General features: G+C 71.9%; 54 protein-coding genes (2 of these 54 only partly in view). 44 read left to right on the forward strand and 10 right to left on the reverse strand.

What is annotated here, in order from left to right; all coding sequences use genetic code 11:
- Nucleotides 1–397 carry the 5' portion of a peptidylprolyl isomerase gene (locus tag IE096_RS20910; protein ID WP_189453953.1) on the reverse strand. Its footprint begins 410 nt before the window's first position, so 397 of the gene's 807 nt are visible here — the first part of the coding sequence; it begins with the start codon at nt 395–397; its stop codon lies off the left edge, out of view.
- Nucleotides 398–585: 188 nt separating this feature from the next.
- Here IE096_RS20910 and IE096_RS20915 point away from each other — a divergent pair, with 188 nt between their 5' ends.
- The 4 genes from IE096_RS20915 to IE096_RS20930 all read left to right on the forward strand — a co-directional run bounded on the left by IE096_RS20915 (nt 586) and on the right by IE096_RS20930 (nt 4,713).
- A complete protein-coding gene (locus IE096_RS20915; RefSeq protein WP_189453955.1) occupies nt 586–1,293 on the forward strand; it encodes an MBL fold metallo-hydrolase in 708 nt (235 codons plus the stop codon).
- An 11-nt stretch (nt 1,294–1,304) separates the two neighbouring features.
- Nucleotides 1,305–2,567 (forward strand): histidine--tRNA ligase, encoded by a 1,263-nt coding sequence (gene hisS / locus IE096_RS20920; RefSeq protein WP_189453957.1) that lies wholly within the window; start codon nt 1,305–1,307, stop codon nt 2,565–2,567.
- Between the two features lie 60 nt (nt 2,568–2,627).
- Complete coding sequence (locus tag IE096_RS20925; protein ID WP_189453959.1) at nt 2,628–3,278, forward strand: vitamin K epoxide reductase family protein; 651 nt, start codon at nt 2,628–2,630, stop codon at nt 3,276–3,278.
- A gap of 85 nt (nt 3,279–3,363) precedes the next feature.
- Nucleotides 3,364–4,713: a replication-associated recombination protein A gene (locus tag IE096_RS20930; RefSeq protein WP_189453961.1), complete on the forward strand. Its 1,350-nt coding sequence runs from the start codon at nt 3,364–3,366 to the stop codon at nt 4,711–4,713.
- Between the two features lie 97 nt (nt 4,714–4,810).
- On the opposite strand, the gene IE096_RS20935 is transcribed toward IE096_RS20930, so the two are convergent.
- Complete coding sequence (locus IE096_RS20935) at nt 4,811–5,527, reverse strand: DUF2470 domain-containing protein (protein WP_189453964.1); 717 nt, start codon at nt 5,525–5,527, stop codon at nt 4,811–4,813.
- 201 nt (nt 5,528–5,728) lie between these two features.
- On the opposite strand from IE096_RS20935, the gene rpsD reads away from it, so the two are divergent.
- From rpsD to nusB, 15 genes are all read left to right on the forward strand, one after another.
- The gene (gene rpsD, locus IE096_RS20940) at nt 5,729–6,343 is read left to right on the forward strand and encodes a 30S ribosomal protein S4 (protein WP_189453966.1); all 615 of its coding nucleotides are present in this window, start codon (nt 5,729–5,731) and stop codon (nt 6,341–6,343) included.
- 219 nt (nt 6,344–6,562) lie between these two features.
- Nucleotides 6,563–7,006, forward strand: coding sequence for a DUF948 domain-containing protein (locus tag IE096_RS20945; protein ID WP_229820437.1), 444 nt, complete (start codon nt 6,563–6,565; stop codon nt 7,004–7,006).
- Between the two features lie 9 nt (nt 7,007–7,015).
- Nucleotides 7,016–7,345, forward strand: coding sequence for a hypothetical protein (locus IE096_RS20950; protein ID WP_189453968.1), 330 nt, complete (start codon nt 7,016–7,018; stop codon nt 7,343–7,345).
- The gene (gene alaS / locus IE096_RS20955) at nt 7,345–10,014 is read left to right on the forward strand and encodes an alanine--tRNA ligase (RefSeq protein WP_189453970.1); all 2,670 of its coding nucleotides are present in this window, start codon (nt 7,345–7,347) and stop codon (nt 10,012–10,014) included. The genes IE096_RS20950 and alaS overlap by 1 nt, the downstream gene beginning before the upstream one ends.
- Before the next feature lies 1 nt (nt 10,015).
- Nucleotides 10,016–10,480 carry a Holliday junction resolvase RuvX gene (gene ruvX / locus IE096_RS20960; protein ID WP_189453971.1) on the forward strand — a complete coding sequence of 155 codons (465 nt, stop codon included), beginning with the start codon at nt 10,016–10,018 and terminating at the stop codon, nt 10,478–10,480.
- A gap of 124 nt (nt 10,481–10,604) precedes the next feature.
- Nucleotides 10,605–12,371 carry an endolytic transglycosylase MltG gene (gene mltG / locus IE096_RS20965; protein WP_189453973.1) on the forward strand — a complete coding sequence of 589 codons (1,767 nt, stop codon included), beginning with the start codon at nt 10,605–10,607 and terminating at the stop codon, nt 12,369–12,371.
- A complete protein-coding gene (locus IE096_RS20970) occupies nt 12,368–13,216 on the forward strand; it encodes a shikimate dehydrogenase (RefSeq protein ID WP_189453975.1) in 849 nt (282 codons plus the stop codon). The genes mltG and IE096_RS20970 overlap by 4 nt, the downstream gene beginning before the upstream one ends.
- Before the next feature lie 179 nt (nt 13,217–13,395).
- Nucleotides 13,396–14,580, forward strand: a complete 1,185-nt coding sequence (aroC, locus tag IE096_RS20975) for a chorismate synthase (protein ID WP_189453977.1) — start codon at nt 13,396–13,398, stop codon at nt 14,578–14,580.
- Nucleotides 14,577–15,113 carry a shikimate kinase gene (locus IE096_RS20980; RefSeq protein WP_189453979.1) on the forward strand — a complete coding sequence of 179 codons (537 nt, stop codon included), beginning with the start codon at nt 14,577–14,579 and terminating at the stop codon, nt 15,111–15,113. The genes aroC and IE096_RS20980 overlap by 4 nt, the downstream gene beginning before the upstream one ends.
- A gap of 7 nt (nt 15,114–15,120) precedes the next feature.
- A complete protein-coding gene (gene aroB, locus IE096_RS20985; RefSeq protein WP_189453981.1) occupies nt 15,121–16,212 on the forward strand; it encodes a 3-dehydroquinate synthase in 1,092 nt (363 codons plus the stop codon).
- Complete coding sequence (aroQ, locus tag IE096_RS20990; protein ID WP_229820439.1) at nt 16,209–16,661, forward strand: type II 3-dehydroquinate dehydratase; 453 nt, start codon at nt 16,209–16,211, stop codon at nt 16,659–16,661. Before aroB ends, aroQ begins: the two co-directional genes overlap by 4 nt.
- Nucleotides 16,594–17,505 carry an AAA family ATPase gene (locus IE096_RS31535; protein ID WP_229820441.1) on the forward strand — a complete coding sequence of 304 codons (912 nt, stop codon included), beginning with the start codon at nt 16,594–16,596 and terminating at the stop codon, nt 17,503–17,505. Before aroQ ends, IE096_RS31535 begins: the two co-directional genes overlap by 68 nt.
- A 69-nt stretch (nt 17,506–17,574) precedes the next feature.
- Entirely contained in the window at nt 17,575–18,693 is a 1,119-nt protein-coding gene (locus IE096_RS21000) for a M24 family metallopeptidase (RefSeq protein ID WP_189453982.1), read from the forward strand.
- 50 nt (nt 18,694–18,743) lie between these two features.
- The gene (efp, locus tag IE096_RS21005; RefSeq protein ID WP_189453984.1) at nt 18,744–19,310 is read left to right on the forward strand and encodes an elongation factor P; all 567 of its coding nucleotides are present in this window, start codon (nt 18,744–18,746) and stop codon (nt 19,308–19,310) included.
- Nucleotides 19,311–19,312: 2 nt separating this feature from the next.
- The gene (gene nusB, locus IE096_RS21010; protein ID WP_189453986.1) at nt 19,313–19,747 is read left to right on the forward strand and encodes a transcription antitermination factor NusB; all 435 of its coding nucleotides are present in this window, start codon (nt 19,313–19,315) and stop codon (nt 19,745–19,747) included.
- 77 nt (nt 19,748–19,824) lie between these two features.
- Here nusB and bldD read toward each other — a convergent pair whose 3' ends face one another.
- Entirely contained in the window at nt 19,825–20,325 is a 501-nt protein-coding gene (gene bldD, locus IE096_RS21015) for a transcriptional regulator BldD (RefSeq protein WP_004948690.1), read from the reverse strand.
- Between the two features lie 223 nt (nt 20,326–20,548).
- Between bldD and pyrR the strand changes: the two genes are divergently transcribed.
- The 13 genes from pyrR (at nt 20,549) to metK (ending at nt 34,937) form a co-directional block, all read left to right on the forward strand.
- Nucleotides 20,549–21,118, forward strand: a complete 570-nt coding sequence (pyrR, locus tag IE096_RS21020; protein ID WP_126913314.1) for a bifunctional pyr operon transcriptional regulator/uracil phosphoribosyltransferase PyrR — start codon at nt 20,549–20,551, stop codon at nt 21,116–21,118.
- Between the two features lie 90 nt (nt 21,119–21,208).
- Nucleotides 21,209–22,195, forward strand: coding sequence for an aspartate carbamoyltransferase catalytic subunit (locus IE096_RS21025; protein ID WP_189453988.1), 987 nt, complete (start codon nt 21,209–21,211; stop codon nt 22,193–22,195).
- A 2-nt stretch (nt 22,196–22,197) separates the two neighbouring features.
- On the forward strand, nt 22,198–23,484 hold the full coding sequence (locus IE096_RS21030; protein WP_189453990.1) for a dihydroorotase: 1,287 nt from the start codon (nt 22,198–22,200) through the stop codon (nt 23,482–23,484).
- Nucleotides 23,481–24,044 carry a PH-like domain-containing protein gene (locus IE096_RS21035; RefSeq protein ID WP_189453992.1) on the forward strand — a complete coding sequence of 188 codons (564 nt, stop codon included), beginning with the start codon at nt 23,481–23,483 and terminating at the stop codon, nt 24,042–24,044. The genes IE096_RS21030 and IE096_RS21035 overlap by 4 nt, the downstream gene beginning before the upstream one ends.
- Nucleotides 24,041–25,180, forward strand: a complete 1,140-nt coding sequence (carA, locus tag IE096_RS21040; RefSeq protein ID WP_189453994.1) for a glutamine-hydrolyzing carbamoyl-phosphate synthase small subunit — start codon at nt 24,041–24,043, stop codon at nt 25,178–25,180. The genes IE096_RS21035 and carA overlap by 4 nt, the downstream gene beginning before the upstream one ends.
- Nucleotides 25,173–28,481 (forward strand): carbamoyl-phosphate synthase large subunit, encoded by a 3,309-nt coding sequence (carB, locus tag IE096_RS21045; protein WP_189453996.1) that lies wholly within the window; start codon nt 25,173–25,175, stop codon nt 28,479–28,481. Before carA ends, carB begins: the two co-directional genes overlap by 8 nt.
- A gap of 92 nt (nt 28,482–28,573) precedes the next feature.
- Nucleotides 28,574–29,677, forward strand: a complete 1,104-nt coding sequence (locus IE096_RS21050) for a quinone-dependent dihydroorotate dehydrogenase (protein ID WP_189454263.1) — start codon at nt 28,574–28,576, stop codon at nt 29,675–29,677.
- 90 nt (nt 29,678–29,767) lie between these two features.
- Nucleotides 29,768–30,616 carry an orotidine-5'-phosphate decarboxylase gene (gene pyrF / locus IE096_RS21055; protein ID WP_189453998.1) on the forward strand — a complete coding sequence of 283 codons (849 nt, stop codon included), beginning with the start codon at nt 29,768–29,770 and terminating at the stop codon, nt 30,614–30,616.
- Between the two features lie 278 nt (nt 30,617–30,894).
- Nucleotides 30,895–31,218 carry an integration host factor gene (locus tag IE096_RS21060; RefSeq protein ID WP_126913308.1) on the forward strand — a complete coding sequence of 108 codons (324 nt, stop codon included), beginning with the start codon at nt 30,895–30,897 and terminating at the stop codon, nt 31,216–31,218.
- Between the two features lie 96 nt (nt 31,219–31,314).
- Entirely contained in the window at nt 31,315–31,905 is a 591-nt protein-coding gene (gene gmk, locus IE096_RS21065; protein ID WP_189453999.1) for a guanylate kinase, read from the forward strand.
- Nucleotides 31,906–31,939: 34 nt separating this feature from the next.
- The gene (gene rpoZ / locus IE096_RS21070) at nt 31,940–32,212 is read left to right on the forward strand and encodes a DNA-directed RNA polymerase subunit omega (protein WP_126913306.1); all 273 of its coding nucleotides are present in this window, start codon (nt 31,940–31,942) and stop codon (nt 32,210–32,212) included.
- Between the two features lie 121 nt (nt 32,213–32,333).
- Entirely contained in the window at nt 32,334–33,542 is a 1,209-nt protein-coding gene (gene coaBC, locus IE096_RS21075) for a bifunctional phosphopantothenoylcysteine decarboxylase/phosphopantothenate--cysteine ligase CoaBC (protein ID WP_189454001.1), read from the forward strand.
- 186 nt (nt 33,543–33,728) lie between these two features.
- Entirely contained in the window at nt 33,729–34,937 is a 1,209-nt protein-coding gene (metK, locus tag IE096_RS21080; RefSeq protein ID WP_189454003.1) for a methionine adenosyltransferase, read from the forward strand.
- A 78-nt stretch (nt 34,938–35,015) separates the two neighbouring features.
- Here the strand turns inward: metK and IE096_RS21085 are convergent, their stop codons facing one another.
- The 4 genes from IE096_RS21085 to IE096_RS21100 are packed head-to-tail and all read right to left on the reverse strand — an operon-like array spanning nt 35,016 to nt 40,208.
- Nucleotides 35,016–36,206 (reverse strand): hypothetical protein, encoded by a 1,191-nt coding sequence (locus IE096_RS21085; protein WP_189454005.1) that lies wholly within the window; start codon nt 36,204–36,206, stop codon nt 35,016–35,018.
- Complete coding sequence (locus IE096_RS21090; protein WP_189454007.1) at nt 36,187–38,142, reverse strand: hypothetical protein; 1,956 nt, start codon at nt 38,140–38,142, stop codon at nt 36,187–36,189. The genes IE096_RS21085 and IE096_RS21090 overlap by 20 nt, the downstream gene beginning before the upstream one ends.
- A complete protein-coding gene (locus IE096_RS21095; protein WP_189454009.1) occupies nt 38,139–38,885 on the reverse strand; it encodes a toll/interleukin-1 receptor domain-containing protein in 747 nt (248 codons plus the stop codon). The genes IE096_RS21090 and IE096_RS21095 overlap by 4 nt, the downstream gene beginning before the upstream one ends.
- Before the next feature lie 12 nt (nt 38,886–38,897).
- Nucleotides 38,898–40,208: a helix-turn-helix domain-containing protein gene (locus tag IE096_RS21100; RefSeq protein WP_189454011.1), complete on the reverse strand. Its 1,311-nt coding sequence runs from the start codon at nt 40,206–40,208 to the stop codon at nt 38,898–38,900.
- A gap of 184 nt (nt 40,209–40,392) precedes the next feature.
- Here IE096_RS21100 and IE096_RS21105 point away from each other — a divergent pair, with 184 nt between their 5' ends.
- Nucleotides 40,393–42,543, forward strand: a complete 2,151-nt coding sequence (locus tag IE096_RS21105; protein ID WP_189454013.1) for a primosomal protein N' — start codon at nt 40,393–40,395, stop codon at nt 42,541–42,543.
- Nucleotides 42,544–42,773: 230 nt separating this feature from the next.
- Here IE096_RS21105 and IE096_RS21110 read toward each other — a convergent pair whose 3' ends face one another.
- Nucleotides 42,774–43,280 carry a hypothetical protein gene (locus tag IE096_RS21110; RefSeq protein WP_189454015.1) on the reverse strand — a complete coding sequence of 169 codons (507 nt, stop codon included), beginning with the start codon at nt 43,278–43,280 and terminating at the stop codon, nt 42,774–42,776.
- A gap of 234 nt (nt 43,281–43,514) precedes the next feature.
- On the opposite strand from IE096_RS21110, the gene fmt reads away from it, so the two are divergent.
- From fmt to IE096_RS21150, 8 genes are all read left to right on the forward strand, one after another.
- Entirely contained in the window at nt 43,515–44,450 is a 936-nt protein-coding gene (gene fmt / locus IE096_RS21115) for a methionyl-tRNA formyltransferase (protein WP_189454017.1), read from the forward strand.
- A 61-nt stretch (nt 44,451–44,511) separates the two neighbouring features.
- A complete protein-coding gene (locus IE096_RS21120) occupies nt 44,512–45,948 on the forward strand; it encodes an RsmB/NOP family class I SAM-dependent RNA methyltransferase (RefSeq protein WP_189454019.1) in 1,437 nt (478 codons plus the stop codon).
- 186 nt (nt 45,949–46,134) lie between these two features.
- A complete protein-coding gene (gene rpe, locus IE096_RS21125; RefSeq protein WP_126913295.1) occupies nt 46,135–46,821 on the forward strand; it encodes a ribulose-phosphate 3-epimerase in 687 nt (228 codons plus the stop codon).
- Nucleotides 46,822–47,040: 219 nt separating this feature from the next.
- Nucleotides 47,041–48,030 (forward strand): sugar-binding transcriptional regulator, encoded by a 990-nt coding sequence (locus IE096_RS21130; protein WP_189454021.1) that lies wholly within the window; start codon nt 47,041–47,043, stop codon nt 48,028–48,030.
- Nucleotides 48,031–48,240: 210 nt separating this feature from the next.
- Nucleotides 48,241–49,695: a GuaB1 family IMP dehydrogenase-related protein gene (locus tag IE096_RS21135; RefSeq protein WP_189454023.1), complete on the forward strand. Its 1,455-nt coding sequence runs from the start codon at nt 48,241–48,243 to the stop codon at nt 49,693–49,695.
- Between the two features lie 349 nt (nt 49,696–50,044).
- On the forward strand, nt 50,045–51,712 hold the full coding sequence (locus IE096_RS21140; RefSeq protein ID WP_189454025.1) for an amino acid permease: 1,668 nt from the start codon (nt 50,045–50,047) through the stop codon (nt 51,710–51,712).
- Between the two features lie 124 nt (nt 51,713–51,836).
- Complete coding sequence (locus tag IE096_RS21145; protein ID WP_189454027.1) at nt 51,837–52,403, forward strand: GNAT family N-acetyltransferase; 567 nt, start codon at nt 51,837–51,839, stop codon at nt 52,401–52,403.
- A gap of 96 nt (nt 52,404–52,499) precedes the next feature.
- Complete coding sequence (locus tag IE096_RS21150) at nt 52,500–52,955, forward strand: Lrp/AsnC family transcriptional regulator (RefSeq protein ID WP_126913291.1); 456 nt, start codon at nt 52,500–52,502, stop codon at nt 52,953–52,955.
- A 147-nt stretch (nt 52,956–53,102) separates the two neighbouring features.
- Here the strand turns inward: IE096_RS21150 and IE096_RS21155 are convergent, their stop codons facing one another.
- A complete protein-coding gene (locus IE096_RS21155; protein ID WP_189454029.1) occupies nt 53,103–54,227 on the reverse strand; it encodes a questin oxidase family protein in 1,125 nt (374 codons plus the stop codon).
- A 67-nt stretch (nt 54,228–54,294) separates the two neighbouring features.
- Here IE096_RS21155 and IE096_RS21160 point away from each other — a divergent pair, with 67 nt between their 5' ends.
- From IE096_RS21160 to IE096_RS21170, 3 genes are all read left to right on the forward strand, one after another.
- Complete coding sequence (locus tag IE096_RS21160) at nt 54,295–54,786, forward strand: MarR family winged helix-turn-helix transcriptional regulator (protein ID WP_189454031.1); 492 nt, start codon at nt 54,295–54,297, stop codon at nt 54,784–54,786.
- A gap of 183 nt (nt 54,787–54,969) precedes the next feature.
- The gene (locus IE096_RS21165) at nt 54,970–55,770 is read left to right on the forward strand and encodes a carbon-nitrogen hydrolase family protein (RefSeq protein WP_189454033.1); all 801 of its coding nucleotides are present in this window, start codon (nt 54,970–54,972) and stop codon (nt 55,768–55,770) included.
- 58 nt (nt 55,771–55,828) lie between these two features.
- Nucleotides 55,829–57,535 carry a flavin monoamine oxidase family protein gene (locus tag IE096_RS21170; RefSeq protein ID WP_189454035.1) on the forward strand — a complete coding sequence of 569 codons (1,707 nt, stop codon included), beginning with the start codon at nt 55,829–55,831 and terminating at the stop codon, nt 57,533–57,535.
- Between the two features lie 64 nt (nt 57,536–57,599).
- Here IE096_RS21170 and IE096_RS21175 read toward each other — a convergent pair whose 3' ends face one another.
- Nucleotides 57,600–57,671: the end of a DUF5995 family protein gene (locus IE096_RS21175; protein ID WP_189454037.1), read on the reverse strand. Its footprint extends 621 nt past the window's final position; only the last 72 of its 693 coding nucleotides appear in the window; its start codon lies beyond the right edge, outside the window; its stop codon occupies nt 57,600–57,602.

Raw genomic sequence — 57,671 nt, forward strand, 5'->3', positions numbered from 1 at the left:
AGGAGTTGACGGTGTGCGGGGCGTTCGCGGCGTCGAGCTTGAGGTCGATGGCGCCGCACGTGGTCGTGAGGTTCATCGCGTACGACGCCGACTTGTCGACCGTCATCTCCGGCTCGGACTTCCACGTCTTCGCGGACGGCGTGCCCGGAGCGGGCTTCGCGCAGGGGTCCTTCTTGGGCGTGGGAGCGGCGTCGGCGGCGACGTCCTTCTTCCCGCCGTCGTCGACCAGGGCACCGGTGGCGTACGCGGTCGCGCCCGCGGCCAGCACCACGGCCACTCCGGCGGCGATCACCGCGTTCCGGCGGCGGGCCTTGCGGCGGGCCGCCTCGCGGCGCTGCTGCTGGCGTTCGAACTTCTCCCGGGCGAGCTGGCGCCGCCGCTGCTCGTTACTGACCACCGGGTCCTCTCCTCGTGCCGTCGCTGTGCATGTCATAAGCCACGAATCGCAACTGTCGCCCGTACCGTATACGGGTTCGCCGTGGTGGGAGTGCCGCCGGTAGGCTCTGAGGCGGTCGGGTGTCCCCGCCTCGGGGGCGTCCGCCGGAAAGACCGCCTGCAAGAACTCGCCGATCATTAAGGACGAACGTGCTCATTGCCGGGTTCCCCGCCGGGGCCTGGGGGACCAACTGCTACCTGGTCGCCCCCGCCGCCGGCGAGGAGTGCGTGATCATCGACCCGGGCCACCAGGCGGCCCAGGGCGTCGAGGACGCGCTCAAGAAGCATCGGCTCAAGCCCGTCGCCGTCGTCCTCACCCACGGCCACCTCGACCACGTCGCCTCGGTCGTCCCGGTGTGCGGCGCCCATGACGTCCCCGCCTGGATCCACCCCGCCGACCGCTACATGATGAGCGACCCGGAGAAGGCCCTCGGCCGCTCCATCGGGCAGCACCTCATGGGCGAGCTCACGGTGGGCGAGCCGGACGACGTCAAGGAGCTCTCCGACGGCAGCCGGCTGGAACTCGCGGGGCTGGAGTTCTCCGTCGCGCACGCGCCCGGCCATACCAAGGGGTCGGTGACCTTCAGGATGCCCGAGACCGCTGAGATCCCCTCGGTGTTCTTCTCGGGCGACCTGCTGTTCGCCGGCTCCGTCGGACGCACCGACCTGCCCGGCGGTGACCACGCCGAGATGCTCCAGTCGCTGGCCCGTGTGTGCCTGCCCCTGGACGACTCGACCGTGGTGCTGTCCGGCCACGGCCCCCAGACGACCATCGGCCAGGAGCGCGCCACCAACCCGTACCTTCGGGAAGTGGCCGCCGGCCTCGGAGCCCCCTCGGCTCCGCGACGAGGAATGTGACGAGAGTTTCCGTGAGCACCTTCAAGGCCCCCAAGGGCACCTACGACCTCCTTCCGCCCGACTCGGCCACCTACCTCGCCGTGCGCGAGGCGATCTCCGCGCCGCTCAAGCGGTCCGGCTACGGCTATGTGGAGACCCCCGGCTTCGAGCAGGTCGAGCTGTTCTCCCGTGGCGTCGGCGAGTCCACCGACATCGTGACCAAGGAGATGTACACCCTCACCACGCGCGGCGGCGACCAGCTCGCCCTGCGCCCCGAGGGCACCGCCTCCGTGCTGCGCGCCGCCCTGGAGGCCAACCTCCACAAGGCCGGCAACCTGCCCGTCAAGCTCTGGTACTCGGGCTCGTACTACCGCTACGAGCGCCCGCAGGCCGGCCGCTACCGCCACTTCTCGCAGGTCGGCGCGGAGGCCATCGGCGCCGAGGACCCGGCGCTGGACGCCGAGCTGATCATCCTGGCCGTCGACGCCTACAAGTCGCTGGGCCTTCAGAACTTCCGCCTGCTGCTCAACTCCCTCGGCGACAAGGAGTGCCGCCCCGCCTACCGGGCCGCCCTGCAGGACTTCCTGCGCGGCCTGGAGCTGGACGAGGACACCCGCCGCCGCATCGAGATCAACCCGCTGCGCGTCCTCGACGACAAGCGCGAGGCCGTCCAGAAGCAGCTCGTCGGCGCCCCCATGCTCCGCGACCACCTGTGCGAGGCGTGCAAGGAGTACCACGAGGAGGTCCGCGCGCTGCTGACCGCCGCCGGCGTCGCCTTCGAGGACGACGAGAAGCTGGTCCGGGGCCTGGACTACTACACCCGCACCACCTTCGAGTTCGTCCACGACGGCCTCGGCTCGCAGTCCGCCGTCGGCGGCGGCGGCCGCTACGACGGCCTCTCCGAGATGATCGGCGGCCCCGCCCTGCCGTCCGTCGGCTGGGCACTCGGCGTCGACCGTACGGTGCTGGCCCTCAAGGCCGAGGGGATCGACCTCGAACTCCCCGCCGCCACTCAGGTCTTCGCGGTGCCGCTGGGCGAGGAGGCCCGCCGGGTGCTCTTCGGCGTGGTGACCGAGCTGCGCCGGGCCGGCGTCGCCACCGACTTCGCCTTCGGCGGCAAGGGCCTGAAGAACGCCATGAAGTCGGCCAACCGCTCCGGCGCGCGCTTCGCGCTCGTCGCCGGCGAGCGGGATCTCGCCGAGGGCGTGGTGCAGCTCAAGGACCTGGAGAGCGGCGAGCAGAAGGCCGTGTCCCTCGACACCGTCGTGAGTGAAGTCCGTTCGGCCCAGAGCTGATTCACAGACTGCTGGTGCAGAATGAGGCGGCAACGGCCTACTGATGGGATCGACAGCGCTATGACGACTTCGGCACTCGACCGTTCGGACCTCGACGGCACCGAGCGGGACGGCCCCGGCCGTGGCGCCGTGGGCGCGAGCCGCGCGTTCGCGCTGCTGCTGGTGATCACCGGCGCCATGGGTCTGCTGGCCTCCTGGGTCATCACGCTGGACAAGATCGAGCTCCTCAAGGACCCGAACTTCAAGCCCGGCTGCAGCCTCAACCCCATCGTCTCCTGCGGCAACATCATGCAGAGCGAGCAGGCCGAGGCCTTCGGGTTCCCCAATCCGATGCTGGGCCTGGTCTGCTACGGCGTGATCATCGCGATCGGGCTGGCGCTGCTCTCCGGCGCCCGCTTGCCGCGCTGGTACTGGCTGGGCATGGAGGCCGGCTGCCTCTTCGGCGTCGGCTTCGTCACCTGGCTCCAGTACCAGTCGCTGTACGTCATCGGCTCGCTGTGCCTGTGGTGCTGCCTGGCCTGGGTCGCCACGATCCTGATGTTCTGGTACGTCACCGTGCAGAACGTCCGGCACGGCTTCATCCCCGCGCCGGACGGGCTCAAGCGGGGGCTGCTGGAGTTCCACTGGGTGCTGCCGGTGCTGCACATCGGCGTCATCGGGATGCTGATCCTCACCAAGTGGTGGTGGTTCTGGACGGGCGGCACGGCCTGACGCGCCCCTTCGCATCGGCTTGATCAATGCCGCCGGACCCTCGGGTCCGGCGGCATTGTCAGTGGGGTGGCATAGGGTTTCGAGCGTGGAGCCCGACCTGTTCACCGCCGCCGCGGAAGACCGCCAGGAGAAGGATCCGGCGAGCAGCCCGCTGGCCGTCCGGATGCGCCCCCGCACGCTCGACGAGGTGGTCGGGCAGGGGCACCTGCTCAAGCCCGGCTCCCCGCTGCGCCGCCTGGTGGGAGAGGGCAGCGGCGGCCCCGCCGGGCCCTCCTCGGTGATCCTCTGGGGCCCGCCCGGCATCGGCAAGACCACGCTCGCCTATGTGGTCAGCCAGGCCACCAACAAGCGCTTCGTGGAGCTCTCCGCGATCACCGCCGGGGTCAAGGAGGTACGGGCCGTCATCGACGGCGCGCGCCGCGCCTCCGGGGGCTACGGCAAGGAGACCGTCCTCTTCCTGGACGAGATCCACCGTTTCAGCAAGGCCCAGCAGGACTCACTGCTGCCCGCCGTGGAGAACCGCTGGGTCACGCTCATCGCGGCCACGACGGAGAACCCGTACTTCTCGATCATCTCCCCGCTGCTCTCCCGCTCCCTGCTGCTGACCCTCCAGGCGCTGACGGACGACGATCTGCGCGGCCTGATCCGTCGCGCCCTCACCGACGAACGGGGGCTGGGCGGGGCGGTGGCCCTCTCGGAGGACGCCGAGGCCCATCTGCTGCGCATCGCGGGCGGTGACGCCCGGCGCGCGCTCACGGCGCTGGAGGCGGGCGCGGGCTCGGCCATCGCCAAGGGCGAGGACGAGATCACCCTGGAGACGCTGGAGGGCGCGGTCGACCGGGCGGCCGTGAAGTACGACCGCGACGGCGATCAGCACTACGACGTGGCCAGCGCCCTGATCAAGTCCATCCGCGGCTCGGACGTGGACGCGACGCTGCACTATCTGGCGCGGATGATCGAGGCGGGGGAGGACCCGCGCTTCATCGCGCGCCGGCTGATGATCTCGGCGAGCGAGGACATCGGCCTGGCCGACCCCACGGCCCTCCAGACGGCGGTGGCCGGAGCGCAGGCCGTCGCCATGATCGGTTTCCCCGAGGCGAGGATCACGCTGGGTCACGTGGCGGTGGCGCTGGCACTGGCCCCGAAGTCCAACGCGGCGTATCTGGCGATCGACGCCGCGCTGGCGGACGTACGGGCGGGGCTGGCGGGGCCGGTGCCGGCGCATCTGCGGGACAGTCACTACAAGGGGGCGGGGAAGCTGGGGCATGGGGAGGGGTATGTCTACCCCCATGACGTGCCGGGGGGCATCGCGGCGCAGCAGTACGCGCCGGATTCCGTGCACGGGAAGGTGTACTACGAGCCGACTCGGCACGGAGCCGAAGCGCGGTACGCGGACGTTGTCGAACGCGTCCGTGCCCGGCTCAAGGGTGAGTGATCTCGCCCCAGCCCCGCCCTTTCTCCGTTTCCCGGGGCTCCGCCCCGGACCCCGGTCCTCAAACGCCGGACGGGCTGCATCGCAGCCCGTCCCATGCTCAGCAGCCCGCGGCCTCGAAGAGCTGGTGCATCGCGCGCCGCAAGGCGACGACGTCGTCGACCGGCTCCGGGAATTCGAAGCGGGCGTCGAAGGAGCGGTCGGCCGGGGTGCCGGGGCCGTGGCGGCGGGTGAAGCGGACGCGGAGGCCGTAGCGGTCCAGAGCCACCGGCACCGCCGACGCGTACGCGTCCCACGCGTCGCTCTCGCGGTCGCCGAGCAGCGCGCACAGGCTGCGCACCTGGTCGCCGTGGCCGGAGTGGAGGTGCTGGAGCAGCTCCGCCTCGTGCTCGACCAGCGGGTCGGGGCAGGCGCGGGCGAAGGCGTCGGGCTCGACGGTCTCGGCGCCCCACAGGTCGTCCACGCTCGCCTCGCCCAGCTCCAGCCGCAGGAGCATCCGGCCCGGCTCGGCGACGCCGGGCACGCAGGTCAGCCAGCCGGACAGCCAGGCGCGGCCGCGGATCCGGTTGGGGACGGAGACGGGGGCCACGTCCGTGAGCTCCAGGACGACGGCCAGCTCGTCGTCCTGGGCGTGGGTGGCGGCCCGGACGGCCGGGGAGTCGGCGGGCAGGACGAGGAAGACCTCGCCGTCCGGGCCCACGGTCCGCACGTCCGGCAGCAGCTGGTCGGGGCAGGAGCCGGCGGCCCCGGGAATGAGCAGCACCGCGGAGCATGTACTCTGTACGAGAGTTCGTGTGCGCTCGGCTGCTGACGGCATCCGGGCGATCTCAAGTCCGCCAGGACGCGGCTGACCACGATCTGATCGGACCTCCGTCACGTCGACGCCCTCGTGAGCGTCGGATCCCTTTTGGGATCCCTTCGTGCTGTCCGTGATGTGACTGGTGTTCCCCGGACGAGACATGCGATCTCCTTGAGTAAGGTAAGCCTAACCTAACTTATCAACGGAGGTCTGGAGAACGTGCCTAACCAGTCGCGTCCCAAGGTCAAGAAGTCCCGTGCGCTCGGCATCGCGCTGACGCCGAAGGCCGTCAAGTACTTCGAGGCCCGCCCCTACCCGCCGGGCGAGCACGGCCGTGGCCGCAAGCAGAACTCGGACTACAAGGTCCGTCTGCTCGAGAAGCAGCGTCTGCGCGCCCAGTACGACATCAGCGAGCGCCAGATGGCGCGTGCCTACGACCGCGCCAAGAAGGCCGAGGGCAAGACGGGCGAGGCGCTGGTCGTCGAGCTCGAGCGTCGCCTCGACGCCCTGGTCCTGCGTTCGGGCATCGCCCGCACCGTGTACCAGTCCCGCCAGATGGTCGTCCACGGCCACATCGAGGTCAACGGCAAGAAGGTCGACAAGCCGTCCTTCCGCGTCCGTCCGAACGACGTCGTGACCGTTCGCGAGCGCAGCCGTGCCAAGCACCCGTTCCAGGTCGCCATGGCCGGTGGCTACGCCGGTGAGGGCGAGACCCCGCGTTACCTGCAGGTCAACCTGCAGGCGCTGGCGTTCCGCCTGGACCGCGAGCCGAACCGCAAGGAGATCCCGGTGATCTGCGACGAGCAGCTCGTCGTCGAGTACTACGCCCGCTAATCCGGACGTTTTACCTCTCCTTTCGCCCAGCCCGTCGTTCCGCCGGCCCTCGTGGCCGCGGGCCGGCGGGCTGGCGCGTTTCCGGGGCCGACGGGCCCCGCGCGTCCCTCGTACATCCGTGCCGTACGGACCGGTAATGCGGTACGGCCGCCGAGGCCCGGCGCGATAAGGTCGGTATCCGACAAGCGTTGAAAGACAACAGCTAGGGAGCGGTGCAGCGTGTCCGGTGGAGAGGTGGCCGGGATCCTCGTGGCCGTCTTCTGGGCGATCCTCGTGTCGTTCATCGCCCTGGTGCTGGTGCGGCTCGCGCAGACGCTGAGAGCGGCCACGAAACTGGTCGCCGACATCTCCGAGCAGGCCGTCCCGCTGCTGGCCGACGCGTCCGCGACCGTCCGCTCCGCCAACACCCAGCTCGCCCGCGTCGACTCGATCACCGCGGACGTCCAGGAGGTCACGGCGAACGCCTCGGCGCTCTCCTCGACCGTCTCCTCCGCCTTCGGCGGCCCCCTGGTCAAGGTCGCCGCGTTCGGTTACGGCGTCCGCCGCGCGATGGGCCGCAAGGCGGAGCCCGAGCCGAGGAGCACCGTCTTCGTCGGCAGGGCCGTCGACAAGAAACTGCCGTCCGCCCGGTTCGGCGGCCGCCGTCTCCGTGGGAAGGGCTGAGTCCCGGAAATGTTCCGCCGCACGTTCTGGTTCACCACCGGTGTAGCAGCCGGTGTCTGGGCCACCACCAAGGTCAACCGCAAGCTCGCCAAGCTCACCCCGGAGAGCCTGGCGCTCCAGGCGGCCGACCGGGCCGTGATCGCCGGCCGCAAGGTCAAGCTCTTCGCCCTCGACGTGCGCGACGGCATGGCCCACCGGGAGGCGGCCCTCAAGGACGCCCTGGGCCTCGCCGCCGTCCCGCCGGAGCCGGACCGCCGCGCCCTTCCCGAGCAGCGCCGCCTCGTCGCTCTCGAGCAGCACCACCCCTACAACTCGTTCACCCGGAAAGAGGACCACTGATGGAGTCGGCTGAAATCCGCCGTCGCTGGCTGCGCTTCTTCGAGGAGCGCGGGCACACCGTCGTCCCCTCGGCGTCGCTCATCGCGGACGACCCGACGCTGCTGCTGGTCCCCGCGGGCATGGTCCCCTTCAAGCCCTACTTCCTCGGTGAGGTCAAGCCGCCCTTCCCGCGCGCCACGAGCGTGCAGAAGTGCGTCCGCACCCCGGACATCGAAGAGGTCGGCAAGACCACCCGCCACGGCACGTTCTTCCAGATGTGCGGCAACTTCTCCTTCGGCGACTACTTCAAGGAAGGCGCCATCAAGTACGCCTGGGAGTTGCTGACGACTCCCGTGGCGGACGGCGGCTACGGCCTGGAGCCCGAGAAGCTCTGGATCACCGTCTACCTCGACGACGACGAGGCCGAGCGCATCTGGCGCGACGTCGTCGGCGTGCCGGCCCAGCGCATCCAGCGCCTGGGCAAGAAGGAGAACTACTGGTCCATGGGTGTCCCGGGCCCCTGCGGCCCGTGCTCCGAGATCAACTACGACCGGGGCCCGGAGTTCGGCGTCGAGGGCGGCCCGGCCGTCAACGACGAGCGCTACGTGGAGATCTGGAACCTGGTCTTCATGCAGTACGAGCGCGGTGCCGGCGAGGGCAAGGAGGACTTCCCGATCCTCGGCGAGCTGCCCAGCAAGAACATCGACACCGGCCTCGGCCTCGAGCGCCTGGCGATGATCCTCCAGGGCGTGCAGAACATGTACGAGACCGACACCCTGCGTGTCGTGATCGACAAGGCCACCGAGCTCACCGGCGTCCGGTACGGCGCCGCGAAGGACACGGACGTCTCCCTGCGCGTGGTCGCCGACCACATGCGCACGTCCACCATGCTCATCGGTGACGGCGTCACCCCCGGCAACGAGGGCCGCGGCTACGTCCTGCGCCGCATCATGCGCCGCGCCATCCGCAACATGCGCCTGATGGGCGCCACCGGCCCCGTCGTCGCCGACCTCCTCGACGTCGTCATCCGCACGATGGGCCAGCAGTACCCCGAGCTGCTCGCCGACCGCACGCGCATCGAGACCGTCGCGCTCGCCGAAGAGGCCGCCTTCCTCAAGGCCCTCAAGGGCGGCACCAACATCCTCGACACCGCCGTGACCGAGACCAAGGCCGCCGGTGGCACGGTCCTCTCCGGCGACAAGGCGTTCCTGCTCCACGACACCTGGGGCTTCCCCATCGACCTCACCCTGGAGATGGCCGCCGAACAGGGCCTCTCCGTGGACGAGGACGGCTTCCGCCGCCTGATGAAGGAGCAGCGGGAGCGCGCCAAGGCCGACGCCAAGGCCAAGAAGACCGGCCACGCCGACCTGTCCGCCTACCGCGAGGTCGCCGACACCTCCGGCGAGACCGACTTCACCGGCTACACCACCACCGAGGGCGAGTCGACCATCGTCGGCCTGCTCGTCGACGGCGTCTCCTCGCCCGCCGCCACCGAGGGCGACGAGGTCGAGGTCGTCCTCGACCGCACCCCCTTCTACGCCGAGGGCGGCGGCCAGCTCGCCGACCAGGGCCGGATCAAGCTCCACTCCGGTGCCGTGATCGAGGTCCGCGACGTCCAGAAGCCGGTCCCCGGCGTGCACGTCCACAAGGGCGTCGTCCAGGTCGGCGAGGTCACCGTGGGCGCCCCCGCCTACGCCGTCATCGACGTCAAGCGCCGCCGCGCCATCGCCCGCGCCCACAGCGCCACCCACCTCACCCACCAGGCGCTGCGCGACGCCCTGGGCCCGACGGCCGCCCAGGCCGGCTCGGAGAACTCCCCGGGCCGCTTCCGCTTCGACTTCGGCTCGCCGACCGCCGTGCCCGGCTCGGTCCTCACCGACGTCGAGCAGCGCATCAACGAGGTCCTCTCCACCGAGCTCGACGTCCACGCGGAGGTCATGAGCCTGGAGGAGGCCAAGAAGGCCGGTGCCATCGCCGAGTTCGGCGAGAAGTACGGCGAGCGCGTGCGCGTCGTGACCATCGGCGACTTCTCCAAGGAGCTGTGCGGCGGTACGCACGTCGCCAACACCGCCCAGCTGGGTCTGGTGAAGCTCCTCGGCGAGTCCTCGATCGGCTCCGGCGTGCGCCGTGTCGAGGCCCTCGTGGGCGCCGACGCCTACAACTTCCTGGCCAAGGAGCACACGGTCGTCGCCCAGCTCACCGAGCTGGTCAAGGGCCGTCCGGAGGAGCTCCCGGAGAAGATCTCCGGCATGCTCGCCAAGCTCAAGGACGCCGAGAAGGAGATCGAGCGCTTCCGCGCCGAGAAGGTCCTGGCGGCCGCCGCCGGCCTGGCCGAGGGCGCCAAGGACGTCCACGGCATCGCCCTCGTCACCGGCCGGGTGCCGGACGGCACCGGCGCCGACGACCTGCGCAAGCTGGTCCTCGACGTCCGTGGCCGCATCCAGGGCGGCCGGGCCGCCGTGGTGGCCCTGTTCACCGTCGCCAACGGCCGCCCGCTGACCGTGATCGCCACCAACGAGGCCGCCCGTGAGCGCGGTCTGAAGGCCGGCGACCTGGTCCGTACGGCCGCGAAGACCCTCGGCGGCGGTGGCGGCGGCAAGCCGGACGTCGCCCAGGGCGGCGGCCAGAACCCCGAGGCCCTCGACGAGGCCATGGCCGCCGTCGAGCGCCTCGTGGCCGAGGCGGCCTGACGTGCGACGCGGCAGGCGCATCGCCGTGGACGTCGGGGACGCCCGGATCGGGGTCGCCTCGTGCGACCCCGACGGGATCCTCGCCACTCCGGTGGAGACCGTCCCCGGCCGGGACATCCCCCAGGCGCACAAGCGGCTGGTGGCGATCGTCGCGGAGTACGAGCCCATCGAGGTCGTCGTCGGCCTGCCCCGCTCCCTCAAGGGGGGCGAGGGCCCGGCCGCGGCCAAGGTGCGCACGTTCGCCAAGGAGATGGCCCGGCGGGTCGCCCCGGTGCCGGTGCGGCTGGTCGACGAGCGGATGACGACCGTCACGGCCGCCCAGGGCCTGCGCGCCTCCGGCGTCAACGCCAAGAAGGGCCGCTCCGTGGTGGACCAGGCGGCCGCGGTGGTCATCCTGCAGAACGCCCTGGAGATCGAGAAGACCTCCGGGCGGCCGCCGGGCGAGGCCGTCGACGTGGTCATCTGATCGCAATACGGTAACGTTCCGCGCGACATGGCAGCTGTTCGAATGTCTTCCGGGCAGGACCAGACGTCGGACTTCCGCGCTTCACCGAGCGCACTGGCTGCCGCTGTGCGGCTCTAGGGGATAGATGACTGAGTACGGCCGGGGTTCCGGCTCCCAACCGTGGCATCCCGAGGACCCTCTGTACGGGGACCGGGGTTACACCGGGCAGCAGTACACGCAGCCCCACCAGGCCCAGCAGTCGCAGCCCCCCTACGCCGGCCGGCAGGACTACGGCTGGGACCCCTCGCAGAACGCGGGGGGCCCCGGCCCGTACGACACCAACGGCCAGGGCCAGCAGTACGTCGAGCAGCAGACCGGCACGTACCCGACGAACGGTGGCCAGCAGGGCTACTACGAGTACGACACGGGCGCCCACGGCTACCCCGACCAGCACACGGGCACGCATCAGGTGCCGATGGACCAGCACACGGGCGCCCACCAGGTGCCGATGGACCAGCACACCGGGCAGCACCAGGTGCCCATGGACCAGCACACGGGCGCCCACCAGATGCCCGTGAACCAGCACACGGGCCAGCACCGGGTGCCGCAGCCCCCCGGGGAGCAGCACACCGGCACGCATCAGATGCCCCAGGCGCAGACCGCGACCGCCGACCCGGTCGAGGAGAAGATCTCCCTCTTCGACGACATCGACGACCGGGCCTCCGCCCCCGCCCCCCTCGACGACGACTCCGACGACGGCGACGAGCCCGCCCGGGGCCGCGACCGGCGCGGCAAGGGCAGGGGCGGCAAGGGCAAGGGCCGGGAGAAGAAGCCCAAGCGCCGCAGTGGCACCGCCTGCCTGCTGGTCGCCGTGGTGCTCGTCGGCGGCCTGGGCGGCGCCGGCTACTTCGCCTACGACTACTGGGAGACCCACTACGGCACCGCGCCCGACTACGAGGGCGAGGGCACCGGCCAGGTGCAGGTCGAGATCCCCAAGGGCGCCAGCCTCACCGAGATGGGCCAGGTCCTGGAGAAGGCCGGGGTCGTCAAGAGCGTCGGCGCCTTCACCTCGGCCGCCGCGAAGAAGTCCATCCAGCCCGGCACGTACACCCTCCACAAGGAGATGTCCGGCGCCTCGGCCGTGGCGATGATGACGAACTCCGCGAACTTCCTGACCTTCGCCGAGGGCATGCGGGCCGCCGAGATCTACTCCACGATCGACAAGAAGCTCGGGCTCGCCGCGGGCACTACCAAGGGCGTCGCCAAGAGCCAGGCCAAGAACCTGGGCCTGCCCGACTGGGCGAACAGCGGCCCCGACGTCAAGGACCCGCTGGAGGGCTTCCTCTTCCCGTCGCAGTACAGCGCGGGCAAGGGCACCAAGCCGGAGGACCTCCTGCGCCAGATGGTCGCCCGCGCCAAGCAGAACTACGAGGCGCAGGACGTGACGGGCAAGGCCGCCGCGCTGGGGCTGAAGTCCCCGATGGAGGCCGTCACCGTCGCGAGCCTCGTCCAGGTCGAGGGCAAGTACAAGCACGACTTCGACAAGATCTCCCGCGTGGTCTACAACCGGCTCAAGCCGGACAACAAGGAGACCTACGGCCTCCTCGACTTCGACTCCACGGTGAACTACGCCAAGAGCCAGAGCACCCTCGACGTCGGCGCGGTCAGCGACCTGCGGAAGTTCAAGGACCCGTACAACACGTACAACATCAAGGGCCTGCCGCCCGGGCCGATCAGCAACCCCGGCCTGGAGGCCCTGAAGTCCGCGCTCCAGCCGGCGGACGGCCCCTGGTACTACTTCGTCTCCATCAACGAGAACGAGACCCTGTTCGCGGTGACGAACGCGGAGCACAACAAGAACCGCCAGAGGTACGAGCAGGAGAACAAGGCGAAGAAGGCGGCCGCGCAGTGACCGGTCCCGCCGCTACCGGGCGCCGGCGGGCCGCCGTGCTCGGCTCGCCGATCGCCCACTCGCTCTCGCCCGTCCTCCACCGGGCCGCCTACGCGGAACTGGGCCTGGGGGAGTGGACGTACGACCGCTTCGAGGTGGACGAGGCCGCGCTGCCCGCCTTCCTCGCGGAGCTGGGCCCCGGCTGGGCCGGGCTCTCCCTCACCATGCCCCTCAAGCGGGCGGTGATCCCGCTGCTGGACGACGTCAGTGCCACCGCCCGGTCCGTGGAGGCGGTCAACACCGTCGTCCTCACCGACGACGGCCGCCGCCTCGGCGACAACACCGACATCCCCGGCATCGCCGCCGCCCTGCGCGAGCGGGGCGTGGAGACGGTCGGTTCCGCCGCGATCCTCGGCGCCGGCGCCACCGCCTCCTCGGCGCTCGCCGCCCTCGCCCGGATCTGCACCGGCGAGGTCACCGCCTACGTCCGCAGCGCCGAGCGCGCCGCGGAGATGCGCGAGTGGGGCGAGCGGCTGGGCGTGACCGTGCGCACCGCCGACTGGTCGCGCGCGGCCGAGGCCCTCGCCGCGCCGCTGGTCGTCGCCACCACCCCCGCCGGGGCCACCGACGCCCTCGCCGGGGCCGTGCCCGAGCGCCCCGGCACGCTCTTCGACGTCCTCTACGAGCCCTGGCCGACCCCGCTGGCCGCCGCCTGGGCCCGGCGGGGCGGCACCGTACTCGGCGGCCTGGACCTGCTGGTCCACCAGGCCGTCCTCCAGGTCGAGCTGATGACGGGCCGCGCCCCGGCCCCCCTGGCGGCCATGCGCGCGGCCGGCGAGGCGGCCCTGGCCGCCCGTACGCGCTGACGGACCCGCCGACCCGGCCGTCCACCACGTGACGCCGCCGGTCCACACCCTGGACCGGCGGCCGGGAATGTCCGCCCGGCATGGGAGGATCGGGGGTGGCGGGCCAGGGTCGCGCTCCCCGGGCCGCCGCCGCGCCCCCGCGCGGCATGAGATTCGAGCGCGCGAGCAGAGGAGCACCGTTGAGCAGGTTGCGCTGGCTGACGGCGGGGGAGTCGCACGGCCCCGCACTCGTGGCGACGCTGGAGGGTCTTCCCGCCGGCGTGCCGGTCACCACGGAGATGGTGGCGGACCACCTGGCGCGACGGCGGCTCGGCTATGGACGCGGCGCGCGGATGAAGTTCGAGCGCGACGAGATCACCTTCCTCGGCGGCGTCCGGCACGGACTGTCCATGGGCTCCCCGGTCGCGGTCATGGTGGGCAACACCGAGTGGCCCAAGTGGGAGCAGGTCATGGCGGCCGACCCCGTCGACCCCGCCGAGCTGGCCGAGCTCGCCCGCAACGCGCCGCTCACCCGCCCCCGCCCCGGCCACGCGGACCTCGCCGGGATGCAGAAGTACGGCTTCGACGAGGCCCGGCCGGTCCTGGAGCGGGCCTCCGCCCGGGAGACCGCCGCCCGTGTGGCCCTCGGCGCCGTCGCCCGCTCCTTCCTCAAGGAGGCGGCCGGCATCGAGATCGTCTCCCACGTCGTGGAGCTGGCCGCGGCCAAGGCCCCGTACGGCGTGTACCCCACCCCCGGCGACGTCGAGAAGCTCGACGCCGACCCGGTGCGCTGCCTCGACGAGGAGGCGAGCAAGGCGATGGTCGCCGAGATCGACCAGGCCCACAAGGACGGCGACACCCTCGGCGGCGTCGTCGAGGTCCTGGCCTACGGCGTTCCGGTCGGCCTCGGCTCGCACGTCCACTGGGACCGCCGGCTGGACGCCCGCCTCGCGGCCGCCCTGATGGGCATTCAGGCGATCAAGGGCGTCGAGGTCGGCGACGGCTTCGAGCTGGCGCGCGTGCCCGGCTCCAAGGCGCACGACGAGATCGTCGCCACCGAGGACGGCATCCGCCGCGTCACCGGCCGCTCGGGCGGCACCGAGGGCGGCCTGACCACCGGCGAGCTGCTGCGCGTCCGCGCCGCCATGAAGCCCATCGCCACCGTCCCGCGCGCCCTGCGCACCATCGACGTGACCACCGGCGAGGCCGCCCAGGCCCACCACCAGCGCTCGGACGTGTGCGCCGTCCCGGCGGCCGGCATCGTCGCCGAGGCGATGGTCGCGCTCGTCCTCGCCGACGCGGTGGTGGAGAAGTTCGGCGGCGACAGCGTCGCCGAGACCCGTCGCAACGTCCAGGGCTACCTCGAGAACCTGGCCATCAAGTGACCACCCCCGTCATCGTCCTGGTGGGCCCGCCCGGCGCGGGCAAGTCCACCATCGGTGCCCTGCTCGCCGAGCGGCTGGGCACCGGCTACCGGGACACCGACGCCGACATCGAGAAGACCGCCGGGAAGCCCATCCCGGAGATCTTCGTCGACGAGGGCGAGCCGCACTTCCGCGAGCTGGAGCGGCAGGCCGTCCGCACCGCCGTGGCCGAGCACCCCGGGGTGCTCGCCCTCGGCGGCGGCGCCGTCATGGACCCGGGCACCCGGGCCCTCCTCAAGGGCCTGCCCGTGGTCTTCCTCGACGTCGAACTCGCCGACGCCGTGCGGCGCGTGGGCCTCGACGCGCCGCGCCCGCTGCTCGCCGTCAACCCCCGCAAGCGGTGGCGCGAGCTGATGGACGCGCGCCGCCCGCTCTACACCGAGGTCGCCCGCGCCGTGGTCGCCACCGGCGGCCGCACCCCGGCCGAGGTCGCCGACGCCGTGCTCGAGGCACTGCGGCCGCCCCTGGCCCCCACACCGGACACCACGCAGTGAGGAACGCATGACCGACGCCCCCACCCGCATCCAGGTCGCCGGCAGCGCGGGCACCGCGCCGTACGAGGTCCTGGTCGGCCGTCAGCTGCTGGGCGAGCTGCCCGGCCTCATCGGCACCCGGGCCAAGCGGGTCGCCGTGCTCCACCCCGAGGCGCTCGCCTCGACCGGCGAGGCGATCCGCGAGGACCTGGCGGCCCAGGGCTACGAGGCCATAGCGATCCAGCTGCCCAACGCCGAGGAGTCCAAGACCGTCGAGGTCGCGGCCTACTGCTGGAAGGCGCTCGGCCAGACCAACTTCACCCGCACCGACGTCATCGTCGGCGTGGGCGGCGGGGCCACCACCGACCTGGCGGGCTTCGTCGCCGCCACCTGGCTGCGCGGCGTGCGCTGGATCGCGGTGCCCACCACCGTCCTGGGCATGGTCGACGCGGCCGTCGGCGGCAAGACCGGCATCAACACCGCCGAGGGCAAGAACCTCGTCGGCGCCTTCCACCCCCCGGCCGGTGTGCTGTGCGACCTGGCCGCGCTGGAGTCGCTGCCGGTCCACGACTACGTCAGCGGCCTCGCCGAGATCATCAAGGCCGGCTTCATCGCCGACCCGGCGATCCTCGACCTCATCGAGGCCGACCCCGAGGGCGCCCGCACGCCTGCGGGCCCGCACACCTCGGAGCTGATCGAGCGGGCCATCAAGGTCAAGGCCGAGGTGGTCTCCTCCGACCTCAAGGAGTCGGGCCTGCGCGAGATCCTGAACTACGGTCACACGCTCGCCCACGCCATCGAGAAGAACGAGCGCTACAACTGGCGGCACGGCGCGGCCGTCGCCGTCGGCATGGTCTTCGCCGCCGAGCTCGGCCGGATCGCCGGCCGCCTGGACGACGCCACCGCCGACCGTCACCGCGCGATCCTCACGGCCGTGGGCCTGCCCGTCACCTACCGCGGCGACCAGTGGCCCAAGCTGCTGGAGACCATGAAGGTCGACAAGAAGACGCGCGGCGACCGGCTGCGGTTCATCGTCCTCGACGGCCTGGCCAAGCCGACGGTCCTGGAGGGCCCGGACCCGGCGATGCTGCTGGCCGCACACGCCGAGATCGCGGCGTGAGCGGCGTGAGCGCGCGCCGTGTCCTGGTGCTGAACGGGCCCAACCTCGGTCGGCTGGGCTCCCGCGAGCCCGACGTCTACGGCTCGACGTCCTACAAGGGGCTGGTCGAGGCGTGCACGACGCTGGGGGAGGAGCTGGGCTTCGCCGTCGAGGTCCGGGAGACCAACGACGAGGGCGAGCTGGTGCGCTGGCTGCACGAGGCGGCCGACGGCCGGCTGCCCGTCGTCATCAACCCCGGCGCGTTCACCCACTACTCGTACGCGATGCGCGACGCCGCGGCCCAGCGGACGGCGCCGCTCATCGAGGTGCACATCTCCAACCCGTACGCGCGGGAGGAGTTCCGTCACACGTCGGTGATCGCGGCGGTGGCGAGCGGTACGGTTGCGGGGTTCGGGATCGGCTCCTACCGGCTGGCGCTGCGGGCGCTGGCGGAGGAACTCGGGTCCTGACCCGGGGCGTTGGCCCTGCGGGCGGCCGGCCCCGGTCCCGCCCTTTCACCGTTTCCGAAGGGGCTCCGCCCCTTCGAGACCCCGGGCCCCCGGAAGCGGGGGTGTGAGGGGGCGCAGCCCCCTGGGAAACGGCGAAAGGGCGGGACCGGGGCACGGCCCGCCGCAGGCGCACCCCACCCCGCCATACGCCACACCGCACGAAATCGGAGCGTGCCACAGGATGCAGCACCCCGTGGGACCACCGCTGCCCCCCGCTCATCCGCCGATACCGGCCCTGCCGCCGGCGGACGCCACCACCGCCGCCGTCGCCGTCCTCCTCATCGGCCCGGCCGGCGCCGGCAAGACCACCGTCGCCCGGTACTGGGCCGACACCCGGCGGGTGCCCACCGCGCACATCAGCCTCGACGACGTCCGCGAGTGGGTGCGCTCCGGGTTCGCGGACCCGCAGTCCGGGTGGAACGACCACTCCGAGGCGCAGTACCGGCTCGCCCGCCGCACCTGCGGGTTCGCCGCCCGCAACTTCCTCGCCAACGGCATCTCCTGCATCCTCGACGACGCCGTCTTCCCCGACCGGCCCGTCGTCGGCCTCGGCGGCTGGAAGCGGCACGTGGGGCCGGGGCTGCTGCCCGTGGTGCTGCTGCCGGGCCTCGACGTCGTCCTCGAACGCAACGCCGAACGCACCGGCAACCGCAGGCTCAGCGACGAGGAGGTCGCCCGGATCCACGGCCGGATGGCCGGCTGGTACGGCTCGGGCCTGCCCATCATCGACAACTCGCAGCAGGACGTCGCCACGACGGCCCGGCTGATCGACGAGGCCGTCGCCCGCACCCTGGCCGGCTGGTAGGGCGCGGGGCTGCCCCGGTCGGAGGCGCTGGAAAGGCCGGAAGCGGCCGCCGAACGTACGCTCGGAGGCATGTCCGAGGTGTACGCGGCGCGCCGGGCCCGGCTGCGCGAGCGGTGCGCGGCGGCCGGTGGTGAGGCCGCCCTGGTCTGCGGCGACGCCAATGTGCGGTATCTGGCGGGCGGCGCGCCGCCCGGGGCGGTGCTGCTCCTCGGTCCCGGTCAGGACGGCGACGACGCGCTGGTGTGCGTGAGCGATCCCTTCGTGGACGCCACGGGCGCCAGCCGCCCCGGGGACGAGCTGGCCGTCCTGGTGCTGCCGACGCCCGAGGGCGATCCGGCCGTGGCGGCGGCCGAGCGGGCCGCGGAGCGCGGGGTGCGGTCGCTGGCCGTCGAGGAGCACCATCTGACCGTGGCCCGGCACCGCGCGGTGCGCTCGGTCGCCCCCCGGCTGCGGCTGGGCGATCTGGGGACGGCCGTGGAGCAACAGCGGGTGGTCAAGGACGACGAGGAGATCTCGACCCTGCGGATCGCCGCCGAGATCGCCGACCAGGCCCTGGGCGAGCTGCTGGAGTCGATACTCGTCGGCCGCACCGAGCGCCATCTGGCGCTGGAGCTGGAGCGCCGGCTGATCGATCACGGCGCGGACGGCGCGGCCTTTCCCACCTCGGTGGGCGCGGGTCCCCACTCGGGGCGGGCCGGGCACGTACCGACGGACCGCCGGGTGGAGGAGGGCGATTTCCTCAGCGTCTGCCTGGGGGCGGACTATCGTGGGTACCGGAGCGAGATCGCCCGTACGTTCGTCATCGGGGCCTCTCCGGCGGAGTGGCAGATCGAGCTGTACGAGCAGGTCTTCGCCGCCCAGCGGGCGGGCCGGGAGGCCCTCGCGCCGGGTACGGCGTACCGTGACGTGGACCGCGCGGCACGGGTCGTGCTGGAGGCCGCGGGCCATGGCGAGCGGGTCGGACCCCGCATCGGCCACGGCGTGGGGCTCGAAAACGACGAGGACCCTCGGCTGGCACCGTCGGCAATGGGTAAACTGGACGCTTGCGTGCCGGTCACCGTAGATCCGGGAGTCCACCTCCCGGGGCGGGGCGGCGTCCGGATCGATGACACGCTCGTCGTCCGCCCCGAGGCGGACGGCGGACCCGAGCTACTCACCATTACGACCAAAGAGCTGCTCGCGCTCTAGCCGGCGCATCGCACTTTCTTGGTTCCACCAGCCCAGGAGATACCGCAACCGTGGCATCCACGAACGACCTCAAGAACGGCATGGTGCTCAAGCTCGAAGGCGGCCAGCTCTGGTCCGTCGTCGAGTTCCAGCACGTCAAGCCCGGCAAGGGCCCCGCCTTCGTCCGTACGAAGCTGAAGAACGTGCTCTCCGGCAAGGTCGTCGACAAGACCTTCAACGCGGGCGTGAAGGTCGACACGGCCACCGTCGACCGCCGCGACATGCAGTTCTCGTACATGGACGGCGACTACTTCGTCTTCATGGACATGAAGGACTACGACCAGCTGATGATCGACCGGAAGGCCGTCGGCGACGCCGCGAACTTCCTCATCGAGGGCTTCGAGGCCACGGTCGCCACCCACGAGGGTGAGGTGCTCTACGTCGAGCTCCCGGCCGCCGTCGAGCTGACCATCGAGCACACCGACCCGGGCGTCCAGGGTGACCGCTCCACCGGTGGCACCAAGCCGGCGAAGCTCGAGACGGGCTACGAGATCCAGGTCCCGCTGTTCGTCTCCACCGGTGAGAAGATCAAGGTCGACACGCGCACCGGCGATTACCTCGGCCGGGTGAACAGCTAACCGTGTCCGCCCGCAGCAAGGCCCGTAAGCGCGCCTTCCAGATCCTCTTCGAGGCGGACCAGCGCGGCTCGTCCGTGGAGTCGGTCCTCGCGGACTGGATCCGGCATGCCCGGACCGACGACAGGCAGCCGCCGGTCAACCCGTACACGATCCAGCTGGTCGAGGGCTACGCCGAGCGCGCGGCCCGGATCGACGAACTGATCGCCACCTACGCGATCGACTGGGACCTGGACCGCATGCCGGCCGCGGACCGCGGCATCGTGCGGCTCGGCGCGTACGAGCTGATCTGGGAGGACGAGACCCCGGACGCCGTGGCGATCGACGAGGCGGTGCAGCTCGCCAAGGAGTTCTCCACCGACGACTCGCCCGCGTTCGTCAATGGTCTCCTCGGTCGTTTCAAGGAGCTCAAGCCGAGTCTCCGTCGAGACGCCCACTGAGACAGAAAACCGCCGTGGGGCGGGAAACCGGATGGTTTCCCGCCCCACGGCGGTTTTGTCGTCAAGAACGGTGGACGTTACGCGTCCTCGTGCTGAACGGCGCGGCGGGCGTCCGCGTCGAGCACGCCCCAGCTGATCAGCTGCTCGGTGAGCACCGAGGGCGACTGGTCGTAGATCACGGCAAGGGTGCGCAGATCGTCCTGGCGGATGGAGAGGACCTTGCCGTTGTAGTCACCACGCTGGCTCTGGATGGTGGCCGCGTAACGCTGGAGCGGGCCCGCCTTCTCGGCCGGGACGTGGGCGAGGCGCTCCAGGTCCAGGACCAGCTTCGGCGGGGGCTCGGCCGCGCCGCCGGGCGTCGTGCCGGGCAGCAGCTCCTGCACGGGCACGCCGTAGAAGTCGGCCAGCTCGGCCAGGCGCTGTACGGTCACGGCACGGTCGCCGCGCTCGTAAGAACCCACGACAACGGCCTTCCAGCGGCCCTGGGACTTCTCCTCGACACCATGGAGGGAGAGGCCCTGCTGGGTGCGGATGGCGCGGAGCTTGGCCCCGAGCTGTTTGGCGTATTCGCTGGACATAAAGCTCCCCGGACACTGTATCGATCGCGCGGCCGCACCGCGCGACTGGTAACTCACTGTGAGGTTACGCAGCGTAATCTCGGTTCGTCAAGCCGAATGGGCACCCCCCTGGGCCGTCAGTGGCTGTGGCTGGAGTTCGTCGTGGGTCCTGGTACGGTGAATCCTGTAAATCCGACGTCCTTTAATGTCCGTCCCGTGAGGCGGAGAAGGAGGTCCGTTTCGTATGGACGCAATTCCCAGCGCGCGTCCCGTGCTCGAAGCACCGGACATCGCACGGGTCCTCACCCGTATCGCGCACGAGATCGTCGAACGCGCCAAGGGCGCCGACGACGTCGTACTCCTCGGCATTCCCACCCGCGGTGTCTTCCTCGCCCGCCGGCTGGCCGCCAAGCTCGAGAGCATCACCGGCTGCAAGACCCCGGTCGGCTCCCTCGACATCACCATGTACCGCGACGATCTGCGGCTCCGCCCGGCCCGTGCGCTCGCCCGTACCGAGATCCCCGGTGAGGGCATCGACGGCAGGCTCGTCATCCTCGTCGACGACGTGCTCTTCTCCGGCCGCACCATCCGCGCCGCCCTCGACGCGATGAACGACCTGGGGCGCCCCCGCGCCGTCCAGCTCGCCGTCCTCGTCGACCGCGGCCACCGCGAGCTGCCGATCCGTGCCGACTACGTCGGCAAGAACCTCCCCACGTCGCTGCGGGAGACGGTCAAGGTCCACCTGACCGAGGAGGACGGGCGCGACAGCGTGCTCCTCGGCGCGGGCACGACCACTCCGGCCGACGCGCAGTAGCGAGCCCCCACGGACCCGCGGGGCGGGTCCGTGCGCCGCCGCATGCCCGGCTACCGCCCTCCCACACCTCCCGAACACGGAGAAAACCGGATGAAGCGCCACCTCATCTCGGCCGCCGACCTCACCCGCGACGACGCCGTCCTGATCCTCGACACCGCCGAGGAGATGGCCCGGGTCGCGGACCGGCCGATCAAGAAGCTGCCCACCCTGCGCGGCCGCACCGTCGTCAACCTCTTCTTCGAGGACTCGACGCGCACCCGCATCTCCTTCGAGGCCGCCGCCAAGCGGCTCTCCGCGGACGTCATCAACTTCTCCGCCAAGGGCTCCTCGGTCTCCAAGGGCGAGTCCCTCAAGGACACCGCGCTGACCCTGGAGGCCATGGGCGCCGACGCCGTCGTCATCCGCCACCACGCCTCCGGCGCCCCCTACCGGCTGGCCAACTCCGGCTGGATCGACGGGGCCGTCGTCAACGCCGGCGACGGCACCCACGAGCACCCCACCCAGGCCCTGCTGGACGCCTTCACCATGCGCCGCCGCCTGGTCGGCCGGGACGCCGGCCTCGGCAAGGACCTGTCCGGCCGCCGGATCACGATCGTCGGCGACGTGCTCCACAGCCGGGTGGCCCGCTCCAACGTCCAGCTGCTGCACACGCTCGGCGCCGAGGTCACCCTGGTCGCCCCGCCCACGCTGGTGCCCGTCGGCGTCGGCAGCTGGCCCTGCGAGGTCTCCTACGACCTCGACGCGGTGCTGCCCAAGTCCGACGCCGTGATGATGCTGCGGGTGCAGCGCGAGCGCATGAACGCCGCGTTCTTCCCGACCGAGCGCGAGTACTCGCGCCGCTACGGCCTGGACGGCGACCGTATGGCGAAGATGCCCGAGCACGCCATCGTGATGCACCCCGGCCCGATGAACCGCGGCATGGAGATCACCGCCGAGGTCGCCGACTCCGACCGCTGCACCGCCGTCGAGCAGGTCGCCAACGGCGTCAGCACCCGGATGGCCGTCCTCTACCTGCTCCTGGGCGGCTCCGAGCCCGCCGTCACCACGAACAACGCCCGCACCGAGGAGAACAAGTAATCATGTCGAAGATCCTTATCCGCGGTGCGAAGGTCCTGGGCGGCGAGCCGCAGGACGTCCTGATCGACGGCGAGACCATCGCCGAGGTCGGTTCCGGGCTGAGCGCCGAGGGCGCCACGGTGATCGAGGCCGACGGCAAGGTCCTGCTGCCCGGCCTGGTCGACCTCCACACCCACCTGCGCGAGCCCGGCCGCGAGGACTCCGAGACCGTCCTGACCGGCACCCGCGCCGCCGCGAGCGGCGGCTACACCGCCGTCTTCGCCATGGCGAACACCTTCCCGGTCGCCGACACCGCCGGCGTCGTCGAGCAGGTCTGGCGCCTCGGCAAGGAGTCCGGCTACTGCGACGTCCAGCCCATCGGCGCCGTCACCGTCGGCCTCGAAGGCAAGCAGCTCTCCGAGCTCGGCGCCATGCACGACTCCGCCGCCGGCGTCACCGTCTTCTCCGACGACGGCAAGTGCGTCGACGACGCCGTGATCATGCGCCGCGCGCTGGAGTACGTGAAGGCCTTCGGCGGCGTCATCGCCCAGCACGCCCAGGAGCCCCGCCTCACCGAGGGCGCCCAGATGAACGAGGGCGTCGTCTCCGCCGAGCTGGGCCTGGGCGGCTGGCCGGCCGTCGCCGAGGAGTCGGTCATCGCCCGCGACGTCCTCCTCGCCGAGCACGTCGGCTCCCGGGTGCACATCTGCCACCTGTCCACGGCCGGCTCCGTGGAGATCGTCCGCTGGGCCAAGTCGCGCGGCATCGACGTCACCGCCGAGGTCACCCCCCACCACCTGCTCCTGACCGACGAGCTCGTCCGCTCGTACGACCCGGTCTACAAGGTCAACCCGCCGCTGCGCACCGAGCGCGACGTGATGGCGCTGCGCGAGGCCCTGGCCGACGGGACGATCGACATCGTCGCCACCGACCACGCGCCGCACCCCCACGAGGACAAGGACTGCGAGTGGGCCGCGGCCGCCATGGGCATGGTGGGCCTGGAGACCGCCCTGTCGGTCGTCCAGCACACCATGGTGGAGACCGGGCTGCTGGACTGGGCCGGGGTCGCCGAGCGGATGTCCTTCAAGCCCGCGCGGATCGGCAGCCTCGCCGGTCACGGCCGCCCCATCGCCCCGGGTGAGCCCGCCAACCTCACGCTGGTGGATTCCGCTTACCGTGGTGTCGTGGACCCCGCGGGCTTCGCCTCCCGCAGCCGCAACACCCCCTACGAGGGCCGTGAGCTGCCGGGTCGCGTCACCCACACCTTCCTGCGGGGCCGGGCGACGGTCGTGGACGGGAAACTCGCGTGACACCTGTACGAATCATCACTCTGGCGGCGGAGCAGAAGTCGGCCGACGTCACTCACTGGGCCGCGCGCGCGGGCTGGGTCGTGGGGCTGCTGCTCTTCGTCGCCCTGCTCTACTGGCTGATGCGCGAGGGCTGGAAGTGGCGCGGCACCCTCCAGGGCGACCTGCCCGAGCTGCCCACCGCCCCCGGCGAGCCCGGTGAGCCCACGCTCACGATGGCCGGCCGCTACCACGGCTCCACCACCTCCGGGCAGTGGCTCGACCGGATCGTGGCCCACGGGCTGGGCACGCGCAGCAAGGCCGAGCTCACCCTGACGGAGCAGGGCGTCGACGTCGTACGGCCCGGCGCCCGGGACTTCTTCATCCCCGCCGCCGCCCTGCGCGGCGCCCGCCTGGAGTCGGGCATCGCGGGCAAGGTCCTCCCCGAGGGCCTGCTCGTGATCACCTGGCAGCACGGCGACAAGACCATCGACTCGGGTTTTCGCGCGGACCGGGCGGCGGAGCACACCGCCTGGGTCGAGGCGATCAGCACCATGAACAGCACTACGGAAGGCGCACGATGACGACCTCCAGCAGGGGAAGCAAGGTCCCCGCCGTACTCGTCCTGGAGGACGGTCGTACGTTCCGCGGCCGCGCCTACGGGGCGGTCGGGACGACCTTCGGCGAGGCCGTGTTCTCCACCGGCATGACCGGCTACCAGGAGACCCTGACCGACCCCTCGTACCACCGCCAGGTCGTCGTGATGACGGCCCCGCACGTCGGCAACACCGGCGTGAACGACGAGGACCCCGAGTCCCGCCGGATCTGGGTCGCCGGCTACGTCGTCCGCGACCCCGCCCGGATCCCCTCCAACTGGCGCTCCCGCCGCTCCCTGGACGAGGAGCTGGCCGCACAGGGCGTCGTCGGCATCAGCGGCATCGACACCCGCGCGCTCACCCGCCACCTGCGCGAGCGCGGCGCGATGCGCGTCGGCATCTTCTCCGGCGGCGCGCTGCCCGACGAGGGCACGATGCTCGCCGAGGTGCGCCGGGCCCCCGAGATGAAGGGCGCCGACCTCTCCGCCGAGGTCGCCACCAAGGAGACCTACGTCGTCCCCGCGATCGGCGAGAAGAAGTTCACCGTCGCCGCGATCGACCTGGGCATCAAGGGCATGACCCCGCACCGGATGGCCGAGCGGGGCATCGAGGTGCACGTCCTGCCCGCCACCGCCACCGCCGAGGACGTCTTCGCGGTCAACCCGGACGGCGTGTTCTTCTCCAACGGCCCGGGCGACCCGTCCACCGCCGACCACCCCGTCTCCGTGATGCGCGAGGTCCTCTCCCGGAAGACCCCGCTGTTCGGCATCTGCTTCGGCAACCAGATCCTCGGCCGCGCGCTCGGCTTCGGCACCTACAAGCTGAAGTACGGCCACCGGGGCATCAACCAGCCCGTCCAGGACCGCACGACCGGCAAGGTCGAGGTCACCGCCCACAACCACGGCTTCGCCGTCGACGCCCCGCTCGAGGGCGCGACCGACACGCCGTACGGCCGCGTCGAGGTCTCCCACGTCTGTCTCAACGACAACGTGGTCGAGGGTCTCCAGCTCCTCGACCAGCCGGCATTCAGCGTCCAGTACCACCCCGAAGCAGCAGCGGGCCCGCACGACGCCGCGTACCTGTTCGACCGCTTCGTGACCCTGATGGAGGGCCAGCGTGCCTAAGCGCACCGACATCCAGTCCGTTCTGGTCATCGGCTCCGGCCCGATCGTCATCGGCCAGGCCGCGGAGTTCGACTACTCCGGCACCCAGGCCTGCCGCGTCCTGAAGTCCGAGGGCCTGCGGGTCATCCTCGTCAACTCCAACCCGGCCACGATCATGACCGACCCGGAGATCGCCGACGCCACCTACGTCGAGCCGATCACCCCGGAGTTCGTCGAGAAGATCATCGCCAAGGAGCGCCCCGACGCCCTCCTGCCCACCCTCGGCGGCCAGACCGCGCTGAACACCGCCATCTCCATGCACGAGAACGGTGTGCTGGAGAAGTACGGCGTCGAGCTGATCGGCGCCAACGTCGAGGCCATCCACAAGGGCGAGGACCGCGACCTGTTCAAGGGCGTCGTCGAGGCCGTCAACGCCAAGATCGGTCACGGCGAGTCCGCCCGCTCGGTCATCTGCCACACCATGGACGAGGTCATCGCGGGCGTCGACACGCTCGGCGGCTACCCGGTCGTCGTCCGCCCCTCCTTCACCATGGGCGGCGCCGGCTCCGGCTTCGCCCACGACGAGGAGGAGCTGCGCCGCATCGCCGGCCAGGGCCTCACGCTCTCCCCGACCACCGAGGTGCTCCTGGAGGAGTCCATCCTCGGCTGGAAGGAGTACGAGCTGGAGCTGATGCGCGACAAGCACGACAACGTCGTGGTCGTCTGCTCCATCGAGAACTTCGACCCCATGGGCGTCCACACCGGTGACTCCATCACCGTCGCCCCGGCGATGACGCTCACCGACCGCGAGTACCAGATCCTGCGGGACATCGGCATCGCGATCATCCGCGAGGTCGGCGTCGACACCGGCGGCTGCAACATCCAGTTCGCGGTCAACCCCGAGGACGGCCGGGTCATCGTCATCGAGATGAACCCCCGCGTCTCGCGCTCCTCCGCGCTCGCCTCCAAGGCCACCGGCTTCCCGATCGCGAAGATCGCCGCCCGGCTCGCCGTGGGCTACACGCTGGACGAGATCCCCAACGACATCACCGAGAAGACCCCGGCGTCCTTCGAGCCCACGCTCGACTATGTCGTGGTCAAGGCTCCCCGCTTCGCGTTCGAGAAGTTCCCGGCCGCCGACGCCACCCTCACCACGACCATGAAGTCGGTCGGCGAGGCCATGGCCATCGGCCGCAACTTCACCGAGGCGCTCCAGAAGGCCCTGCGCTCGCTGGAGAAGAAGGGCTCGCAGTTCGACTTCGTCACCGCCCCCGGCGACAAGGCGGAGCTGCTGGAGAAGGCGGTCCGCCCGACCGACGGCCGGATCAACACCGTCATGGCCGCCATCCGCGCCGGCGCCACGCCGGAGGAGGTCTTCGACGCGACGAAGATCGACCCCTGGTTCGTCGACCAGCTCTTCCTGATCAAGGAGGTCGCCGACGAGCTGGCCGCCGCCGACAAGCTGGAGCCGGAGCTGCTCGCCGAGGCCAAGCGCCACGGCTTCTCCGACGCCCAGATCGGCGCGATCCGGGGCCTGCGCGAGGACGTCGTCCGTGAGGTCCGGCACGCGCTGGGCGTCCGCCCGGTCTACAAGACCGTCGACACCTGCGCCGCCGAGTTCGCCGCGAAGACCCCGTACTTCTACTCGTCCTACGACGAGGAGACCGAGGTCGCGCCGCGCGAGAAGCCCGCGGTGATCATCCTGGGCTCCGGCCCGAACCGCATCGGCCAGGGCATCGAGTTCGACTACTCCTGCGTCCACGCCTCCTTCGCGCTCAGCGACGCGGGCTACGAGACCGTGATGGTCAACTGCAACCCCGAGACCGTCTCCACCGACTACGACACCTCCGACCGGCTCTACTTCGAGCCGCTCACCCTGGAGGACGTCCTGGAGATCGTCCACGCCGAGCAGCAGGCCGGCCCCGTCGCGGGCGTCGTCGTCCAGCTCGGCGGCCAGACCCCGCTGGGCCTCGCCCAGGCGCTCAAGGACAACGGCGTGCCGATCGTCGGCACCTCCCCGGAGGCCATCGACCTCGCCGAGGAGCGCGGCGCCTTCGGCCGCGTCCTCACCGAGGCCGGGCTGCCCGCGCCCAAGTACGGCACCGCCTACTCCTTCGAGGAGGCCAAGGGCATCGCCGCCGGCATCGGCTACCCGGTCATGGTCCGCCCGTCCTACGTCCTCGGCGGCCGCGGCATGGAGATCGTCTACGACGAGCCCTCGCTGGCCGGCTACCTGGAGCGGCACGCGGGCCTGATCTCCGAGCACCCGGTGCTCATCGACCGCTTCCTCGACGACGCCATCGAGATCGACGTCGACGCGCTCTACGACGGCGAGGAGCTCTACCTCGGCGGCGTCATGGAGCACATCGAGGAGGCCGGCATCCACTCCGGCGACTCCGCCTGCGCGCTGCCCCCGATCACCCTCGGCGGCTACGACATCAAGCGGCTGCGGGCCTCCACCGAGGCCATCGCCAAGGGCGTCGGCGTCCGCGGCCTGATCAACATCCAGTTCGCCATGGCCGGGGACATCCTCTACGTCCTGGAGGCCAACCCGCGCGCCTCCCGCACCGTCCCCTTCACCTCGAAGGCGACCGCCGTACCGCTGGCCAAGGCCGCCGCCCGGATCTCCCTGGGCGCGACCGTCGCCGAGCTGCGCGCCGAGGGCATGCTGCCGAAGACCGGCGACGGCGGCACCCTGCCGATGGACGCGCCGATCTCCGTCAAGGAGGCCGTGATGCCGTGGTCGCGCTTCCGCGACATCCACGGCCGCGGCGTCGACACCGTCCTCGGCCCGGAGATGCGCTCCACCGGCGAGGTCATGGGCATCGACAACCTCTTCGGCACCGCCTACGCCAAGTCGCAGGCCGGCGCCTACGGCGCGCTGCCCACCAAGGGCCGCGCGTTCGTCTCCGTCGCCAACCGCGACAAGCGCTCGATGATCTTCCCGGCCCGCGAGCTGGTCGCCCACGGCTTCGAGCTGCTGGCCACCTCCGGCACCGCCGAGGTCCTCAAGCGCAACGGCATCAACGCCACCGTCGTGCGCAAGCAGAGCGAGGGCGAGGGCCCGAACGGCGAGAAGACGATCGTCCAGCTGATCCACGACGGGGAGGTCGACCTCATCGTCAACACCCCCTACGGCACGGGCGGCCGCCTCGACGGCTACGAGATCCGCACCGCCGCCGTCGCCCGCGCGGTGCCGTGCCTGACGACGGTCCAGGCGCTCGCCGCCGCCGTCCAGGGCATCGAGGCGCTCAGCCGCGGCGACGTGGGCGTGCGCTCCCTCCAGGAGCACGCCGAGCACCTGACCGCGGCCCGGTCCTGATCCCTCCCGCCCATCCGCCCCCGGCCCCGCGCCGGGGGCGGGTGGGCGGCCCCATGGAACCTCCCCTTCGGCTGTGGAAGGCCCGGCACCACATGTACTCCCTGTTCTTCCGACTGTTCTTCCAGCGGATGGATCCCGAGCGAGCCCACCACCTGGCGTTCTCGTGGATCCGCCGGGTGGCCGGCGTCCCGGTGCTGCGCACCTTCGTCGCCGCCGTCCTCGCCCCCCGCCACAAGGCGCTGCGCACCGAGGCCCTCGGCCTGCGGATGCACGGCCCCTTCGGCCTCGCCGCCGGCTTCGACAAGAACGCCGCCGCGATCGACGGCATGGCCATGCTCGGCTTCGACCACGTCGAGATCGGCACCGTCACCGCCCAGCCGCAGCCGGGCAACCCCAAGAAGCGGCTCTTCCGCCTCGTCGCCGACCGCGCCCTGATCAACCGCATGGGCTTCAACAACGACGGCTCGGCGGCCGTGGCGGAGCGCCTGGCGGCCCGCAAGGAGGTCTTCAAGACCACCGTCGGCGTCAACATCGGCAAGACCAAGATCGTGCCGGAGGAGGAGGCCGTCGCCGACTACGTCACCTCCACCGAGCGCCTGGCCGCCCACGCCGACTACCTCGTCGTCAACGTCTCGTCGCCCAACACGCCCGGCCTGCGCAACCTCCAGGCCACCGAGTCGCTGCGCCCGCTGCTCACGGCCGTCCGCGAGGCCGCCGACCGCACGGTCACCTCGCGTCACGTGCCGCTGCTGGTGAAGATCGCCCCCGATCTCGCCGACGAGGACATCGACGCCGTCGCCGACCTCGCCGTCGAGCTGGGCCTGGACGGCATCATCGCCAACAACACCACCATCGCCCGCGACGGCCTGGGCCTCCGCACCCCGAAGCGCACCGTCGAGGCCATCGGCGCCGGCGGCCTCTCCGGCGCCCCCGTGAAGGCCCGCTCGCTGGCGGTCCTGAGCCGCCTGTACGCCCGTGTGGGCGACCGGATCACCCTGGTGGGGGTCGGGGGCATCGAGACCGCCGACGACGTCTGGGAGCGCATCCTGGCGGGCGCCACGCTGGTCCAGGGCTACAGCGCCTTCATCTACGAGGGCCCCTTCTGGTGCCGGAAGATCCACAAGGGCCTGGCCGAGCGCCTCGAAGCCAGCCCGTACGACACGCTCGCCGAGGCCGTCGGCGCAGCCACCCGCTGACCGCGACCGGTTGTGGGCACCCGTTCCGCAGGGCGGAACGGGTGGGCACAACCGGCCACCGGCCCGCACCCGACCCGGAAAGGGAAACCCATGACCACCGAGCCGTTCGGCGCAAGGCTGCGCCGTGCCATGGACGAGCGCGGCCCGCTCTGTGTGGGCATCGACCCGCACGCGTCGTTGCTCACCGACTGGGGCCTGACCGACGACATCGCCGGCCTGGAGCGCTTCACCCACACCGTCGTGGAGGCGCTGGCCGACCGCGTCGCCGTCCTCAAGCCGCAGTCCGCCTTCTTCGAGCGCTTCGGCTCGCGCGGCATCGCCGTCCTGGAGCGGGCGGTCGCCGACGCCCGTGAGGCCGGCGCGCTGGTGCTGATGGACGCCAAGCGCGGCGACATCGGCTCCACCATGGCCGCCTACGCCGCCACCTACCTCGACCCGGCCTCGCCGCTGTTCTCCGACGCGGTGACCGTCAGCCCCTACCTCGGCTACGAGTCGCTGCGCCCCGCGCTGGACCTGGCCCGGGAGAGCGGCACGGGCGTGTTCGTCCTCGCCCTGACCTCCAACCCGGAGGGCGCGGAGGTGCAGCACGCGGCGCGTGTCGACGGCCGGAGCGTGGCGGCGACCGTCCTGGACCACCTGCGGGCGGAGAACGCCGGCGCGGCCCCCATGGGCTCGTACGGCGCGGTCGTCGGTGCCACGCTGGGCCGGTCGATCGACGCCACGGGTGCGAATCTGGCCATCAACGGTCCGCTCCTGGCCCCCGGCATCGGCGCGCAGGGCGCCACCGCCGCCGACCTGCCGAAGGTCTTCGGCGCGGCCGTGCGGGACGTCGTCCCGAACGTCAGCCGCGGGGTGCTCCGGCACGGCCCCGACGTGGCCGCGCTGCGGGAGAGCGCGGACCGTTTCGCGAGTGAGATCCGCGACGCGGTGGCGGGCTGAGCGACGCCGGTCCCGGCGGGGCGATACGTCCCAGGTCGGCCACAACGGCGAGTTAACGCCAACCGCCAAAGAAATTTGTCGGTCATTATGTCCGGAAAAGTCCTGGTCGAGCGAGTCTGACCAGGACTTTTCGCTTGTTCTCGCTGACTGGAGCGGGATCGGCCGCTAGTCTCCGACGAGAGCGAACGCGCAAGCGCGTTGCTCGTTGCCCCCCAGGTGTGGGCCGACTAGGTTCCTCACCGGTCCGTATCCAGTTCGACTTCCGAGGTGACGTAGGCGTGGCTCTTCCGCCCCTTACCCCTGAACAGCGCGCAGCCGCGCTCGAAAAGGCCGCCGCGGCTCGCCGGGAGCGCGCCGAGGTCAAGAATCGGCTCAAGCACTCCGGCGCCTCTCTGCACGACGTGATCGAGCAGGGCCAGAAGAACGAAGTCATCGGCAAGATGAAGGTCAGTGCCCTCCTGGAGAGTCTCCCCGGGGTGGGCAAGGTCCGTGCCAAGCAGATCATGGAGCGGCTCGGGATCTCCGAGAGCCGTCGTGTGCGCGGCCTCGGCTCCAACCAGATCGCCGCTCTGGAGCGCGAGTTCGGCAGCAAGGCCGCCTGAACCGGCGGCCCCGTCGCGGCGGCCCGGTGGCCGTGACCGCCCCCTCCGGGCGGTCCGGCGTTACCGGGCACTCCCGAGAACCGGGATAATCGCTGCATGAGTACCTCAGTCTCCCGGGGCGCGTCCCCCGTTGCCCCGGCCAGACAACCGCGGCTGACCGTGCTCTCCGGCCCCTCCGGGGTCGGCAAGAGCACGGTCGTCGCCCATATGCGCAAGGCCCACCCCGAGGTGTGGCTCTCGGTGTCCTGCACCACCCGCAAGCCGCGCCCCGGCGAGCAGGAGGGTGTCCAGTACTTCTTCGTCGACGACGAGCAGTTCGACAAGCTCATCGCCAACGGCGAGCTGCTGGAGTGGGCCGAGTTCGCGGGCAACCGCTACGGCACGCCCCGCAAGGCCGTGCTGGACCGCCTGGAGGCGGGCGAGCCCGTGCTGCTGGAGATCGACCTCCAGGGCGCCCGGCAGGTCCGCGAGACCATGCCGGAGGCCCGGCTGGTCTTCCTCGCGCCGCCGAGCTGGGACGAGCTGGTCCGCCGGCTCACCGGCCGGGGGACCGAGTCGCCCGAGGTGATCGAGCGACGGCTGGCGGCCGCGAAGGTGGAGCTGGCGGCGGAGTCGGAGTTCGACACCACGCTGGTCAACACCTCCGTCGAGGACGTCGCACGCGAGCTGCTAGCCTTGCTGCGCTGAACATCTTTCTTCACCCCCCTTCGGAAGGCAGAGAGTGTCCTCTTCCATCACCGCGCCCGAGGGCATCATCAACCCGCCGATTGATGAGCTGCTCGAGGCGACCGACTCGAAGTACAGCCTGGTGATCTACGCCGCCAAGCGCGCGCGCCAGATCAACGCGTACTACTCGCAGCTCGGCGAGGGCCTGCTGGAGTACGTCGGCCCGCTGGTGGACACCCACGTCCACGAGAAGCCGCTCTCCATCGCGCTCCGCGAGATCAACGCGGGCCTGCTGACCTCCGAGGCCGTCGAGGCCCCGGCGGCGTAAGCACCGTCGTATTCGTTCGTCATCGAGGGCCCGGCAGCGCGTCTGCCGGGCCCTTGGTGTGTCATTGGACAGTGCGCACACGTGTACGTGCGTACGGGGATCGTGGGGAGAAGCGAGAGCGATGGACAAGCCCAACGTCGTCCTGGGGGTCAGCGGCGGGATCGCCGCCTACAAGGCGTGCGAGCTGCTGCGCCGCCTCACCGAGTCCGGCCATGACGTCCGGGTGGTGCCCACCGCGTCCGCCCTGAACTTCGTGGGCGAGGCGACCTGGTCCGCGCTGTCCGGCCACCCCGCCGGCACCGAGGTGTGGGAGGACGTCCACGAGGTGCCCCACGTGCGGATCGGCCAGCGGGCCGACCTCGTCGTCGTCGCCCCCGCGACCGCCGACATGCTGGCCAAGGCCGCCCACGGCCTCGCCGACGACCTGCTGACCAATACGCTCCTCACCGCCCGCTGCCCGGTCGTCTTCGCCCCGGCGATGCACACCGAGATGTGGGAGAACCCGGCCACCCAGGAGAACGTGGCGACGCTGCGCCGCCGCGGCGCGATCGTCATCGAGCCCGCCGTGGGCCGGCTGACCGGTGTCGACACCGGCAAGGGCCGGCTGCCCGACCCCGGCGAGATCTTCGAGGTCTGCCGCCGGGTCCTGGCACGCGGCGCGGAGGGCGTGGCCGCCGACCTCGCGGGCCGCCACGTCGTGGTGAGCGCGGGCGGCACCCGGGAGCCCCTGGACCCCGTGCGCTACCTGGGGAACCGTTCCTCCGGCAAGCAGGGCTACGCCCTCGCCCGGACCGCCGTCGCCCGGGGCGCCCGGGTCACCCTGGTCGCCGCCAACAGCGAGCTGCCCGACCCCGCCGGCGCCGACGTGGTGCGCGTGGGGACGGCGGTGCAGTTGCGGGAGGCCGTGCTCAAGGCCGCGGCGGATGCCGACGTCGTGGTGATGGCCGCGGCGGTCGCGGACTTCCGGCCCGCCAGCTACGCCGAGGGAAAGATCAAGAAGCGGGACGGGCAGGAGCCGGAGCCGGTCGCGCTGGTGCGCAACCCGGACGTCCTCGCCGAGCTCTCGGCGGACCGCCCCCGCCCCGGCCAGGTCGTCGTCGGCTTCGCCGCCGAGACCGACCACGTGCTGGAGAACGGCCGCGCCAAGCTCGCCCGCAAGGGCTGTGACCTGCTGGTCGTCAATGAGGTGGGGGAGCGGAAGACATTCGGCTCCGAGCGGAACGAGGCCGTCGTGCTCGCCCCCGACGGCACCGAGACCCCGGTCCCGTACGGCCCCAAGGAAGCCCTCGCGGACACGGTCTGGGACCTCGTCGTCCCCCGTCTCGGCTGACGCCCGACGGGCACGGTCCATACAGCTTCTGTGACGGGAGTCACAGACCGTGCCCAATCTCATCCGGGGCGGGATGTCCTGTCGGTGACGATGCCAGATAAACTGGCTACGGATCCGAGTCGAGCGCAGCTCTCGGCCGGATCTGTCAATGCTCAGACAGCAGCCGCTGCAACCCCAGGGAGCGATGTGTCCCGCCGCCTGTTCACCTCGGAGTCCGTGACCGAGGGTCACCCCGACAAGATCGCTGATCAGATCAGCGACTCCATTCTCGACGCCCTCCTCAAGGAGGACCCGACGTCCCGCGTCGCCGTCGAGACGCTCATCACCACCGGCCTGGTGCACGTCGCCGGCGAGGTGACCACGAAGGCCTACGCGCCGATCGCCACGCTCGTGCGCAACAAGATCCTCGAGATCGGCTACGACTCGTCCAAGAAGGGCTTCGACGGCGCCTCCTGCGGCGTCTCGGTCTCCATCGGCGCGCAGTCCCCCGACATCGCCCAGGGCGTCGACACCGCCTACGAGACCCGCGTCGAGGGCGACGAGGACGAGCTCGACAAGCAGGGCGCCGGCGACCAGGGCCTGATGTTCGGCTTCGCCTGCGACGAGACGCCGAACCTGATGCCGCTCCCGATCGAGCTCGCGCACCGGCTCTCGCGCCGCCTGTCCGAGGTCCGCAAGAACGGCACCATCCCGTACCTGCGCCCGGACGGCAAGACCCAGGTCACCATCGAGTACGACGGCAACAAGGCTGTGCGCCTGGACACCGTTGTCGTCTCCTCGCAGCACGCCTCCGACATCGACCTGGACTCGTTGCTCGCGCCCGACATCCGCGAGTTCGTCGTCGAGCACGTGCTCAAGCAGCTCGTCGAGGACGGCATCAAGCTCGACACTGACGGCTACCGCCTCCTGGTTAACCCCACCGGCCGCTTCGAGATCGGCGGCCCCATGGGCGACGCCGGCCTCACCGGCCGCAAGATCATCATCGACACCTACGGCGGCATGGCCCGCCACGGTGGCGGCGCCTTCTCCGGCAAGGACCCGTCCAAGGTCGACCGCTCCGCCGCGTACGCGATGCGCTGGGTCGCCAAGAACGTCGTCGCCGCCGGTCTGGCCGCGCGCTGCGAGGTCCAGGTCGCCTACGCGATCGGCAAGGCCGAGCCCGTCGGTCTCTTCGTCGAGACCTTCGGCACCAACACGGTCGACACCGACAAGATCGAGAACGCCATCGCCGAGGTCTTCGACCTCCGCCCGGCCGCGATCATCCGCGATCTCGACCTGCTCCGCCCGATCTACGCCCAGACCGCCGCGTACGGCCACTTCGGCCGCGAGCTCCCCGACTTCACCTGGGAGCGCACCGACCGCGTGGACGCGCTGCGCAAGGCGGCGGGGCTGTAGGTCCCGCGCAGGTCGCATGTACCGAGCCGATGGCCGGTGCCCTCCTCGGAGGGCACCGGCCATCGGTGCGTGCGGGCGCTAAAGGATGGGCGGCTCGTCCGGTGGGCCGAACGACGGGCCGGCGCCGTCGTCCGGGGTTCGCGGCGCGTCGAAGCGCTGCCGTATCTCCTCGGCGGTTCCATGCTGGTCGGCCGCGTCCGCGGCTCTCGCGACCCGCTGGGCGAAGAGCGACCGACGAGGGTCGTCCTCGTCGAATCCCATCGCGTTCAGCATCTCGTCGAAGCGGTCGGCGGCCGACGGGTCACCGGGCGTATCGCCGGACGTCCCGTCGGGGAATTCCATGTAGTCCTCCCCGGCCGCCTCGTATTCCTCGCTCTGCCCGGTTACTGGCTCGCCCCATTCGGGGACCGGGTGAGGTACCAGATGCCGAAATCGCTCGGGAACGTCCTGATTGTTGGCGGCCGACGAGAGCTGGGCCAGCAGGCCGAGATCCGCCACCGTTTTGTCGACCTTGTCGTCGTTCTTCGCGAGCCACCACACCACGGCGCTGCCGGTGTTCCTCAATACGTCCCCGCCCAGGTAGGCGCGCCTGCTCTGCTCGTACTTCCGCTCGTGCTCCCAGACCGCTTCGTCCTTGCGCACGGCGGAAAGCTTCGCCAGCCGCTCCTGGTCCTGGTCGGAGAGGGTGAGCAGGACGTTTTCCGCCATGGCGAACACCCGGCCCGTCGGGTCGGGCAGCATGGTGCCCAGTTCGCCGTTCAGCTGGTACTGGGCCAGGGTGCTTCGGCCGGGTGACTTCCGCGCCGTGATCTCGCGGGCCCGGTTGAGAACGGCGTCGATGGCGAGTGAGCCGGCATTGACGAGGGGGGCGTCCGCCGGGGCGTCCTCGGCGGGCCACCAGCGCACTGTCGCCGAAAAGATGAAGTCGTAGTCGTCGGTGTCGCTCGGCAGGGCCACGTCCGTGATGCGCTGCTCCCGGCGTTCCAACGGCGGGATCGGCAGATCGGGCTCCAGCATCAGCTCTTGAGAAAAGGGGCTCCGTCGGCGGTCTGCCGCCTTCACCGCCACGACCGCGATCGCGGCAAGGACGGCAGCCGACGTGGGCCATGCCCAGAGCGGCCATTCCACGCACAGACCGACGATGACGATGAGTAATGCGCCGATGACGGTGAGGAAGGCCGTCAGGGTTTTGTGACCGGAGGTCATCGTGTGTTGTCTCCCGTTGGGTATGACAGATGAGTGCGTCGCCCTACAGCCCTTGAGCGGCATCGACCATCTGGAGGAAACGGTCCGCCACGTCGGTCCGTGAGCCGCGGCCCGACGGGCTCTCGGCCGAGCGGGCCCAGTCACGCGTGGCCACATAGAGGAGGCTCAGAAGATCGCTCCTATCTCCACCGGAATCGACCAGCACGGACAGCAGCCCGTCGCGGTACCGGCTGTCCTCCGATGCCACGACCAGCCAGCGCTCCATGGGCGCGCTCCAGGCGCTGCGCGGACGGAGCAGTAGGGCGGCCCTCCAGCAGGCGGCCCATTGCCGTCGCATGCCGGATCCGGTGACAAGGGACGGGCGGGCGGGCGCGGAGTCCGCCAGAGCGAGGAAGAGATCGACGTCGGCCGGCCACTCCGCTGGGGCGATGCCACGGTCGAGCCGGTCGAGAAGCCTGTGGTGGAGGCGGCGATCGTCGCGCACGAGCCGGAGCAGGGCGTCCCGCGCCAGCGTGGTGCCGCGCTCCCGTCTGGCCAGATGGTGCAGCCGGACCATGGCCTGGTCCGGGTGGCGCACCGCCATGACCTCACCGCAGACTCCGACGAGCACCTCGGCGAGCCCCGGCGCCAAACGGCGTTCACAGGACCAGTCGTAGATCTTCCTCCGGAAGTAGTGCCCCCATGCCTCGTGGGTGAGGCCGTGCTCAAGAGTGTGCGCGGCCGCCCGCTGCCGGATCGTCCGGAGTGAAGCGTCGGCGTGTGCCGATCCGCCCCACTGCTCCACGAGCGTCACCAGGTCACCCGGCCGCTCCGTCCGCAAGCACTGTTCCGTGAACCGGGCGATCAGACGGTCGCGATCGTCCTGTGTCAGCGTGCGCAGTTCGACGGTGCTTCCCACCCACCCCCGGAAGTGGCGGCGGAGCTCCGGCATCGTCGCCCAGAAATGCGTCCGGACAGCCGGGGCATAGCCGAGACCGGCGAACCGGACCTTGCCGTCCGTGTCCCGCTCGGCGTTGATCGACTTGAATCGCTCGGCGAGATCCGCCCGCTCCAGCGGGGGCGCCGGGTCGTCCGGATGGCCCACGGCGCGCAGCAGGTCGCGGGTGGCGCGGTGTACGGCGTCGGCGTGTGCGCCGTGCAGCATGGCTGTGGAGAGCAGCAGGGCGCGCTGGGGCCCTTCCCGCAGGGACACGACGTCATCCGCGGCCTGCTTGGCCCGGTCCGTCACCGCACCGAGAGCCTCTTGGCACCACTTGGGGAATCCGCCCGGCCCGGGCGACGCGGCACGGGCGCGTGCCAGGTAGTGGGCGAGGGCGGCGATGTCCCGCAGGGGCGGGTTCCTGTCCAGGTAGGAGACCAGGTCCGCGGGTAACACCGCGGTCTCGTCGGGCTCGATTCCCGACAGGCGCGCATAGCGCCGCAGCACTTCTCTTCCCGAGGGGCGGTCGATATCGGCTCGAAACTGCTGGAACGGCGGATCCAGCTGGTGCGCGAGGCGGTCCGGGAGGACCACCACCAGGTGCGCCCGGCGCTCCACCACTGTCTGCCGGAACGAGGAGAGTTCGTCCTGGACGTCGCTCCACAGACCTTCGTCGCGCGTGGACATGTTCAGCAGGAGCCGGTCGTTCTCGCCGATGTGGTCCGCGATCAGGTACGGCTTTTTCTTCTCGCCTTCCGGCGTCAGCTCGTGGAAGGTTCCCTCGTCCTCGGCGAGTTCATGCAGCAGCATTTGCGCCGCGGAGTGCCTGCCACTTCCCGGGTCTCCGTTCAGCAGCACGGTCCCGCTTTGTCCCAGCAGTTTCCGCGCCTCATCGAGGCCGAAAGGGGGGACGAAACGCTGTCGGAGCCAGCGCAGCTGGTCCTCGGCGATCGTGCGGGGCGTCTGCCCATGCGCGTTCCTCAGCAGTTCGCTGGGGTCGTTGATGATGATCTGGTCGCCGTCGCCCGTGTGGACGGGCCCTTGGCCCCCCGAGAGGAAGGAACCGATCCGTTCGCTCACTGCTCGTCGTCCGCAGTGCCGTTCGTCCGGTCGAGACGGTGCCGGATGCCTCCTTGGAGGTCGCCTGCCACGTAGGTGGCGCCGGCCCCCGATCCGGTTCCGGAAAAGTGCTGCGACCCGACGTACTGGTCACCTCTGCCCGTGTGCACGGGCCCCCGCGTCCCATGGAGGGACGTGCCCACGGTGCCGGTGAAGTCCCGTGTCTGGACGACCGTGCCTTGGGTGCCGCCGCTCACGGAGTTCCGCACGGGAGCGGCCTGGTCCGTCCGGGCGGTGCTGGTGTCGGCGGCGGCGAGCTGCGGGACGAGCTCCGCCAGCGCGTCGCCGATGCGGGTGAGATCGGCCTGGGCGTTCTGGTGGTCGAATCGCAGCGAATTGAGGTCGGCGATTCGCTGCAGCTTCTTCGGAAGTGCGGCCTTGGAGAGCCTGTCGGTCGTGCGTCCGTCGAGCACGGGGAGAACCTCGATCCCGTATTCGAAGGCTTCGAGGATCTCCTGACGAACCCAGTCCTCGGCGTTACGCAGCCCGGGGTGGCGCGCCCAGTCCTGCCCGATGACCGCGATCAGGACGCTGCTGCTCCGGACCGCTTTTCGGAGCGCTGCGGGGAATAACGTGCCGGGCCGAATGGACTTCGAGGCACGGAAGACCCTCTCGTCCCCGAAGCGGGCGGAGAGCGCCGTGTCGAGAACTGTGGCGGTCTTCTCGCCGTCACCGGTCCGGTAGTTGATGAAGACGTCGGGCATGGCGTTTTCCTCTCAGCTTGACGGATGTTGCACGGAGACGAAATGCAGTGCGGCTGTGAGCTCGGGTGCCAGCGAGCGAACAGCGGAGTTGCGCGGATGGCGGGCCAGCGTGCGCTCCAGTCGACGCAGGTCCGCCGTGATGGTGGCGGAACCCACGGCGATGGTGGTGGGGAGCAGGGGCGCCACCACGTCGCAGGCATGGTCGATGTCACCGGCGGAGGCATGGGCGAGGGCACGGCGTACGCCGTAGCGGGCCTGGGACCGCAGGGCGTGGCCCGGTAATCGCCGCACCTGCGCGTCCATGACCGTCGCGGCCTGCCGGGGCCGGCCCAGGTCGTGGAGGCACCAACCGGTCACCATGGCGACCGGGTCGGAAAGGCTGGTGGGACCGATGACGGGGGAGTCCGAGGCGGCCCCGGGGACGGCGAGCAGGGCTCGGGCACGGTCCAGACAGCGCATGCAGGAGTCGTAGTCTCCCGCGAGCGCGTGACCCTGCGCCTCGCGCTGTGCGGCCAGGCCCCGGATGCGCGGCGGCAAGTGACCACCCTGCGCCTGACGGGCCAGGTCGATGGTTTCGGCGGCGTCCTGCCGGTACATGGCGATCAGTGCCCTCCGCACGAGGGCGTAAGCCGCGAGGTGGTCGTCGCCGCCGGCGGCCGCCATGCGCACGGCGCGTTCCGTCCACCACAGAGCGGACAGGTCGTTCCCCGTCTCCTGCACGAGCCAGCCGATGTACTCGGCGTAGCGGGAAGCCAGCCCGAGCAGGCCCGCGCGGGTGCGCGGACCGGCGCGCAGGGCGAGGCTCCGCAAGGTGTGCGTCTGCGCGATCAAGGCGGGCAGCACGGCCTCGGGAGCGGCCGCTTGGCCGAGCTGCCGGTACTGGCCGAACAAAGAACGGGACATCTCCAGCAGCGAATCCCCCTCGGGGCCGGCCGGCGGGCGGGGGAGGCCCATACGGAGTCCGACCGCCGAAGCGGCCGCTCTTGCCACGACCTGCCTGCGGCCCAGGGGCTCGAACCGGCTCGGCCCGTCCGGGGACAACTCCATCGACCACATCTCCTCGTCACCGGTGCTCGCTTGTGAGGGTTCCGCTTCCGTCCGTCGGCGTTCGTCCGGGACCAGAGCGATCAGTGCGCCCCCCGCCTCGAATACGGCATCGCACAGGCGCGCCAGGTCCGGACTGGCCGGCTTGTCACCACGCTCCACCTTGCTCAGGTGGCCCTTGCTGAAGTGGACGCGTGAGGCCAGGTCGTCCAGCGTCATCCGCGCGGCGCGGCGCAGTGTGCGGAGCTCGTGTCCGAAGTGACGTGACTGCTCGAGCACGTGAATCCCCCTCGTTTTCCTCTCGCCGACAGCCCCTCCGGACGCCGCGAGTCAGATTGCGGGGCGGCGCCACGCGGAGCAAGGTCAACAGGAAAGTTTCCTGTTTCCTCTTCGCGTACGCCCTGCTGCCCCGGTCCGTCGGACTCGGCCGCCGCTGTCAGTGGGGTCTGGTAGGACTGGGGCTGTGAGCAGCGAGAACGGGCGGTCGGAGCGGGAGGCTCCCGAGGTGGAGCAGCTCGCGCTGATCCGGGAGAGCGTGCGCAAGGCCAAGGTGCCGCGGGCCAAGCCGCGGACGTGGCGGGGGGCCGTGCTGGCCAAGGAGCTGCCCGTCGCCCGGGTGCTGGTCGACAAGGGGCCGGTCCATCTCGACCGGCTGTGGGATTACGCCGTCCCCGCCGAGCTGGACGCCGAGGCCCGGCCCGGGGTGCGGGTGCGGGTGCGCTTCGGCGCGGGCACGCGGAACGTGCGGGGCGGGCGCCGGGAGGGGGGCGGGCTGCTCGACGGGTTCATCGTGGAGCGGGTCGCCGAGTCCGAGTACCAGGGCCCGCTGGCCGCGCTCGCGCAGGTGCTGTCGCCCGAGCCGGTGCTGAGCCCCGCGCTGCTGGGGCTCTGCCGGTCCGTCGCCGACCGGTACGCGGGCTCTCTCGCTGATGTGCTGCAACTGGCCGTGCCGCCCCGGCACGCCCGGATCGAGGCCGAGCCGTCGCCCGGCCCGGCGCCGCGCCCCGCCGCGCCCGAGCCCGGCGGCTGGGCGCGGTATCCGACCGGCCCCGCCTACCTCCAGGCCGTCGCCCGGGGCGACGCCCCCCGCGCGGTGTGGACGGCGCTGCCCGGGCCCCACTGGCCGGGAGAGCTGGCCCGGGCCGCCGCCGCCGCGCTCTCGGCGGGGCGCGGGGCGCTGATCGTCGTGCCCGACGGCCGGACGGCCGCCCGGGTGGACGCCGCGCTCGGCGAGCTGCTGGGCGCCGGGCGCCATGTGCTGCTCACCGCCGACACGGGCCCCGAGGAGCGCTACCGCCGCTGGCTGGCCGTCAGCCGCGGCGCGGTACGGGCCGTGGTCGGCACCCGCGCCGCCATGTTCGCGCCCGTACGGGACCTCGGCCTCGTGGCCATCTGGGACGACGGCGACTCCAGCCACAGCGAGCCGCACGCGCCCCAGCCGCACGCCCGTGAGGTGCTGCTGCTGCGGGCCGCCCACGAGAAGGCGGCGTTCCTGCTGGGCGGTTTCGGCTGCACGGTGGAGGCCGCCCAACTGGTGGAGACCGGCTGGGCCCTGCCCCTGGCCGCCGCCCGCGAGCGGATCCGCGTCACCGCCCCCCGGATCCGCACGGTCGGCGAGGCCGACGAGGCGCGGGACGCCGCCGCGCGGGCCGCCCGGCTGCCCACGGTGGCCTGGGAGGTCGCCCGGGAGGGCCTCAAGCACGGGCCCGTGCTGGTGCAGGTGCCGCGCCGGGGCTATGTGCCCCGGCTGGCCTGCGAGCGCTGCCGCGAGCCCGCCCGCTGCGCGCACTGCGCCGGGCCACTGGAGGCCCGTTCCGGGGACGACGGCCTGCTGCATTGCGGCTGGTGCGGGCAGGAGGCCCGCGACTGGCACTGCGGCGAGTGCGGCGGCTTCCGGCTGCGCGCCCAGGTCGTGGGCGCCCGGCGGACCGCCGAGGAGCTGGGCCGCGCGTTTCCGGCCGTGCCCGTCCGTACGTCCGGGCGCGACCACATCCTGGACTCCGTCCCGGACCGGCCCGCGCTCGTCGTCTCCACGCCGGGCGCCGAGCCCGTCGCCGAGGGCGCCGGCTACGCGGCGGCCCTGCTGCTCGACGGCTGGGCCCTCCTCGGCCGCCCCGACCTGCGGGCGGGGGAGGAGGCGCTGCGCCGCTGGCTGGGCGCGGCCGCGCTGGTGCGGGGGCAGGAGGCCGGCGGCACGGTCGTCGTCGTGGCCGAGCCGACGCTGCGGCCCGTGCAGGCCCTCGTCCGCTGGGATCCGGCCGGGCACGCGGTGCGCGAGCTGGCCGACCGGGCGGAGCTGGGCTTTCCGCCGGTCTCGCGGATGGCGGCGGTCTCGGGGCCGCCGGCCGCCGTCGCGGAGCTGATCGCCATGGCGGAGCTGCCGGAGGGGGCGGAGGTGCTCGGGCCCGTCCCGCTGCCGCCGCCCCCTCCGGGGCGGCCGCGGCGGGCGGGCGACCCTCCGCCGGGTGAGCACTGGGAGCGCGCCCTGCTCCGGGTGCGGCCCGGGCAGGGCGCGGCGCTGGCGGCCGCGCTCAAGACGGCGCAGGCGATACGGCTGGCTCGGCGGGAGGGGGAGCCGGTGCGGTTGCGGGTGGACCCGCCGGACATCGGGTGACCGGCCCCGTGCCGGGTGCCCCCGCTTGCGGGCGGTTCGGCACCGCCGGGCTCGCCGGTGGGGGTGCATCACCGTCGCGGCGGGGAGAAGGCCCCAGCCCCGCCCTTTCACCGTTTCCCGGGGCTGTGCCCCAGCCCCCCGTGCTCGGGCACCCTCGTCCCGCCGCAGCGCTGATCAGCCACGATGGCGGATTTCGGCGGTGCCGAGCGGTGCGCAACCCCCCGGGGAGGTCAGCCGTTCCGGGGGCCCGGGAACGCCGAGGCGCGCGGCTCCTCGCGGTGGGCGCCCGGCTGGCCAGGGACCGTGCGGGCCGCCGGGACGATGGGGACGGGCGCGGGCTCCGCGGTGCGGACGGAGGACTCGGACGGCTCGGCCGTGGCCTGCGCGCCCGCGCGGCGCGCCCCGTAACGGCGGTGGACCGCCTGCTTGGTGACGCCGAGCGCCGAACCCACCGCGTCCCACGAGAAGCCCAGCGAACGGTCGAAGTCCACCGCCGCCGTGACCAGCGTCTCGACGCTGTCCCGCAGCTCCTGCGCCAGCCGGACGGTGGGCGCGGGGGCGCGGCCGTAGACGACGAAGCCGGCCGACGGGCCGGTGCGGCGCGGCCGGTAGACGTTGCCCAGCTGGGCGGTGAGGGTGCGCAGCGCGTCCACCTGGCGGCGGACCCTCTCGATGTCCCGGACCAGAAGATGCAGGCTGGCCCGTGCCTGGGCGTCGTGGGTTGCGTGGTCGGGCATGAACAAGCCTCTCGGACCGGCGGTTAACGGGACGTTGGGGTAGGAGAACGGAAGCGGGCCGCGGTTGCGGCCCGTTTCGGTCAATCTCTCTTGACCCAACGCGCCACGGGCCGCTGGGTCACGGTATGGGGGCGTACATCCGCCGGAATGGGGCGCGTGTCAGCCCGCACGCCCCCCGGGGCCGGGCCGCCTCTAGACTGAGACGCCGCTCACCAGAGAGGTAGTCCGCCACCCATGAGGCTCGTCTTCGCCGGTACCCCCGAGGTCGCCGTACCCGCCCTCGACGCCCTGATCGCCTCGGACCGGCACGAGGTCGTCGCCGTCGTCACCCGGCCCGACGCGCCCGCCGGGCGCGGCCGCCGGCTGGTCGCCAGCCCCGTCGCCGAGCGCGCCGAGGAGGCCGGCATCGAGGTGCTCAAGCCCGTCCGGCCGCGTGACGAGGACTTCCTCGCCCGGCTGCGGGAGATCGCCCCCGACTGCTGCCCCGTCGTCGCCTACGGCGCCCTGCTGCCCAAGGCCGCCCTGGAGATCCCGACCCACGGGTGGGTGAATCTCCACTTCTCGCTGCTGCCCGCGTGGCGCGGCGCCGCCCCCGTGCAGCACGCGATCCTGGCCGGTGACGACATGACCGGCGCCTCCACGTTCCGGATCGAGGAGGGTCTGGACTCCGGCCCCGTCTACGGCGTGCTGACCGAGCACATCCGCCCCACCGACACCAGTGGCGATCTGCTGACGCGCCTCGCCTTCGCCGGCTCCGGGCTGCTCGCCGCGACCATGGACGGCATCGAGGACGGCACGCTCAAGGCCGTGCCGCAGCCCGCGGACGGCATCACGCTCGCCCCGAAGATCAGCGTCGAGGACGCCCGGATCGACTGGACCGCGCCCGCCCTGCGCGCCGACCGCGTCGTACGCGGCTGCGCCCCGGCGCCCGGCGCCTGGACGACCTTCCGCGGCGAGCGCCTGAAGGTCATGTCCGTGGCCCTCGACCCCGCGCGTACGGAGCTCGCGCCCGGCGAGATCGCCGCCGCCAAGAACTCCGTCCACGTGGGCACCGGCTCCCACGCCGTCCGGCTCCAGTGGGTCCAGCCGCAGGGCAAGAAGCCGATGCAGGCGGCCGACTGGGCGCGCGGCGTGCGCATCGCCCCGGGGGAGAAGCTCGGCGGCGAGTGAGCCCCGAAGTGATCCGGCGTAGGCTGGAGCTCCTCATCACCCCAGCTCCGGAGCACCTTTCGTGAACGACCAGGCCCCTCGTAAGCGCCCCGCAAAGCCCTATCGCCGGCCCAAGAAGGACCCGGTGCGGATACTCGCCTTCGAGGCGCTGCGGGCCGTCGACGAGCGGGACGCGTACGCGAACCTGGTGCTCCCGCCGCTGCTCCGCAAGGCCAGGGAGAAGGAGGGCTTCGAGGCGCGCGACGCGGCCCTCGCCACCGAGCTCGTCTACGGGACGCTGCGCCGCCAGGGCACCTACGACGCGATCATCGCCGCCTGCGTGGACCGCCCGCTGCGCGAGGTCGACCCGCCGGTGCTGGACGTCCTGAGCCTCGGCGCCCACCAGCTGCTCGGCACCCGCATCCCCACGCACGCGGCGGTCTCGGCCACCGTCGAGCTGGCCCGGGTGGTGCTCGGCGACGGGCGGGCCAAGTTCGTCAACGCCGTCCTGCGCAAGATCTCCGCCCATGAGCTGGACGGCTGGCTGGAGAAGGTCGCCCCGCCCTACGAGGACGACCCCGAGGAGCACCTCGCCGTCGTCCACTCCCACCCGCGCTGGATCGTCTCCGCGCTGTGGGACGCGCTCGGCGGCGGCCGGGCCGGCATCGAGGACCTGCTGGAGGCGGACAACGAGCGCCCCGAGGTCACCCTCGTCGCCCGCCCCGGCCGGGCCACGACCGACGAGCTGATCGCCGCCGCAGGTGAGGACTCCGCCCTGCCCGGCCGCTGGTCGCCCTGCGCGGTCCGGCTCGCCGAGGGCGGCGAGCCCGGCGCGCTGGAGGCCGTCCGCGAGGGGCGCGCGGGCGTCCAGGACGAGGGCAGCCAGCTGATCGCCCTCGCCCTCGCCGACGTCCCCGTCGACGGGCCGGACGAGCGCTGGCTGGACGGCTGCGCGGGCCCCGGCGGCAAGGCCGCCCTGCTCGGCGCGCTCGCGGCGCAGCGCGGGGCGGCGCTGCTGGCCTCCGAGAAGCAGCCGCACCGGGCCCGCCTCGTGGCCCGGGCCCTGGCCGGCAACCCCGGCCCGTACGAGGTCATCGCCGCGGACGGCACGCGCCCGCCGTGGCGCGAGGGGTCCTTCGACCGGGCCCTGGTCGACGTGCCCTGCTCGGGTCTGGGCGCCCTGCGCCGTCGCCCCGAGGCCCGCTGGCGGCGCCGCCCCGAGGACCTGGCCGGCTTCGCGCCGCTCCAGCGCGGGCTGCTGCGCGAGGCGCTGCGTTCCGTGCGCGTCGGCGGTGTCGTCGGCTACGCCACCTGCTCGCCGCACCTGGCGGAGACGCGGGCCGTCGTCGAGGACGTGCTGCGCGGCCGCGGCGGCGAGGCCCCGCCCGCCGAGTGGATCGACGCCCGTCCCTTCATGCGGGGCGTGCCGATGATCGGCGACGGCCCGGACGTCCAGCTGTGGCCGCACCTCCACGGCACGGACGCGATGTACCTGGCGCTGCTGCGGCGTACGGGGTGACCTCCCGGCCGGGAGGTGGTTCGGCACCGCCGGGCACGTAGCGGGTGGCTGACCGCCGTTGCGGCGGGGAACAGGCCCCGGTCCCGCCCTCTCACCGTTTCCCGGGGGCAAGCCCCCGGCCCCCGGTGTGGGGCGGGGACTCGCCCCCGGTCAAAGGCAGTGCCCGCGACATGGCAGGCTTGGGGCATGGCAGTACAGATCAACCCCAGCATCCTTTCCGCGGATTTCGCCCGCCTCGCCGACGAGGCGCAGGCCGTGCGGGGCGCCGACTGGCTCCACGTCGATGTGATGGACAATCACTTCGTCCCCAACCTGACGCTCGGCGTGCCGATCGTCGAGTCGCTGCTCAAGGCGACCGACACGCCGCTGGACTGCCATCTGATGATCGAGGACCCGGACCGCTGGGCGCCGCAGTACGCGGAGGTGGGCGCCGGGTCGGTGACCTTCCACGCGGAGGCGGCCCACGCGCCCGTGCGGCTGGCGCGGGAGATCCGGCGGCTGGGGGCCCGGGCGTCGATGGCGCTCAAGCCCGCCACGCCCATCGAGCCCTTCGAGGACCTGCTCCCCGAGCTCGACATGCTGCTGATCATGACCGTCGAGCCGGGCTTCGGCGGCCAGTCGTTCCTCGACATCATGCTGCCCAAGATCCGCCGCACCCGTGAGCTGATCTCGCGCCACAACCTCCCCATCTGGCTCCAGGTGGACGGCGGCGTCTCGGCCGCCACCATCGAGCGGTGCGCGGAGGCGGGCGCGGACGTATTCGTGGCCGGCTCCGCCGTCTACGGTATGGACGACCCGGCGGAGGCCGTACGCGCCCTGCGCACGCAGGCGGAGCGGGCCACCCTCGGCGCGCCCTGGGCCTGCGCACACTGAGCGGCCCGCGCCGCTCGCCCGAATTGCTGAGGGCCGAGGTCAAGGTCTGATCGCGGACCGTCGAATCTGACAGGATGACATCGGGTCCACGCGTCACAGCGGGACACCTTCGGCAGAAACAGCTACACCCACCCCAGTAGCTACCCACGCGGTAGCAGCAAGCTTGACCACAGTAGTGAGGAGACCGCGGTGTCGACGGGCGGCCGTTCAGCCACGCCTATGGGGCCCGCCGAGCTGGTGCAGGCGGCGGCGATGGCCCGCCGTTTCTACCTCGAGGGCAAGTCGAAGATCCAGATCGCCGAGGAGTTCGGCGTGAGCCGCTTCAAGGTGGCCCGGGTGCTGGAGACGGCGCTCGAGCGCGACCTGGTGCGGATCGAGATCCGGGTGCCGGCCGAGCTGGACGCGGAGCGCTCCGACGCGCTGCGCGCCCGCTACGGCCTGCGCCACGCGGTCGTGGTGGAGTCCCCGGCCGACGCCGCCGACGACGCCGCCGACCCGGAGAACCTCGGCGAGGTCGCGGCCGGCCTGCTCGGCGAGCTGGTCCACGAGGGCGATGTGCTCGGCCTCGCCTGGGGCCGCTCCACCATCCACATGGCCGCCGCCCTCCACCGGCTGCCCCCCTGCACGGTGGTCCAGCTCACCGGCGTCTACGACGCGGGCACCGCCGAGCGCGGCTCGGTGGAGGCCGTCCGCCGGGCCGCCCAGGTCTCCGGCGGCGAGGCCCACCCGATCTACGCCCCGATGCTGCTGCCGGACACGGCCACCGCCGCCGCCCTGCGCGGCCAGACGGGCATCGCCCGGGCCTTCGAGTACTTCGACCGGGTCACCGTCGCGGCCGTGTCCATCGGCTCCTGGGAGTCGGGCGTCTCCACGGTCTACGACATGCTCACCGAGGAGGAGCGCGAGCACTACGCCTCGCTCGGCGCGACCGCGGAGATGTCCGCGCACCTCTTCGACGCCGAGGGCCGCCGCATCGGGCGGGACCTGGGCGAGCGCTGCATCACCGTCGAGGCCGACCGGCTGCGCCGCATACCGGAGGTCGTCGCGATCGCCGGCGGGCTGCGCAAGGCGGCGGCGATCGGCGCGGTGCTCCGTTCCGGCCTGGTCACCAGCCTGGTCACGGACACCGCCGCCGCCGACTACCTCCTCCACGAGACGGGCCCGGGCCCCCGCCCGGCCCTGGACCGCACCGATCCGGACGGCGCGTAGCGGCCGCGCGACCGGCGGTCCCACGGCCCGCGCGAACCCGGTTTCACGGGGGTCCGCGCAGGTCGGCGGCGGGGCTTGGAGGATCGGCCAAGGCCCTCCCGGACAGCCCTGGAGGTTCGGGACTGGCCAGGTGCCCCGGTCGGCATGTGAGAATGAAGTACGTGCTTTTCCCTCGGCATGCCTTGTCGGGGGTCACCTCGAACGACTGGGATGTATCAGCACGTGCGTTTCCTCAATGACCAGAAGCCGCCGTACGACCTGACGTACGACGATGTGTTCATGGTGCCGAGCCGCTCCGCGGTCGGCTCCCGCCAGGGTGTGGACCTCTCCGCCCCGGACGGGACGGGCACCACCATTCCGCTCGTGGTCGCGAACATGACCGCGATCGCCGGCCGCCGCATGGCGGAGACGGTCGCCCGCCGCGGTGGCCTCGTCGTCATCCCGCAGGACATTCCGATCGAGGTCGTCACCGAGGTCATCTCCTGGGTCAAGGGCCGTCACCACGTGCTCGACACCCCGATCGTGCTGGCCCCCACCCAGACCGTCGCCGACGCGCTGTCCCTGCTGCCGAAGCGGGCCCACGGCGCCGGTGTCGTCGTCGACGAGGACCACCGCCCCGTCGGTGTCGTCACCGAGCACGACCTGTCCGGTGTGGACCGCTTCACCCAGCTGTCCGAGGTCATGTCCAAGGAGCTGCTGCTCCTCGACGCCGACATCGACCCGCGCGAGGCCTTCAACCAGCTCGACGCCGCGCACCGCAAGCTGGCCCCGGCCGTGGACAAGGACGGCAAGCTCGCCGGCATCCTGACCCGCAAGGGCGCCCTGCGCGCGACGCTGTACACCCCGGCCGTCGACAAGGACGGCAAGCTGCGCATCGCCGCCGCCGTCGGCATCAACGGCGACGTGGCCGGCAAGGCCAAGGCCCTGCTGGACGCCGGCGCCGACACCATCGTCGTGGACACCGCCCACGGCCACCAGGAGTCGATGATCTCCGCGATCAAGGCCGTCCGGGCGCTCGACCCGAACGTCCCGATCGTCGCGGGCAACATCGTCGCCGCCGAGGGCGTGCGCGACCTCATCGAGGCCGGCGCGGACATCATCAAGGTCGGTGTGGGCCCGGGCGCCATGTGCACCACCCGCATGATGACCGGCGTGGGCCGCCCGCAGTTCTCCGCGGTGCTGGAGTGCGCCGCCGAGGCCAAGAAGTACGGCAAGCACGTCTGGGCCGACGGTGGCGTCCGTCACCCGCGCGACGTGGCCATGGCGCTGGCCGCCGGTGCCTCCAACGTCATGATCGGCTCCTGGTTCGCCGGGACGTACGAGTCCCCGGGCGACCTCCAGCAGACGGCCGACGGCCGCCTCTACAAGGAGTCCTTCGGCATGGCCTCGGCCCGTGCCGTGCGCAACCGCACCTCCGAGGAGTCCGCCTACGACCGGGCCCGCAAGGGTCTGTTCGAGGAGGGCATCTCCACCTCCCGCATGTTCCTCGACCCGGCCCGCCCGGGCGTCGAGGACCTGATCGACTCGATCATCGCGGGTGTCCGTTCCTCCTGCACCTACGCGGGCGCGGGCTCCCTGGAGGAGTTCGCCGAGCGTGCCGTCGTCGGCGTCCAGAGCGCCGCCGGCTACGCCGAGGGCAAGCCGCTGCACGCCAGCTGGCAGTAGTCACGCACCGCCCGTGAAAGGGGCGCGATCCGGTTCGCCGGGTCGCGCCCCTTTTTTGCTGCTCCTGTACCGATTCATAACACCGTGCGCAATGATTCACTGATAAGGGCCCCCCGACGCAATGATCGTTCGGGTATACGCAAGAATGGTGCATTACGAGCGCGGGCCCTCACCTCGTAAGGTCTGCGCAGAACGTGGAGTGGCGGATACCGCTTGCTCGGCGGTACCCCCTCGCTACGGGTTTGCTCTGCCATGCCGGCGCGCCCTGGGACCGCCGCGCCGTCGCTCCCGACCGGCCACCCCCGACCGGGAATCATGAAACGGAGCGACCCCTGTGGGATCGACCCCAGTGTTGGACAAAGGCGCATCGCCGGCCCTGACCGGTGACGCCAGGCGCGCCCCGCTGCCGACCGCCGGCTTCGGCACCCGCCTGATGCGCCGCAAGCCCGTCGAGCGCCTGGTCGCCGAGGGCGGCCAGGGCGAGGGCGGCTCGCTGCGCCGCTCGCTCGGCATGTGGCAGCTGACGATGATCAGCATCGGCGCCACCCTGGGCACCGGCATCTTCGTGGTGCTGGGCGAGGCCGTGCCCAAGGCCGGCCCCGCCGTGGTGATCTCCTTTGTGATCGCCGGTCTCACCGCGCTCTTCTCGGCCCTGTCCTACGCCGAGCTCGCCGGCACCATCCCGGTCTCCGGCTCCTCGTACTCGTACGCCTACGCCACCATGGGCGAGGTCGTCGCCTGGGTCTGCGGCTGGTGCCTGATCCTGGAGTACGGCGTCTCCGTCGCGGCCGTCGCCGTCGGCTGGGGCCAGTACCTCAACGAGCTCCTCCAGGGCACCCTCGGCGTCACCATCCCGGCGTGGATGGCCAACCCGCCCGGTGTGGACGGCGGTGTCTTCAACCTGCCGGCCCTGCTCGTCGTGCTGCTGTGCATGGCGTTCCTGCTGGGCGGCGCCAAGGAGAGCGCCCGCGCCAACGCCATCATGGTCGGCGTGAAGATCGTGGCCCTGCTGCTCTTCTGCGCCGTGGCCTTCACCGGCATCCGCGCCGGCAACTACGCCCCCTTCATGCCGCTCGGTCTCGGCGGCGTCAGCGCCGCGGGCGCCAGCCTGTTCTTCTCCTACATCGGCTTCGACGCCGCTTCGACGGCCGGTGAGGAGGCGAAGGACCCCAAGAAGGACCTGCCCAAGGCGATCATGCTCTCCCTGCTGATCGTCACGGCCCTCTACGTCCTGGTCGCGGCCGTCGCCGTCGGCGCCCTGCCGTGGAAGAAGTTCGAGGGTTCCGAGGCCGCGCTGGCCGGGATCATGAAGGACGTCACGGGCCAGAGCTTCTGGGCCGTCCTCCTGGCCGCCGGTGCCGTCATCGCCATCGCCAGCGTCGTGCTGACCGTCCTCTACGGCCAGACCCGCATCCTCTTCGCGATGTCCCGCGACGGACTGGTCCCCAAGTCCTTCGCCAAGGTCAACAAGAAGGGCGTCCCGGTCGCCAACACCGTGATCGTCTCGCTCTTCTGCGGCGTCCTCGCCGCCGCCGTGCCGCTCGGCCAGCTCGCGGACGCCACCAGCATCGGCACGCTCTTCGCCTTCGCGCTGGTCAACGTCGCCGTCATCGTGCTGCGGTTCACCCGTCCCACCATGAAGCGCAGCTTCCGGGTACCGCTTTCGGGTGTGCGGGTGCCCTTCGGCGACACCACGGTGCCGCTGGCGCCGGTCTTCCCCGCCATCGGCTGCGCCCTGTGCGTCTACATGATGACCAGCCTGGACGTCGTGACCTGGGAGGTCTTCGGCGGCTGGATGCTCATCGGCCTGGTGCTCTACTTCGCCTACGGCATGCGCAGCTCGCGGCTGGCCCGGGAAGCCCGTGGTGAGCTGGGGGCCGCTGTGACGGAGGTGACCCAGGAGGCGCCCGAGGCGGAGCCGAAGGCGGCGGTGAAGGCCGCCCAGGCCCCCGCGAAGGCCGCGAAGCCGGCGGCGAAGCGTTCCGCCAAGTCCCGGAAGCCTGCCAACAGGAAGTGATCTTCTTCCGCGCCGCCCTATGATCCCTGGCTGCCGGGTCCGCTCCGCGCGGGCCCGGCAGCCGTTTTCGGGTATGTCGACGGCCCCGGCCCGGCCGTCCGGGGCACCGAAGGGATCACATCCGATGAGCAGCCCCCACCTCCTGCTGACCGGCGACCGCCTCGCCTTGGGCATGCCCCGCGACGAGATGCTGACCGAGTACCACCGATGGGAGACCGACCCCGGCAGCGTCCTGGGCCGCGGCAGCGGCTTCCCGCAGACATGGGAGGCCCGTGCCGAGGAGTGGGACCGCGCTCTCGACGACCGCGACCATCCGTGCTTCGAGATCGTCCGGCTCAAGGACAAGCAGCCCATCGGCCTCACCTCGCTCCGGGTCGACGCCCGTGAGCGACGGGCCGAGTTCTCGATCCTGATCGCCCCGGCCCACCGGGGCCGGCGCCTCGCCGAGGAGGCCACCCGGCTGACCCTCGACTGGTCCTTCCACCTGGGCGGCCTCCACGCCGTGTGGCTACGGGTCCTGGAGCCCAACCGGGCCGGCCTCACCGCCTTCGAGAAGGCCGGATTCCGGCCGACCGGCCGCTTCCGCAAATCCGGCCACTGGCTGGGCCAGCGCGTCGACGAAGTCCTGATGGACGCCCTGATCGAGGACTTCCCCGGGCCCTCCGCCATGGTCACCACCCTCGGCAGATGAGCCGTCCCCACCGCGCACGAGTCGGGAGCGGGGCCGGGCACGTGATCTACTGCAGGTAGCAGTAGCCATGACCCGGAGAAAAGTGATCCACCCGCCGTGCGATTGAACGAGCTCGACGAACGCATCGTGCATGCCCTGGCCGAGGACGCCAGGCGCTCCTACGCCGACATCGGAGCGGAGATCGGCCTGTCCGCGCCCGCCGTCAAACGGCGGGTGGACCGGCTGCGCGCCGAGGGCGCCATCACCGGTTTCACCGTGCGGGTGGACCCGGCGGCGCTCGGCTGGGAGACCGAGGGGTTCATCGAGCTCTACTGCCGTCGCAACACCTCGCCCGAGGCGATCCACCGCGGCCTCTCCCGCTACCCGGAGGTGGCGTCGGCCTCCACCGTCACGGGTGAGGCCGACGCCATCGTGCAGATCTTCGCCTCGGACATGCGCCACTTCGAGCGGGTCCTGGAGCGCATCGCGGGCGAGCCCTTCGTGGAGCGCACCAAGTCCGTGTTGGTCCTCTCCCCGCTGCTGCGCCGCTTCAGCTCCGGCGCGCCGTCCTGACAGCGGGCCGCGCCGTCCTGCCGGGTGGCCCTGTCCTGACAGCGGGCCGCCCCCTCCTGGCCGTGGACGGCGGCTGATGTCCGCTGTCTCCGGGCCGAAGGGTCACGGTCTCCGGCCCGAAGGGTCACCTACGTCCCGGCCGGCGGGTCACCGGCGGCCGGCGGTGCCGATCGCGCCACCGGCGTCCAGCCGGTCGACCCGTCCCTGGGCGGCGAAGGCCGCGGCGAGATAGCGCGGGTCGGGCCGCAGGGCGTGCTCGCGCAGGCACGCCTCGGTGAACTTGATCACGTGCTCGTCCCCGTGCTCCGCCGCCCGCGCGGCCAGCTCCGGGGCCGGGGGCGCCGCCTGCGCCCCCGCCCGCCAGGCGTCGGCGCCCTCGTCCCGCCGGTCGGTGGTGAAGGCCAGCAGGAAGGTGATGTGCACCTGCCAGAGGGCGGCCAGCGTCGGCTCGTGGAGCTCCGGCGGCAGGTGGGGGAGGACCAGCCGGGCGGCCGCGGGCGCGGTCACCCCGTGGATCAGCGGCACGGGGAAGACCTCGGGATGCGCGAGGTAGACGTCGGCGAAGCGGAGGGTCATCTCGCTCAGCAGCCGGTCCGCGCGGTCCGGCGCCAGTGACGTCAACGCCTCGCCGTAGCCGGGGAGTTCGGCGAGCCGCGCCAGGCGCTGCCGGGGGACCTCCGGACGCAGGGGCCCCTCGTGCGGGACGCGGGGGAGCGCGGCGATCGCGCCGGCCAGGTCGTACGTCCCGGTCAGGCGCGGGCGGCCGGGGAGCTCGGTGAAGCGGGCGGCCCAGTAGGCCAGCCCCCGGGCGAGCTCGTCCAGCTGGAGCGGGGTGGGCCGCTCGGCGGCGTACAGGCCGCGCACGGCGTGCGCGACGCGGATGAGGCCGTGGGTCAGCCCGGCGAAGAGGCCGGGGAGCAGTCGCGGCCACCAGCGGACGAGCACCTCGCACCAGTGCGCCTCGGCGAGCTCGCGGGTAAAGAGGGCCTCCCAGTCTCCGGCCCGGTGGAACGCGCCGAGCGCGGGGCGCCAGGAGGACTCGTCGGCGGGGTCCAGGGCGAAGCGCGGGGCGGGCGGCTCGTGGTGCTCCATGGCGCGCCGGTAGCGCTCCACCCACCGGGACACCTCGTCCCCGTACCCGAGGAGGGTCAGCGCCTCGGCCCCCATCGGGCCGTGATTGGCCAGGTCGACGCCCTGGCCGCGTTCGTACCCCAGATCCTTCATGCGCTCCAGGGCGTCATTGAGGGCATCGCTGTAACTGATCGACGGCATGATCCGGCCACCCACACCTTTCGGTAGTCCAAATGGTTCGGAAGTCCAAAGCATCTACAATCGAAGTATGCCGCACGCGATCAGAACCGGGACACCGCCCCGCACCCCGACCGCCGAAGAGGTCGAAGTCATCGCCCTCGTCCCCCTGTTGGAGCCCTTCTTCCGCAAGGTGAGGGTCCGTGAGCAGATGCCGTCGGCGCTGCGCGAGGCCATGGAGAAGCACGGGCTGACGGCCCGGCACGGCGCCGTGCTGCCGCATCTGCTGGCGGGGGTGCCGCTCACTGTCGGCCAGATCGCCGGGCGGCTGCACGTCTCCCTGCCGACCGCCAGCGAACTGGTGGGGGCGCTGAGCCGGGCGGGGATCGTGGAGCGGGCGGAGGACCCGGGGAACCGCCGCCGGGTGCTCGTCTCGCTGGCCGCGGCTTACCGGCCGCTGCTGGAGACGTTCGTCGCGCTCCGGGGGGAGCCGCTGCTGAGGGCCCTGGACGGGCTGACGCCCGAGGAGCGCGCGGGCTTCGTGGCGGGGCTGACCGCCTGGGTGCGGGAGGTCCAGGGGTAGGCCCCGCCCACCCACGCAACGTTTCGCCGTTGCTGCCGCGAAACACGCAACGAATCCACCGTCCTCGCGCAACGTCCGCGCCTTGTCCGGTCGAGAGCGCAAACCTTACCGTCGAGTCGTTTAAACGTATGAGTGTTTGAACTGCCCTGCCGAACGGCTCCGCTCGACTGCTGAAGAGGACGCATGACGCCGCTGCGTATCGCGCTGTGCCAAGGCCCCAGCGGCGTTCCCGCCTCGACCGCCGACAGCATCGCCGCCCTGGACGACGCCGCGCGCCGGGCCGCCGCCGCCGGAGCCCGGCTGCTGCTCACCGACGAGCTGTTCCTGACCGGGTACGCCCTCGGCGAGGCCGTCGCCGGGCTCGCCGAGCCCGCCGACGGCCCCGGCGCCCGGGCCGTCGCGCGCGTCGCCGCCGAGCACGGCCTGGCCATCGGCTACGGCTACCCCGAGCGCGACGGCGAGGCCGTCTTCAACTCCCTCCAGTTGATCGGCCCCGACGGGGCCCGGCTCGCGAACTACCGCAAGACCCATCTCTTCGGCGAGTACGAGACCACCAGCTTCACGCCCGGCTCGGACCTCGTCGTCCAGGCCGAGCTCGACGGCGTCCGCATCGGGCTCCTGATCTGCTACGACGTCGAGTTCCCCGAGGCCGTCCGGGCGCACGCCCTGGCCGGCACCGAGCTGCTGCTCGTCCCCACCGCGCTGATGCGGCCGTACGAGATCGTCCCGCAGACGATCGTCCCGGCCCGCGCGTGGGAGAGCCAGCTCTACATCGCCTACGCCAACCGCTGTGGCGTGGAAGGCGACTTCACCTTCGCGGGGCTGTCCTGTCTGGCCGCCCCGGACGGGACCGTACGGGCCCGGGCCGGCGCCGGCGAGGACCTGGTCGTCGCCGACGTCGACCCGGAGCTGCTCCGGGCGTCGCGCGCCGAGAACACCTATCTCGGCGACCGCCGCCCGGCGCTCTACACCTCGCTCACCTGACCCGCGGCCCCGCCCCGCGCACCCCCTCAACACCCCTGCCAGTAGGAGAGTCCAGCCGATGACGTCCACGGTGCCCCCCGCCGCCCACGACGAGCACGAGCAGGCCCAGCCCGTCGAGCCGCCGATCACCATGTTCGGCCCGGACTTCCCCTTCGCGTACGACGACTTCCTCGCCCACCCGGCGGGCCTCGGCCAGATCCCGGCCACCGAGCACGGCACCGAGGTCGCCGTCATCGGTGGCGGCCTGTCGGGCATCATCGCCGCGTACGAGCTGATGAAGATGGGCCTCAAGCCCGTCGTCTACGAGGCCGACCAGATCGGTGGCCGCCTGCGCACCGTCGGCTTCGAGGGCTGCGATGACGAGCTGACCGCCGAGATGGGCGCGATGCGCTTCCCCCCGTCCTCCACCGCCTTCCAGCACTACATCGACCTGGTGGGCCTGGAGACCAAGCCGTTCCCCAACCCGCTCGCGCCCGACACCCCCTCGACCGTCGTCGACCTCAAGGGCGAGTCGCACTACGCCGAGACGATCGACGACCTGCCGCAGGTCTACCGTGACGTCGCCACCGCGTGGAACGCCTGCCTGGAGGAGGGCGCCGACTTCTCCGACATGAACCGCGCCATGCGCGAGCGCGACGTGCCGCGCATCCGTGAGATCTGGGCGAAGCTCGTCGAGAAGCTCGACAACCAGACCTTCTACGGCTTCCTCTGTGAGTCGGAGGCCTTCAAGTCCTTCCGGCACCGCGAGATCTTCGGCCAGGTCGGCTTCGGCACCGGCGGCTGGGACACCGACTTCCCCAACTCCATCCTGGAGATCCTCCGCGTCGTGTACACCGAGGCGGACGACCACCACCGCGGCATCGTCGGCGGCAGCCAGCAGCTTCCGCTGCGCCTGTGGGAGCGCGAGCCGGAGAAGATCATCCACTGGGCGCCGGGCACCTCGCTGTCCTCGCTGCACGGCGGTGCCCCCCGCCCGGCCGTCACCCGGCTGCACCGTACGGCGGGCAACCGCATCACGGTGACCGACGCGACCGGCGACATCCGCACCTTCCGGGCGGCGATCTTCACCGCGCAGTCCTGGATGCTGCTGTCCAAGATCGAGTGCGATGACTCGCTCTTCCCGATCGACCACTGGACGGCGATCGAGCGCACCCACTACATGGAGTCCTCCAAGCTCTTCGTGCCCGTGGACCGGCCGTTCTGGCTGGACAAGGACGAGGAGACCGGTCGGGACGTGATGTCGATGACGCTCACCGACCGGATGACCCGCGGCACCTATCTGCTGGACAACGGCCCGGACAAGCCGGCCGTGATCTGCCTGTCGTACACCTGGTGCGACGACAGCCTCAAGTGGCTGCCGCTGTCGGCGAACGAGCGCCTGGAGGTCATGCTCAAGTCGCTCGGCGAGATCTACCCCAAGGTCGACATCCGGAAGCACATCATCGGCAACCCGGTGACGGTCTCCTGGGAGAACGAGCCCTACTTCATGGGCGCGTTCAAGGCCAACCTGCCGGGCCACTACCGCTACCAGCGGCGGCTGTACACCCACTTCATGCAGGACCGCCTGCCCGAGGACATGCGCGGCATCTTCCTCGCGGGAGACGACATCTCCTGGACGGCCGGCTGGGCCGAGGGCGCCGTGCAGACCGCGCTGAACGCGGTGTGGGGCGTCATGCACCAGTTCGGCGGCAGCACGGACGCCACCAACCCCGGCCCGGGCGACGTCTTCGACGAGATCGCGCCCGTCGAGCTGCCGGAGGACTGAGCCGCTCCACCACCGCGGCCGCTGACGCGCGCCCGCCCGTTCGTACGGGGCGGACGGGTGCGCGTCAGCCCAGCGGGGTGAGGAGGCAGCGGCCGACCATGCCGACGCCGGCGTCGACCCGGTCGGTGAACTCCTC

This window comes from Streptomyces abikoensis (genome assembly GCF_014648775.1).
Classification (GTDB): Bacteria; Actinomycetota; Actinomycetes; order Streptomycetales; family Streptomycetaceae; genus Streptomyces; species Streptomyces abikoensis.

What these genes read in the sequence shown, in the direction of transcription:
- IE096_RS21025 (WP_189453988.1), top strand. Translation starts at nt 21,209, where the DNA reads ATGAAGCGCCACCTCATCTCGGCCGCCGACCTCACCCGCGACGACGCC.
- IE096_RS21160 (WP_189454031.1), top strand. Translation starts at nt 54,295, where the DNA reads ATGCCGCACGCGATCAGAACCGGGACACCGCCCCGCACCCCGACCGCC.
- mltG (WP_189453973.1), top strand. Translation starts at nt 10,605, where the DNA reads ATGACTGAGTACGGCCGGGGTTCCGGCTCCCAACCGTGGCATCCCGAG.
- IE096_RS21145 (WP_189454027.1), top strand. Translation starts at nt 51,837, where the DNA reads ATGAGCAGCCCCCACCTCCTGCTGACCGGCGACCGCCTCGCCTTGGGC.
- IE096_RS20950 (WP_189453968.1), top strand. Translation starts at nt 7,016, where the DNA reads ATGTTCCGCCGCACGTTCTGGTTCACCACCGGTGTAGCAGCCGGTGTC.
- fmt (WP_189454017.1), top strand. Translation starts at nt 43,515, where the DNA reads ATGAGGCTCGTCTTCGCCGGTACCCCCGAGGTCGCCGTACCCGCCCTC.
- IE096_RS21155 (WP_189454029.1), bottom strand. Translation starts at nt 54,227, where the DNA reads ATGCCGTCGATCAGTTACAGCGATGCCCTCAATGACGCCCTGGAGCGC.
- rpe (WP_126913295.1), top strand. Translation starts at nt 46,135, where the DNA reads ATGGCAGTACAGATCAACCCCAGCATCCTTTCCGCGGATTTCGCCCGC.
- IE096_RS21165 (WP_189454033.1), top strand. Translation starts at nt 54,970, where the DNA reads ATGACGCCGCTGCGTATCGCGCTGTGCCAAGGCCCCAGCGGCGTTCCC.
- pyrF (WP_189453998.1), top strand. Translation starts at nt 29,768, where the DNA reads ATGACCACCGAGCCGTTCGGCGCAAGGCTGCGCCGTGCCATGGACGAG.
- IE096_RS21110 (WP_189454015.1), bottom strand. Translation starts at nt 43,280, where the DNA reads ATGCCCGACCACGCAACCCACGACGCCCAGGCACGGGCCAGCCTGCAT.
- aroB (WP_189453981.1), top strand. Translation starts at nt 15,121, where the DNA reads ATGACCGACGCCCCCACCCGCATCCAGGTCGCCGGCAGCGCGGGCACC.
- alaS (WP_189453970.1), top strand. Translation starts at nt 7,345, where the DNA reads ATGGAGTCGGCTGAAATCCGCCGTCGCTGGCTGCGCTTCTTCGAGGAG.
- IE096_RS20925 (WP_189453959.1), top strand. Translation starts at nt 2,628, where the DNA reads ATGACGACTTCGGCACTCGACCGTTCGGACCTCGACGGCACCGAGCGG.
- IE096_RS21085 (WP_189454005.1), bottom strand. Translation starts at nt 36,206, where the DNA reads ATGCCGCTCAAGGGCTGTAGGGCGACGCACTCATCTGTCATACCCAAC.
- pyrR (WP_126913314.1), top strand. Translation starts at nt 20,549, where the DNA reads ATGGACGCAATTCCCAGCGCGCGTCCCGTGCTCGAAGCACCGGACATC.
- IE096_RS21050 (WP_189454263.1), top strand. Translation starts at nt 28,574, where the DNA reads ATGTACTCCCTGTTCTTCCGACTGTTCTTCCAGCGGATGGATCCCGAG.
- gmk (WP_189453999.1), top strand. Translation starts at nt 31,315, where the DNA reads ATGAGTACCTCAGTCTCCCGGGGCGCGTCCCCCGTTGCCCCGGCCAGA.
- coaBC (WP_189454001.1), top strand. Translation starts at nt 32,334, where the DNA reads ATGGACAAGCCCAACGTCGTCCTGGGGGTCAGCGGCGGGATCGCCGCC.
- bldD (WP_004948690.1), bottom strand. Translation starts at nt 20,325, where the DNA reads ATGTCCAGCGAATACGCCAAACAGCTCGGGGCCAAGCTCCGCGCCATC.
- IE096_RS21000 (WP_189453982.1), top strand. Translation starts at nt 17,575, where the DNA reads ATGTCCGAGGTGTACGCGGCGCGCCGGGCCCGGCTGCGCGAGCGGTGC.
- IE096_RS20935 (WP_189453964.1), bottom strand. Translation starts at nt 5,527, where the DNA reads ATGCCGTCAGCAGCCGAGCGCACACGAACTCTCGTACAGAGTACATGC.
- IE096_RS21030 (WP_189453990.1), top strand. Translation starts at nt 22,198, where the DNA reads ATGTCGAAGATCCTTATCCGCGGTGCGAAGGTCCTGGGCGGCGAGCCG.
- IE096_RS21135 (WP_189454023.1), top strand. Translation starts at nt 48,241, where the DNA reads ATGTATCAGCACGTGCGTTTCCTCAATGACCAGAAGCCGCCGTACGAC.
- IE096_RS21130 (WP_189454021.1), top strand. Translation starts at nt 47,041, where the DNA reads ATGGGGCCCGCCGAGCTGGTGCAGGCGGCGGCGATGGCCCGCCGTTTC.
- IE096_RS21095 (WP_189454009.1), bottom strand. Translation starts at nt 38,885, where the DNA reads ATGCCCGACGTCTTCATCAACTACCGGACCGGTGACGGCGAGAAGACC.
- IE096_RS21170 (WP_189454035.1), top strand. Translation starts at nt 55,829, where the DNA reads ATGACGTCCACGGTGCCCCCCGCCGCCCACGACGAGCACGAGCAGGCC.
- carA (WP_189453994.1), top strand. Translation starts at nt 24,041, where the DNA reads ATGACGACCTCCAGCAGGGGAAGCAAGGTCCCCGCCGTACTCGTCCTG.